General features: G+C 70.4%; 41 protein-coding genes. 30 read left to right on the top strand and 11 right to left on the bottom strand.

Annotated features, from left to right (window positions below; genetic code table 11):
- The 6 genes from G3A44_RS19940 to G3A44_RS19915 all read left to right on the top strand — a co-directional run.
- A partial coding sequence (locus tag G3A44_RS19940; protein WP_163459511.1) for an aldehyde dehydrogenase family protein occupies nucleotides 1–149 on the top strand: 149 nt, incomplete at its 5' end.
- A gap of 18 nt (nucleotides 150–167) precedes the next feature.
- Nucleotides 168–1,088, top strand: coding sequence for a ketopantoate reductase family protein (locus G3A44_RS19935; RefSeq protein ID WP_163459510.1), 921 nt, complete (start codon nucleotides 168–170; stop codon nucleotides 1,086–1,088).
- Between the two features lie 64 nt (nucleotides 1,089–1,152).
- The gene (locus G3A44_RS19930) at nucleotides 1,153–1,710 is read left to right on the top strand and encodes a TRAP transporter small permease (protein ID WP_163459509.1); all 558 of its coding nucleotides are present in this window, start codon (nucleotides 1,153–1,155) and stop codon (nucleotides 1,708–1,710) included.
- Nucleotides 1,707–3,041 (top strand): TRAP transporter large permease, encoded by a 1,335-nt coding sequence (locus G3A44_RS19925; RefSeq protein WP_163459508.1) that lies wholly within the window; start codon nucleotides 1,707–1,709, stop codon nucleotides 3,039–3,041. Before G3A44_RS19930 ends, G3A44_RS19925 begins: the two co-directional genes overlap by 4 nt.
- 56 nt (nucleotides 3,042–3,097) lie before the next feature.
- On the top strand, nucleotides 3,098–4,156 hold the full coding sequence (locus G3A44_RS19920; protein WP_163459507.1) for a TRAP transporter substrate-binding protein: 1,059 nt from the start codon (nucleotides 3,098–3,100) through the stop codon (nucleotides 4,154–4,156).
- 8 nt (nucleotides 4,157–4,164) lie between these two features.
- Nucleotides 4,165–5,397, top strand: coding sequence for an alpha-hydroxy acid oxidase (locus G3A44_RS19915; RefSeq protein ID WP_163459506.1), 1,233 nt, complete (start codon nucleotides 4,165–4,167; stop codon nucleotides 5,395–5,397).
- Nucleotides 5,398–5,472: 75 nt separating this feature from the next.
- On the opposite strand, the gene G3A44_RS19910 is transcribed toward G3A44_RS19915, so the two are convergent.
- A complete protein-coding gene (locus tag G3A44_RS19910; RefSeq protein WP_163459505.1) occupies nucleotides 5,473–5,808 on the bottom strand; it encodes an LrgB family protein in 336 nt (111 codons plus the stop codon).
- A 5-nt stretch (nucleotides 5,809–5,813) separates the two neighbouring features.
- Nucleotides 5,814–6,743, bottom strand: a complete 930-nt coding sequence (locus tag G3A44_RS19905) for a carbon-nitrogen hydrolase family protein (protein WP_163459504.1) — start codon at nucleotides 6,741–6,743, stop codon at nucleotides 5,814–5,816.
- Nucleotides 6,744–6,876: 133 nt separating this feature from the next.
- Between G3A44_RS19905 and G3A44_RS19900 the strand changes: the two genes are divergently transcribed.
- Both G3A44_RS19900 and G3A44_RS19895 read left to right on the top strand, forming a co-directional pair.
- Nucleotides 6,877–8,328, top strand: coding sequence for an aminotransferase-like domain-containing protein (locus tag G3A44_RS19900; RefSeq protein ID WP_163459503.1), 1,452 nt, complete (start codon nucleotides 6,877–6,879; stop codon nucleotides 8,326–8,328).
- On the top strand, nucleotides 8,325–8,672 hold the full coding sequence (locus G3A44_RS19895) for a zinc ribbon domain-containing protein YjdM (protein ID WP_163459502.1): 348 nt from the start codon (nucleotides 8,325–8,327) through the stop codon (nucleotides 8,670–8,672). Before G3A44_RS19900 ends, G3A44_RS19895 begins: the two co-directional genes overlap by 4 nt.
- A gap of 35 nt (nucleotides 8,673–8,707) precedes the next feature.
- Here G3A44_RS19895 and G3A44_RS19890 read toward each other — a convergent pair whose 3' ends face one another.
- Complete coding sequence (locus tag G3A44_RS19890) at nucleotides 8,708–9,535, bottom strand: sulfotransferase family protein (RefSeq protein WP_163459501.1); 828 nt, start codon at nucleotides 9,533–9,535, stop codon at nucleotides 8,708–8,710.
- Nucleotides 9,536–9,649: 114 nt separating this feature from the next.
- Between G3A44_RS19890 and G3A44_RS19885 the strand changes: the two genes are divergently transcribed.
- Complete coding sequence (locus G3A44_RS19885) at nucleotides 9,650–10,288, top strand: M15 family metallopeptidase (protein ID WP_163459500.1); 639 nt, start codon at nucleotides 9,650–9,652, stop codon at nucleotides 10,286–10,288.
- Between the two features lie 22 nt (nucleotides 10,289–10,310).
- Here G3A44_RS19885 and G3A44_RS19880 read toward each other — a convergent pair whose 3' ends face one another.
- The gene (locus tag G3A44_RS19880; RefSeq protein ID WP_163459499.1) at nucleotides 10,311–10,931 is read right to left on the bottom strand and encodes an Ntn hydrolase family protein; all 621 of its coding nucleotides are present in this window, start codon (nucleotides 10,929–10,931) and stop codon (nucleotides 10,311–10,313) included.
- A gap of 333 nt (nucleotides 10,932–11,264) precedes the next feature.
- A complete protein-coding gene (locus G3A44_RS19875; RefSeq protein ID WP_163459513.1) occupies nucleotides 11,265–12,965 on the bottom strand; it encodes a 2-isopropylmalate synthase in 1,701 nt (566 codons plus the stop codon).
- A 489-nt stretch (nucleotides 12,966–13,454) separates the two neighbouring features.
- Here G3A44_RS19875 and G3A44_RS19870 point away from each other — a divergent pair, with 489 nt between their 5' ends.
- The 6 genes from G3A44_RS19870 to G3A44_RS19845 all read left to right on the top strand — a co-directional run bounded on the left by G3A44_RS19870 (nucleotide 13,455) and on the right by G3A44_RS19845 (nucleotide 18,622).
- Nucleotides 13,455–14,042: a hypothetical protein gene (locus G3A44_RS19870; protein WP_163459498.1), complete on the top strand. Its 588-nt coding sequence runs from the start codon at nucleotides 13,455–13,457 to the stop codon at nucleotides 14,040–14,042.
- 136 nt (nucleotides 14,043–14,178) lie between these two features.
- Nucleotides 14,179–14,763: a hypothetical protein gene (locus tag G3A44_RS19865; protein WP_163459497.1), complete on the top strand. Its 585-nt coding sequence runs from the start codon at nucleotides 14,179–14,181 to the stop codon at nucleotides 14,761–14,763.
- Entirely contained in the window at nucleotides 14,760–15,218 is a 459-nt protein-coding gene (locus tag G3A44_RS19860) for a hypothetical protein (RefSeq protein WP_163459496.1), read from the top strand. The genes G3A44_RS19865 and G3A44_RS19860 overlap by 4 nt, the downstream gene beginning before the upstream one ends.
- A complete protein-coding gene (locus G3A44_RS19855; RefSeq protein WP_163459495.1) occupies nucleotides 15,208–16,074 on the top strand; it encodes a COG1470 family protein in 867 nt (288 codons plus the stop codon). The genes G3A44_RS19860 and G3A44_RS19855 overlap by 11 nt, the downstream gene beginning before the upstream one ends.
- On the top strand, nucleotides 16,071–18,023 hold the full coding sequence (locus G3A44_RS19850; RefSeq protein WP_163459494.1) for an SdrD B-like domain-containing protein: 1,953 nt from the start codon (nucleotides 16,071–16,073) through the stop codon (nucleotides 18,021–18,023). Before G3A44_RS19855 ends, G3A44_RS19850 begins: the two co-directional genes overlap by 4 nt.
- 53 nt (nucleotides 18,024–18,076) lie before the next feature.
- Entirely contained in the window at nucleotides 18,077–18,622 is a 546-nt protein-coding gene (locus G3A44_RS19845) for a hypothetical protein (RefSeq protein WP_163459493.1), read from the top strand.
- Between the two features lie 16 nt (nucleotides 18,623–18,638).
- On the opposite strand, the gene G3A44_RS19840 is transcribed toward G3A44_RS19845, so the two are convergent.
- Nucleotides 18,639–19,565 (bottom strand): LysR family transcriptional regulator, encoded by a 927-nt coding sequence (locus G3A44_RS19840; RefSeq protein ID WP_163459492.1) that lies wholly within the window; start codon nucleotides 19,563–19,565, stop codon nucleotides 18,639–18,641.
- A 251-nt stretch (nucleotides 19,566–19,816) separates the two neighbouring features.
- On the opposite strand from G3A44_RS19840, the gene G3A44_RS19835 reads away from it, so the two are divergent.
- The 13 genes from G3A44_RS19835 (at nucleotide 19,817) to G3A44_RS19775 (ending at nucleotide 33,563) form a co-directional block, all read left to right on the top strand.
- On the top strand, nucleotides 19,817–20,752 hold the full coding sequence (locus tag G3A44_RS19835; RefSeq protein WP_163459491.1) for a catechol 2,3-dioxygenase: 936 nt from the start codon (nucleotides 19,817–19,819) through the stop codon (nucleotides 20,750–20,752).
- A gap of 149 nt (nucleotides 20,753–20,901) precedes the next feature.
- Nucleotides 20,902–22,365, top strand: coding sequence for a 2-hydroxymuconic semialdehyde dehydrogenase (locus tag G3A44_RS19830; RefSeq protein WP_163459490.1), 1,464 nt, complete (start codon nucleotides 20,902–20,904; stop codon nucleotides 22,363–22,365).
- A gap of 13 nt (nucleotides 22,366–22,378) precedes the next feature.
- Nucleotides 22,379–23,176: a 2-oxopent-4-enoate hydratase gene (gene dmpE / locus G3A44_RS19825; RefSeq protein WP_163459489.1), complete on the top strand. Its 798-nt coding sequence runs from the start codon at nucleotides 22,379–22,381 to the stop codon at nucleotides 23,174–23,176.
- Between the two features lie 41 nt (nucleotides 23,177–23,217).
- Nucleotides 23,218–24,012, top strand: coding sequence for a 2-oxo-3-hexenedioate decarboxylase (gene dmpH / locus G3A44_RS19820; RefSeq protein ID WP_163459512.1), 795 nt, complete (start codon nucleotides 23,218–23,220; stop codon nucleotides 24,010–24,012).
- Between the two features lie 33 nt (nucleotides 24,013–24,045).
- Nucleotides 24,046–25,047, top strand: a complete 1,002-nt coding sequence (locus tag G3A44_RS19815) for a Bug family tripartite tricarboxylate transporter substrate binding protein (RefSeq protein ID WP_163459488.1) — start codon at nucleotides 24,046–24,048, stop codon at nucleotides 25,045–25,047.
- 20 nt (nucleotides 25,048–25,067) lie between these two features.
- Nucleotides 25,068–25,994 carry an acetaldehyde dehydrogenase (acetylating) gene (locus G3A44_RS19810; RefSeq protein WP_163459487.1) on the top strand — a complete coding sequence of 309 codons (927 nt, stop codon included), beginning with the start codon at nucleotides 25,068–25,070 and terminating at the stop codon, nucleotides 25,992–25,994.
- Nucleotides 25,995–26,028: 34 nt separating this feature from the next.
- Nucleotides 26,029–27,090, top strand: coding sequence for a 4-hydroxy-2-oxovalerate aldolase (gene dmpG, locus G3A44_RS19805; RefSeq protein ID WP_203561496.1), 1,062 nt, complete (start codon nucleotides 26,029–26,031; stop codon nucleotides 27,088–27,090).
- Nucleotides 27,090–27,878 (top strand): SDR family NAD(P)-dependent oxidoreductase, encoded by a 789-nt coding sequence (locus G3A44_RS19800; RefSeq protein ID WP_163459485.1) that lies wholly within the window; start codon nucleotides 27,090–27,092, stop codon nucleotides 27,876–27,878. Before dmpG ends, G3A44_RS19800 begins: the two co-directional genes overlap by 1 nt.
- A 28-nt stretch (nucleotides 27,879–27,906) precedes the next feature.
- Complete coding sequence (locus G3A44_RS19795) at nucleotides 27,907–28,377, top strand: tautomerase family protein (protein ID WP_163459484.1); 471 nt, start codon at nucleotides 27,907–27,909, stop codon at nucleotides 28,375–28,377.
- Between the two features lie 236 nt (nucleotides 28,378–28,613).
- Nucleotides 28,614–29,555 (top strand): SphA family protein, encoded by a 942-nt coding sequence (locus G3A44_RS19790; protein ID WP_163459483.1) that lies wholly within the window; start codon nucleotides 28,614–28,616, stop codon nucleotides 29,553–29,555.
- Between the two features lie 7 nt (nucleotides 29,556–29,562).
- A complete protein-coding gene (locus G3A44_RS19785; RefSeq protein WP_163459482.1) occupies nucleotides 29,563–31,413 on the top strand; it encodes a sigma-54-dependent Fis family transcriptional regulator in 1,851 nt (616 codons plus the stop codon).
- 2 nt (nucleotides 31,414–31,415) lie between these two features.
- The gene (locus G3A44_RS19780) at nucleotides 31,416–32,594 is read left to right on the top strand and encodes an ABC transporter substrate-binding protein (RefSeq protein ID WP_163459481.1); all 1,179 of its coding nucleotides are present in this window, start codon (nucleotides 31,416–31,418) and stop codon (nucleotides 32,592–32,594) included.
- Nucleotides 32,595–32,792: 198 nt separating this feature from the next.
- Nucleotides 32,793–33,563 (top strand): NF038132 family protein, encoded by a 771-nt coding sequence (locus G3A44_RS19775; protein ID WP_163459480.1) that lies wholly within the window; start codon nucleotides 32,793–32,795, stop codon nucleotides 33,561–33,563.
- On the opposite strand, the gene G3A44_RS19770 is transcribed toward G3A44_RS19775, so the two are convergent.
- Nucleotides 33,551–35,332, bottom strand: coding sequence for a sigma 54-interacting transcriptional regulator (locus tag G3A44_RS19770; RefSeq protein WP_163459479.1), 1,782 nt, complete (start codon nucleotides 35,330–35,332; stop codon nucleotides 33,551–33,553). The two genes, G3A44_RS19775 and G3A44_RS19770, sit on opposite strands and share 13 nt — an antisense overlap.
- 372 nt (nucleotides 35,333–35,704) lie before the next feature.
- On the opposite strand from G3A44_RS19770, the gene G3A44_RS19765 reads away from it, so the two are divergent.
- Complete coding sequence (locus G3A44_RS19765) at nucleotides 35,705–36,874, top strand: PDR/VanB family oxidoreductase (RefSeq protein ID WP_163459478.1); 1,170 nt, start codon at nucleotides 35,705–35,707, stop codon at nucleotides 36,872–36,874.
- A gap of 167 nt (nucleotides 36,875–37,041) precedes the next feature.
- Entirely contained in the window at nucleotides 37,042–38,172 is a 1,131-nt protein-coding gene (locus G3A44_RS19760) for a Rieske 2Fe-2S domain-containing protein (RefSeq protein WP_163459477.1), read from the top strand.
- Here G3A44_RS19760 and G3A44_RS19755 read toward each other — a convergent pair.
- The 4 genes from G3A44_RS19755 to G3A44_RS19740 form a co-directional block, all read right to left on the bottom strand.
- Complete coding sequence (locus tag G3A44_RS19755) at nucleotides 38,163–38,813, bottom strand: glutathione S-transferase family protein (protein ID WP_163459476.1); 651 nt, start codon at nucleotides 38,811–38,813, stop codon at nucleotides 38,163–38,165. The two genes, G3A44_RS19760 and G3A44_RS19755, sit on opposite strands and share 10 nt — an antisense overlap.
- A 138-nt stretch (nucleotides 38,814–38,951) precedes the next feature.
- Complete coding sequence (locus tag G3A44_RS19750; RefSeq protein ID WP_163459475.1) at nucleotides 38,952–40,022, bottom strand: integron integrase; 1,071 nt, start codon at nucleotides 40,020–40,022, stop codon at nucleotides 38,952–38,954.
- A 361-nt stretch (nucleotides 40,023–40,383) separates the two neighbouring features.
- A complete protein-coding gene (locus G3A44_RS19745) occupies nucleotides 40,384–40,848 on the bottom strand; it encodes a hypothetical protein (protein WP_163459474.1) in 465 nt (154 codons plus the stop codon).
- Between the two features lie 84 nt (nucleotides 40,849–40,932).
- On the bottom strand, nucleotides 40,933–41,322 hold the full coding sequence (locus G3A44_RS19740) for a hypothetical protein (protein WP_163459473.1): 390 nt from the start codon (nucleotides 41,320–41,322) through the stop codon (nucleotides 40,933–40,935).
- Nucleotides 41,323–41,527: the final 205 nt, after the last annotated feature.

The raw sequence follows: 41,527 nt of genomic DNA, 5'->3' as shown, positions 1-41,527 counted from the left end.
GCCCCACGGTGCATGACGAGGCGCAGATGCCCTTTGGCGGCGTCAAGGGCAGCGGCTGGGGCCGCTTTGGCGGGCGCGCCGGCGTCGAGGCCTTCACCGAGCTGCGCTGGATCACCCTCCAGACCTCGCCGCGCCACTACCCGTTCTGAGCGGCCAGGACGTTCAAGATGAAGATCACCGTCTTGGGAGCGGGGGCGATGGGCGCCCTGTTCGGCGGCTTGTTGGCCGAAGCGGGTCATGCCGTGACGCTGCTCGACGTGAACGACGCCCACATCGAGCAGGTGCGCACCCACGGGCTGCGCCTCATCACCGATGCTGCCGACCGCCGGGTGCGCGTGCCCATCCTGCGCCCGGAGCAGGCCACCGAGGTGCCGGATTGGCTCCTGGTGTTTACCAAGACGCTGCACACCGAGCGCGCGCTGGCGGCCGTGGTGGGCCTGATCGGGCCGCACACCCGGGTGCTCAGCCTGCAAAACGGGCTGGGCAACGCTGAGCGCTTGGCGGTACAGGTGCCGTGGGAGCGGATTGCCGTGGGTGTCACCACCGTGCCGGCCGATCTGCAGGCCCCGGGCCAAGTGCATTCCGGCGGCCAGGGCCATGTGCGCATGATGTGGGCTGAAGGCCATGACGACCCGGCACTGGCCCGGTTGGCCGAGGCACTGACCGATGTCGGCCTGCATGGAACAGTCGATCCCGGTGTGAAGGCGGCCATCTGGGAGAAGGTGGCCTTCAATGCCGCGCTCAACAGCCTGTGTGCGGTGACGGGCTGCACGGTTGGTGAGATCGGCGCCCACGCCGCAAGTCGGACGCTGGCCCATGCCATTGCCTCGGAAGTGCTGGCGGTGGCACGCCAATCGGGCGTGCAGGCCCGTGATGCCGTCCACGGCGTGCTGGATCACGCCATGGATCACCACCTGCACCACAAGCCGTCGATGTTGCAAGACGTGCTGGCCGGACGCCCCACAGAAATCGAGGCCATCAATGGCGAAGTGGTGCGCCAGGCCGCATCGCTCGGCTGCGCCGTTCCGCTGACGGACACCCTGGCCACGCTGGTTCGGTTGCGTGAGCAGGCCGGATCGCGCCGCTGAGCACCTTGGCGCAACAACACTGAAGGCCACCCCAAGGGTGGTCAGCGAAGGAAACGAGGAGACCATGAAAGAACCGATTGCCGGAGATCCGGCCGCGCCCCTGCCAGTGCACGGGCCCCTCGGTCGGCTGCTGCTGACCTGTGGCAAGACGCTGTCCGTCCTGGGTGGCCTGTTGTTCGTCGGGCTGGTGATCATGTCGATCATCTCGATCGTCGGACGCAAGCTGGCCTCCGCGCCGGTGCCCGGTGACATGGAAGTGCTGCAGATGGTGGCCGCTGCCGCCTCGGCCAGCTTTTTTGCCTACTGCCACATGAACCACGGCGATGTGAAGGTGGATTTCTTCACCGCCAACGTCTCGCCGCGCGTGAACCACGGGCTGGATGCCGTGGGTTCGCTGCTGGTGGCTTGCTTCGGAGCCTTGCTCTGTTGGCGCGCGGGCGCGGGTGCATTGAGCACGCTGGAGTTTGGAGAAACCTCGGCCATCCTGGGCTGGCCGGTGGGCTGGGCCCAGCTGGCCATGTGCCCAGGCCTGGGGCTGTTGGCCCTGAGCGGCTTGTACATGGCGGTCTGGCATCTGCGCCAGATCCACGGCGGCTCCCGAGGCAAAGAGGTGATCGCATGAGCGGCATTGCCATCGGCCTTTGCATCTTCGGCTTCCTGCTGGCCCTCATGGCCTGCCGGGTGCCCATCGGCATCGCCATGTTCTTTGCGGGGGCCGGGGGGTATGTCTACCTGTCCGGCGGCGAGACCGTCGGCTGGCTGAACCTCCTGAAATCGCTGCCCTACGCCCGTCTGTCCAACTACGACTTGGTGGTGATTCCGCTGTTTCTGCTCATGGGCCAGTTCGCCACGCACGGTGGCCTGAGCAGCAGTTTGTTCCGTTGCGTGAATGCCTTCATCGGCCACCGCCGGGGCGGCGTGGCCATGGCCGCCATCGGGGCTTGCGCCGGCTTTGGCGCCATCTGCGGCTCCTCGCTGGCCACTGCCGCCACCATGGGCCAGGTGGCCTTGCCAGAGCTGCGGCGCTATGGCTACGCGGGCAGCCTGTCGACCGGGGCGCTGGCCGCTGGAGGGACGCTGGGCATCATGATTCCGCCCTCGGTGCCCCTGGTCATCTACGCCATCCTGACGCAGGAGAGCATTGGCAAGCTGTTCATGGCCGCCGTGCTGCCGGGGCTGATCGCCATGGTCGGTTACATGCTGGTGGTGCAGCTGCTGGTGCGCTGGAAGCCGGAGATGGGCCCGGCTGGCGCCCGGGTGCCCTGGGCCCAACGCCTGAGCGCCTTGGTGCAGGTGACGCCGGTGCTGCTGGTGTTCTTCGTGGTGATCGTGGGGATTTATGGCGGCTGGGCCAACCCGACCGAAGCGGCTGCCATCGGTGCCGCTGCCTGCGGCATTTTGGCGGTGGTCACAGGTGGGATGCGCTGGCGCGGCCTGCTCGACAGCGCCCTGGGCACCGCCCAGGCCACGGCCATGATCTTCCTGGTGCTGCTGGGGGCCGACATGCTCAACACCGCCCTGGCCCTGTCGCAGATGCCCTCCGAGTTGGCCGCTTGGGTCAAGGGCAGTGGCATGCCGCCGCTGCTGGTGCTGACCCTGATCTTGCTGATCTACATCCTGCTGGGCTGTGTCATGGACTCGCTGGCCATGATCCTGCTGACCATTCCCATCTTCTACCCCATGGTGATGGGCCTGGACTTCTACGGCATGCCCGATGCTGACAAGTCGATCTGGTTCGGCATCCTGGCGCTGATGGTGGTGGAGATCGGCCTGGTGCATCCACCCGTGGGCATGAACGTCTACATCATCAACCGCTTGGCCAAGGACGTGCCGCTGGTGGAGACCTTCAAGGGGGTGATGCCCTTCCTGGCCTCGGATCTGCTGCGCATCGTTCTGATGGTGCTGTTCCCCAGCATGGCCCTGGTGCTGGTGCACAGCTTTGGCGCGGCGTGATGACCCGCCGCTTCACTTTCCCGAGTTTCTTCACAAGTCCTACACCGGAGACCCACATGAACGCTACAGCAACACGCAAGATCCGCCATCTCTCCTTTGGCCTGACGGTGGCCGCAGCGGCCCTGGGCGCCCCGGCGGCTGCCTGGGCGCAGCAGGTGATCCTCAAGGTTCATCACTTTCTGCCCTCGACCTCCAGCGCCCAGCTCAAGCTGATCCAGCCCTGGTGCGACAAGGTGGCCAAGGAGTCTGGCGACCGGCTGAAGTGCCAGATCTATCCCGCCATGCAGCTGGGCGGCACGCCCGCCCAGCTGTTTGAGCAGGCCCGCGATGGCGTCGCCGACATTGTCTGGACGGTCCCCACCTACGCGGCAGGCCGATTCACCAAGTCCGAAGTGTTCGAACTGCCCTGGATGGCCGCCACCGCCAAGTCCGGCAGCCAGGCACTCTGGACCTACGTGGATCGCCACGCGGCCGATGAATTCAAGGGCGTCAAACGCATCTTCATGCATGTGCACGACGGCGCGCTGTTCCACTTCTCCGGCAAGCAGCCCAAGACCTTGGAGGACCTGAAGGGCCTCAAGGTCCGGGCGGCCACCCGGGCCAACTCGCGCATGCTGGCGGCCCTGGGGGCAGCCCCGGTGCAGATGCCGCTGCCGGCCGTGCCCGAGTCGCTGTCCAAGGGCGTGGTGGATGGCGCCACCGTGCCGTGGGAGGGCACCCCCTCCATCAAGCTGGCCGAAATTGCCAAGTACCACCTGGACGTGCCCGCCGGTGCACCGCGCATTTCCAACACCATCTTCTTGTTTGGCATGAACCAAGCCAAGTACGACAGCCTGCCGGCCGACCTGAAGCGGGTGATTGACGCCAACAGCGGGCTGGCGGCCTCGGCCTGGGCAGGTGAGACGGGCTTTGACGCCGTCGTGGAGACCTACAAGAAGGCCGCCAAGGACGCAGGCGGCGTCTTCTACAACCTGCCCGAGGCGGAGTACCAGCGATGGGTCAAGGCCACCGACTCGGTGGACGACGACTGGGTGAAAGACGCCAGCGCCAAAGGCGCCGACGGCAAGAAGCTGCTGGCCGAAGCCCGCAGCTTGGTGCAGCAGTACGCCAAGTAAGCCACGCCATGCGCCCGTTGAGCTGTGACGACTGGCGCCAGGCGGCGCGTGCTCGCCTGCCCCGGTTTGTCTTCGACTACCTGGACGGCGGGGCGGGTGACGAGACTGCCCTGCGGCACAACCGGACCGCCTGGGAGACGCTGCGCTTGGCCCCCCGGGTGCTGAGAAACACCACCCAGGTGAGTTGTGCGACACAGGTGATGGGCCAATGGTGGGCGCGCCCGTATGGCATTGCGCCGACCGGGCTCAACGGCCTGATCCGCCCGGGCGGTGACCTGGCCCTGGCCCGGGCCGCTGCCCGGCATGGGGTGCCGTTCATCCAGTCCACCGCGTCGAATGAGCGGCTGGAGGCGGTGCGCGCCGCCATCCCTGAGGGCATGTTGTGGCTGCAGCTGTACGTGATGCAGGACCCTGGCATCACGGACCAGCTGCTGCGCCGCGCGCAGGCTCTGGGCGTGGACACCCTGGTGCTGACCGTGGATGTGCCGGTGAGTGGTTTGCGCCTGCGGGACCAGCGCAACGGCTTCAAGCTGCCGTTTCGCCTCACGCCCCGTCTGGCGTGGGACCTGCTCACGCACCCGCGCTGGTCGCTGCAACAGGCTTGGGCGGGGCAGCCCAGTTTTGCCAATCTGATCGAAGACCCGGCAGCCGCGTTGAGCCCCCAGGCGCAGGCAGCCCTGCTGGCGCGCGCCATGGATCGCAGCCTGGACTGGGCTGCACTGGGACGGCTGCGGGACCGCTGGCCGGGCAAGCTGGTGATCAAGGGGCTGCTGCATGAAGAGGATGCTGGGCTGGCACTGCAGGCGGGCGTGGATGGCCTCATCCTCTCCAACCACGGTGGACGCCAGTTCGACGGCGCCGTCTCGCCCCTGGAGGCCTTGCCCCGCGTGCTGGCCCGCACAGCAGGGCGCCTGCCCGTCATGCTGGACAGCGGCATCCGCTCGGGCACCGAAGTGGCCAAGGCCCTGAGCCAGGGGGCTGCGGCCGTGTTCGTCGGCCGGGCGACCCTGTACGGCCTAGCGGCGCAAGGGGAGGCGGGGGTATCGAGTGTTCTGGACTTGCTGGCCGAGGATCTGGAGCGTGGCCTGGCCCTGCTGGGAGCGGAGGCCGTCAGCCGCCTGGGGGCGCTGGGCGCAGGTCACTGGAGATCGCCGTCCTTGCAGCGACCGGGGGACGGCAGCCCTTCGGCACCGCCTGCTGAGTGGAAGGGGGCCGGACCGCACCATCAAGGGGATGGTTGACCGGTCAGTGCCACCCGTGCTTTACCCGGGGCGTCTCGCCCGTGCCGGGCCGCTACTTCCTGGGCCTGCCCTGGCTCAACCCCAGGCCCAGGCCAGCAACATCGCCGCCACCGCCGTGGCCACCCCATGCAAACCCATGGCCGCCACGGCGTAGCCCAGTTGCGCGGGTTGGCGCTGGGCCACGCGGGCGGCGCCGATGGCATGCGCCGCCAGCCTCAGCGTGAAGGCCTCGGCCTCGGGCGTGGGGGGCGGTGCAGCAGCCGCGCCAGCAGCAGGGCAGGGGCTTGCCGCGCCAGGGGCGGGCCGTGTTCCACCACCGCCGCAATGCCGGGCAAGAACCACAAGATCAGGTGGCGCTGCAGCGAGCCGGGCACGGGCCGGCCGGCCCAGGCCAGAAGCGGGTCGGGTCATCGCGTTCACCCCTCCCGCGTGAAGCTCACCCCGCGCCGGGGCCGCTCGTCCACACTCAGCTGGAATACGTCGGGGCGGGCGTAGTGGCCCACCACGTCCAGGTCGTAGCGGGCGCCGGGCAGCTCGGCCACGTCAATGTCGGCGCACAGCAAGCCAGCTTCGCCGTGCAGCGGGCCGGCCAGCACATCGCCCAGCGGGCCCACGATCAGGCTGTTGCCCCGGATCAGCGGGCGCTCATCGGGCCAGTCGGGCACGCTCAGGCCCAGTGCGGCGGGCGAGGGCTGCACCTGGCAGGCGCTGATGACAAAGCAGCGCCCCTCGTGCGCGATGTGGCGCATGGAGCAGGCCCAGATGTCGCGCTCGTCCACCGTGGGCGCGCACCAGATCTCCACGCCCTTGGCGTACATGGCGGTGCGCAGCAGGGGCATGTGGTTCTCCCAGCAGATGGCGGCGCCGGCGCGGCCGGCGGGGGTCTCCACCACCGGCAGGGTGGAGCCGTCGCCCAGGCCCCAGATCAGGCGCTCGGTGCCGGTGGGCATGAGCTTGCGGTGCTTGGCCACCAGGCCCTGCTGTGGGTCCAGGAACAGGGCGGTGCAGTAGAGCGTGGCGCCGTCGCGCTCGATCACGCCCACCACCAGGCTGGCGCCGGTGCGCGCGGACAGGTCGGCCAGGGCCTGCACCTCGGGGCCGGGCACGTCGATGGCCTGCTCTCGGTAGGCGGCAAAGGCGGCGCGGCCTTCGGGCAGGCGGTAGCCCAGGCGGGTGCCGAAGATTTCGCCTTTGGGGTAGCCGCCCAGCACCGCCTCGGGCAGCACCACCAGGCGGGCGCCACTGGCGCGGATGCGGTCTTCCCAGGCCAGGATGTCGGCCAGGGTTTGGGCGGTGCCGGCGGGCGAGGCGCCAATCTGCAGCGCGGCCACGGTGGTGCGGGGCATGGGGTGAGGTCCTGTGGTGAAGCAGTGGGGGGATGACGGGCCGGCGCACTGGGGGCCCAGCCTGGGGTGTCGATGCTGCCAGAGCCCAGGCTGCACCGTAAGATCCAGAAACTCCACGCCTTGACCCGATCAGATGCCGGCCGTCCCCTCGTCTTCGCACCGCTATGAACAGTTGGCCGCTGAATGGGCCGAGGGCATTGCCCACGGCACGCTGCGCCCGGGCGAGCGCCTGCCCTCGGTGCGCCAGACCTGCCAGGCCAAGGGCCTGAGCCCGTCGACCGTGTTCCAGGCCTATGCGGTGCTGGAGGAGCGGGGGCTGGTGCAGGCGCGGCCGCGCTCGGGCTACTACGTGGCGGCGCGCCCGGCGGCCAAACCGCGGCCCGCGCCGGTGGCGCCCCCGGCGGGCGGGCCGCGCCCGGTGGCAGTGAGTGAGCTGCTGGTGGAGCTGCTGGGCAGCACGCGTGATGCCGATGTGGTGCCGCTGGGCTCGGCTTTTCCGGCGCCGGCCTTGTTTCCGTTCGACGCGCTGGCGCGCAGCGGCGCGCGGGCCATGCGGCGCTTGAAACCCGCGCAGATCACCGGCGCCCTGACCGCCGGCGACGAGGCCCTGCGCGAGGCGCTGCGCCACCGCCATGCGCTGCAGGGGGTGGCCCTGGCGCCTGAGGAGCTGGTCATCACCCACGGGGCGCTGGAGGCGCTCAACCTGTGCCTGCAGGCCGTGACCCGGCCGGGGGATGTGGTGGTGGTGGAGTCGCCCACCTTCTACGGCGCCTTGCAGGCCATCGAGCGCCTGCACCTGCGCGCGCTGGAGGTGGCCACCGACCCCGTCACCGGGGTGGACCTGGCCGCGCTGGAGGCCCTGCTGCAGCGCGAGCGGGTGGCCGCCTGCTGGTTCATGACGCGGTTTCAGAACCCGCTGGGCGCGCTGATGCCCACGGACCACAAGCAGGCCCTGGTGGCGCTGCTGGCGCGCCACGGCATTCCGCTGATTGAGGACGATGTGTACGGCGAGCTGCATGCCGGCCTGCAGCGCCCGCCGCCGGCCAAGGCCTTTGATGCCGCTGGGCTGGTGCTGCACTGCAGCTCGTTTTCCAAATGCCTGGCGCCGGGCTACCGGGTGGGCTGGGCGGCGGCGGGGCGCTTTGCGCGCGATGTGCAGCGGCTGAAGATGATGAGCAGCCTGTCCACCTCGCTGCCCGCCCAGCGCGCCATTGCCGACTACCTGGCCCAGGGCGGCTACGACCGCCACCTGCGCCAGCTGCGCCAGGCCCTGGCCGCCAGCCAGCGGCGCGCGCGCGGGCTGATCGCCCGGCACTTTCCGCCCGGCACGCGCTGCACCCAGCCGGAAGGGGGCTACTTTCTGTGGCTGGAGCTGCCGCCGGCGGTGGACGCGCTGGCCCTGCACCGGCTGGCCCTGGCCCAGGGCATCAGCACCGCGCCGGGGGTGTTGTTCTCGGCCGATGCCCGTTTCACCCACCACCTGCGGCTGAATGTGGGCCACCCGGGCGACGCGCGGCTGGACGCCGCGTTGCGCTGGCTGGGTGAGGCCGCGCGGCGGTGCGTCACGGACAATGTCGCCCCATGACTGCACCCACCTTGCCCCCGTGCCCCGTTTGCCAGGCCGACTACACCTACGAAGACGGCACCCAGCTCGTCTGCCCCTCCTGCGGCCATGAATGGAGCGCCGGCGCCCCGGCCGACGCCGCTGAAGCCGCGCGCGTCTGGAAGGACGCCCATGGCAACGTGCTGCAAGACGGCGACAGCGTCACCGTCATCAAGGACCTGAAGATCAAGGGCTCCTCGGCCGTGGTCAAGGTGGGCACCAAGGTCAAGAACATCCGCCTGATCGACGGCGACCACGACATCGACTGCAAGATCGACGGCTTTGGCCCCATGCAGCTCAAGAGCGAGTACATCAAGAAGGCCTGAGCGGCCTCGCCCGCCTTCAGCCCCGCCCGCCCGCCTCAGCCCCCCGACAGGGGATAGCCGAAGGCCTCCAGCCCTTCGCGCGCCTGGCGCTCGTAGTGGGCGGCCAGGCCTTCTGGCAGCTCGGTGCGCCAGGCGTCCAGCCGGTCGGCCGAGATGGGCTCATAGAGCTTCTGGTGGTGACGGGCCTTGCGGTAGCGCGGGTGCCGGTGCTCCGGCAGCAGCATGCCCTCTTCCAGGGTGTGGCCCAGAAAGGCGCAGACCGCGCTGAAGGTGCCCGCCGGGTCCTGCACCATGTCCTCGTAGCGCACCAGGTGGTAGGTGTCGGGCTGGCGCTCGCGCAGTGCCTTGACGTACAGGTTGTGGCTGCACCAGTAGCGGGCGAAGTAGTCGTCCTGGTCGCTGGGGCCCTGCCAGGCGCGCAGCGACACCATCACGTTGCGGATGTCTCGCACGAGGTGGATCACCTTGGCCTGCGCCGGCAGGCCGCCCACCTTGACCAGCATGCGCAGGAAGTTCAGGTCGTTGGGCGACTTGTCGCCCGCCAGCACCTTGCCCGCCCGTCGGGCCACCGCGCCATAGATGGCCTGCAGCAGCGCCCAGGCCTGGTAAGGCGTCTCCGCCACCAGCGCCCGGACCTCCTCGTGGGTGAGGTAGTCGGCCAGGCTGGCGCGGTACTGTGCCGAGTGGCAGATCAGGTCCGCCACCATCGGTCGGCCCACTGCCGGGTCCTTCACCCGGTCCAGCACAAAGGCCATGGGGATGATGAAGTCGGTCTCGTTGGGCACCGCCAGCTGGGAGTGGGCGTTGAGACATTGGGCCAGCAGCGTGGTGCCGGAGCGGGGTGTGCCAAGAATGAAGAACACGGCGGGCCTTGGGGTGACGCAGGGGTGTAAGGTGGGCGGCCTGATGTTAGGCCACCGACTTGGCCGCCGCCGTGGCCACCTGCCGGCCCACCGCCCCTCTTGCCGTCACCGCTCATGTCCTTGAACTGGGAACACATCCCCATCGCCGATTGCGGCGAACCCCTGCTGTCCGTGGCCGAGGCCGGCCTGGCCGGCGCGCCGGCCTACTTTGCGATGGGCTTGAGTGCCGACCCGGTGCTGCGTCTGCGCAGCGGCGTGCTGCGCCGGCTGCAGGCGGTGCAGGCGGCTTTGCGGCCCCAGGGCCTGCAGTTGCTGGTGCTGGACGGCCACCGCCCGCGGGCGGTGCAGCAGGCGCTGTACACCCGTCATCTGGACGCGCTGCGCCAGGCGCACCCCGAGTGGGACGAGCCCGGCTTGCATGCCCAGGCGGCGCGTTATGTGACGCCGCCCGACCGGCCGGGCCGCCGCGTGCTGCCGCACCTGACCGGTGGCGCGGTGGACCTGACCCTGGCGGATGCGCAGGGCCAGGCGCTGGACATGGGCACCGCGTTTGACGACTTCACGGCCCGCTCGGCGACGCTGAGCCTGGACGTGCCGCCCGCATGCCGTGCCCGCCGCCACCTGCTGTTGCAGGCCATGATGGCCCAGGGTTTTGCCAACTACCCCGAGGAGTGGTGGCACTTCGGCTGGGGCGACCCCATGTCGGCCCTGCTGTTGGGCCAGCCGCAGGCGGTGTACGGCGAGGTGGAGTAGGCGCCGTTGGCGCCTGGCGTCTTCAGGTCGGCGGCGTCAGGCACTCCGGCCCGGCATCCGACCCGGGCATGAATCGGTACAGGCGCATGGCGCCGCCGCTGGCGCGGTCAAATTCCATGGCCGCGCCCAGGCCCTGCCGTGCGATGGCCAGGGCGTCGGGAGCCGCGCCGCTGTCCTGCGCGGCGTTCCAGGCGCAGTGCATGGCGCCCAGGGCATAGGGCCGGCCGGTGCCGTTGGCCCAGAAGCGGTCAAAGCGCAGCACCTCGCGGTGGGCATACACCCCGTAAAGGCCGCTGCCATTGGCCACCAGGGCCGAGATGTGGTTGGCCTCGTAGGCGTCGTCGGGCTGCTTCTTGGGGTTGAGGAAGAACTCGTCCTTGAGCTTGCGGTGGACCCGGTTGAAGGTCTCGAACACCTGCTCCACGCTGCCCAGGCGGCAGTCTTCGCCCAGGCTTCTCAGCGCCAGGATCAAGGCGCTGTAGTGCGCCACCGTGCCGGTCAGGCCGATGCAGCTGTGGCCCACGGTGTAGAGCTTGGGGTTGTCGCCATAGGCGTGGCCCAGGCGGGTTTCGCCCTGCATGAGCAGGGTCTCCGAGCCGATGACGATGGCTTGAGGGGTGGCGACGGCCAGGACGGTGGACATGGGCGTGCGGGTTGGGGTTGGGGCGTTGACGTGGCGGCGCCGGGACCGGCAGGCGGCGCAGGTCTTGCGCCGGCCGGGCCGCGGGCTTACCGAGGGACCGGGCCAGCCTAGTTCAGGCCAGCGTGGTCAAAGCGCCGAAAAGACGCCCTCTGGCGGGCCGCCACGGGTGGTGGCGGCCCGCCGGCCGCAGGGTCAAGCCCCAGGAAGCCCCGCATGGTGGCGCGGGGTGGGTGCGGGGAGGGTGGGGCGCGGGTGGCGCCGCCGCTCCCCGTCAGCCGGCGCTGGCGGTGGCGCAGCGCGGCTTGGGGGTCAGGGTGCAGGGATGCGGTTCGGTCACACCGTGGCCAGCTCGGCTGCCGGCTGGACGTCGCGGTGCGTGGTGTCCGCTGGCAGCAACTGCAGGCGTTGGGCGGCGCTCAGCACCGCCAGGGCGCCAGCCAGGCCGATGTCGGCATGGCGCCCCACGCCAAAGCTGGTGCGGCGGGTGAGCGGGTCGGTGGCCTCGACGATGGCCCAGGCCGGGGCGTCGGCGCCGCCGCGCGCGGCGTGCTCCTCAAAGTGGTCGATGCGCAGGCGCCCGCCCAGGGCGTTCACGGCGGCCTCCACCGGGCCGTTGCCGTGGCCGTGCAGCACGGTGGCACCGGGCAGGGGCAGCGTGATCTGCGTCCCGCTGGCGCTGCGGTGCAGTTGTGGCGGTTGGGGCAGGGCTTGGGCGGTGTCGGCCGCACCCAGGTAAGCCTGGGCAAACAGGCGCCAGAGCGTGTCCACGTCGATCTCGGCCTCGCTGGCGTCGGCGTGGCGCTGCACCACGGCGCTGAACTCCACCTGCAGGCGCCGGGGCATGACCAGGCCGAAGTGCCGCTCCATCAGGTAGGCGATCCCGCCCTTGCCCGACTGGCTGTTGACGCGGATGACGCTGTCGAAGCTGCGGCCGATGTCCTGCGGGTCGATGGGCAGGTAGGGCACGCGCCAGGGCGTGCCGTCCTGCTGGGCGGTCAGGCCCTTCTTGATGGCGTCTTGGTGCGAGCCGGAGAAGGCGGTGTGCACCAGGTCGCCGGCGTAGGGGTGGCGCGGGTGCAGGGGGATGCCGGTGCAGGCCTCCACCACCCGCGCGGCGCCGGCCAGGTCCGAGAAGTCCAGCCGTGGCGACACGCCCTGGGTGTAGAGGTTGAGCGCCAGCGTCACCAGGTCCACGTTGCCGCTGCGCTCGCCATTGCCGAACAGGCAGCCCTCCACCCGGTCGGCGCCGGCCATCTGGGCCAGCTCGGCGCAGGCCACGCCCGTCCCGCGGTCGTTGTGGGGGTGCACCGAGAGGATGATGTGCTCACGCTGTGGCAGGTGGCGGTGCATCCACTCCACCTGGTCGGCAAACACGTTGGGCGTGCTCACCTCCACCGTGGTGGGCAGGTTGAGGATGATGGGACGGCCCGGGCCCACGCCCCAGGCGCGCATGGCGGTCTCGCAGGCCCGCAGCGAGACGGGCAGCTCGGTCATGCAGAAGGTCTCGGGCGAGTACTGCAGCACCCACTCGGTTTCGGGCTGGGCGTCGGTCAGGCGCCGCAGGTGGCCCACCTGGCGCTCGATCAGCGCCATGACCTCGTCCACCGAGAGGCGGAACACCAGCTCGCGCCAGGCCGGTGCGGTGGCGTTGTAGAGGTGCACGATGGCGCGGCGGGCGCCGCGCAGGCTCAGCACGGTGCGCTCGATCAGGTCCTCGCGGGCCTGTGTCATGACCATGGGCGTCACGTCTGCCGGGATGTGGCCCTGCTCGATGAGGCCGCGCACAAAGTCAAAGTCGATCTGCGAGGCGGCGGGAAAGCCGGCCTCGATCTCCTTGAAGCCGGTGCTCACCAGCAACTGCCACAGGCGCAGCTTGCGCTCGCCGTTCATGGGCTCGAACAGGGCCTGGTTGCCGTCTCGCAGGTCGGTGGACATCCACACCGGCGCTTGCCGGATCTGGCGGCCGGGCCACTGCCGGTCGGGCAGGTCCACGGCGGGGAAAGGGCGGTACTTGGGGCTGGGGTCACGCAGCATCATGGTCGTCGGCTCACGGTCTGCCCGCGGACAGCGGGCGCCCCGCCGGCCGGCGGTCAAGGCCCAGGCCGTGCGGGTGCGATGAAGGGGGAGGGGACCGTGCGCAACCCGTGCCTGGCGATGCCAAGCGCGTCACTCCCCTGCCGCAGTGGCCTGCGGTGTGGAGCCGGGATCAGGGGGAGTGGAAGAGACCCGCCGAGAAGGTGGGGGTCAGAGGGCGCGCACGTGCAGATCCCGGCCCAGGGTGAGGGCTAGGTCTAGCAGGAAGGCGTGGCGCGAAGGCATGGGGAGCGAATGTAGCGGGACGGCGCACGGGCCGTCAACCGGTGATATTTCACGGTTTGTGCCGCCTACCCCTACTGTGGAGACTTATCGACGCGTGGACGTCGATTGTTGAGGTGTGTAAGAAATGCTTACACTGTGTTTCATGGCCGTTGCTCAACCACAGCGTCCGCACCTTGTCTTCGTCACCTTTGAGGAGTCGTCACCATGATGAAGAAATCACTGCTGATCACCGCCGCCGCGGCCACGCTGGCCCTGTCCCTGCCCATGACCGCCTCGGCCGAGTCGCAGCTCATCGTGGGCTCCGGCACCGCCGTGGCCCGCCTGGACTTCCGCGTCATCATCCCGCGCGTGCTGTTCCTGGCCGTGGGCACCGGCAACGGCACCCCCATCGCCAGCAACTCGACCATTGACACCCTGACCTTCGACTACAGCGCCGCCGCCGCCGACGTCGGCAACGGCACCGCCTCCGCGGCGCAGTCGGTGGCCGTGCGGGTGCGCGGCAACAACGGCCAGGTGGCGCTGACCGCGACCACCTCCGGCGCCCTGACCACCGCCGATGGCGACGTGATCCCCTGGTCGCAGATCACCCCCAGCAGCGATGCCGGCACCCTGCCGACCCCTGCGCTGCCCCTGTCCGGCCCCGGCACCAGCAGCAACGTGACCCTGAATGCTGGCAAGATCACCGACCGTACGGCCAACTGGTCCTTCGTGTACGAGAACGACAACATCGTCGCGCCCGGCACCTACGGCACCACCAACGGCCGCGTGACCTACACCGCCTCCATGCCCTGAACCGGCTGCAGGCCCCAGGACGGACCGGTCCGGCCGGCCGTCCCGCACGGGGCGCGCGGCGCCCCGCACCTCCATGAGCCCGACGTCCTCGCTCCGCAGCCGACCCCTCCGCGCGCGGAACGGGGCCCGGGCTCTGTTGCTGCTGGGCCTGGCCCTGGCGCCGCCGCTGGTGCAGGCCTGGTCGCTCAACATCGCGGCGGCCAGCCGCCGGGTGTTCCTGCACGTGGGCAACGGCACCCGCGACGCCACCAACACCACCATCAACCGGGTGGAGGTGACGGTGCCCGGGGCGGCCCTGGCCTCGGGCGCGGCCCAGGCCATGACCACCAACAGCACCCAGTCCACCACGCTGTACGGTGACGGCTACACCACCTGTCCCACCCCGGCTTCCCAGATCCTGGTGGGGGCGGCCTACCGCCGCAGCAACGGCGGCGACGGCCCGGCCAGCGCCACGCTCACCGTCACCTCGCCGGCCAGCCTGACCAACGCCGCGGGCGACACCCTGCCCTTCAGCCAGATCAGCTGGACCGTCTCGGCCCCCGGCAGCTCGGTGCCCAATGTCATCGCCGCGGGCACCTTCAACGGCGGCACCCTCACCCTGGCCACGGTGCCGGCCAACACCTACATCGAGAACTGCCACACCTTCAGCTACGCCAACAGCGTGCTGCCGGCGGCGGGCACCTACAACGGACGCGTGACCTACACGCTGAGCAGCCCATGAAGCCCGCGCCCCGCCTGGTCGGGTGGGCTGCACTGGCCCTGGTCGCCCAGTTAAGCGGCGTGGCGCCCGCTGCGGCCAACCCCCACCGCCTGGACGACACCGGCACCCACACCATGCCGCCACAGGTGCAGATGCAGTGGCGCGAGCGTGCCGACGGCATGCAGGCCCAGGTGCGGGTGCGGGTGCGCCTGGACACCCGGCCCTGGATCGGCCGCAGCGGCCGCATCCACCTGGTGCTGGACCGTGACGAGACCTCCACCCTGGAGGCCCGCTGGACCAGCCAGGGGCCGCTGCAGGGCGGCGTGCTGCGCTCGGGCGAGCGGGCCCTGGTCTGGGCCGGCACCCTGACCACCGCCACGCTCGAGGACCAGTTCCTCATGCACCTGAGCACCGGCACCGACTGGCGAGGCAACATCCGGCGCCTGAACTTCCGCTTTGAATTCGATGCTGACTGACCGATCGCGCTTCATCCCTCCTGCCTTGCAAGCCCTGGCCATCGGCCGGGGCCGGCTGACCCGTTCGGCTGTCTGGGCAGGCCTGCTGGCGCTGGCCGCCGGGGCCGTGCCCGGCGTGGCGGGGGCACAGGGCTTCTCGGCCTACGTCTCGCCGCCGCGCATCGTGGCCCAGGTGGCGCCGGGCAAGTCCTTGCGCCAGATCGTCGAGATCCAGCACGTCGGCCAGCAGCGCGGCGGCTACCGCCTCTACACCAACGACTGGGATCTGGGGCCCGACCAGGCGGTGACGTTCACCGACGCGTTGTCCCCCCAGAGCTGCCGGCCCTGGGTGGCCATCGAGCGCCACGAGCTCAGCCTGGCCGCCGGTGCCCGCTACCGTTTTCGCTTCGAGGTCACGCCACCGGCCGAGGCGCCGGCTGGCGAATGCCGTTTCGCCCTCATGGTCGAGGGTCAGGACCCCGCCCGGGTGCAGGGCGCGCTGAGCTTCCCGGTGGGGGCGCGCATTGCCGTCATCGTCTACGTCACCGTGGGTGACGCCGCCCCCGTGCTCACCGTGGAGGGTCAGCAGGTGGCCACCGTGCAGGGCCAGCGGGTGCCGGTGCTGCAGGTGCGCAATGCCGGCAATGCCCACGGCCGCCTGGAGGGCGTGCTGGTGGGCACCGACGCCGAGGGCCAGCGGGTGGAGCTGGCCGCCGCCGACGTGCCCATCCTGCCTGGGCGCAGCCGCGAGATCGCCCTGACCCCGGTGGTCGAGCCCGGCCAGCCCCAGCCCACCCTGCGCTACCCGCTGCAGGTTAAGGGCACGCTGGAATGGGGCCGGCAGTCCCTGGCGGTGGACGCACGCTTCCACCCATGAAGGGACTGCGGGTCGGCCCCCTCGTCTGCCTGCTGGTCGGGGCCGTCCCGGCCTGGGGGCAGGGGCCGGCCGCGCCCAGCCCTGCCGCACCGGCCTATGTGGACCGGGTGATGGCCGACCTGCCCCCGTCCGAGGACGAGGAGGATGCCCCCGAGGCCCCCTACGACCCCAGCGGACCGCCGCGCTACCTGCGGGTGGAGGCCCGCGTGGGCACCGAGCCCTTCGACGCCCGGCACCGCACGCGCAGCGGCGTGGTCGCCCAGGCCCTGCTGGAGACCGCCAGCTTCGGCCTGCTCTCGCTGGACGGTGCGCTGCCGGGCGATGCCCGCCGTGCCACCCTCACCCTGCGCCAGCGCGACCTGCCGCTGGCCGACGGCTGGCGCGCCCACCACGAGCTGGGCGTGGTGGACCGGCCCGCGCCGCCCGTCACCCGTCTGCCCACCCGCATCACCGTGCCCTCCTTTGTGGTGGGTGGCGCGGCGCTGCAGTGGGAGCAGCCCGAGCGCGGCTGGTGGCTGCAGGCCGCCCAGGGCGAGGCCGGCCGCCTGCAGGGCGCCCCGGTCACGCTGTTTGACCGCCTGGGCGGTCAGCGCAGCCTGCTGGCCCTGCAGTCGCGCCAGGCCCCGGGGCCCGGCCAGGGCGTGTGGACCACGGCCATGATGCTGGAAACCGCCGAGAACGTGCTGCCCACCGGCGCGTTGGGGGCCGCCCGGCAGAGTGCCCGCTCCGGCCAGACGGTGGTGCGGCTGGAGCAGGGGCCGCTGAGCCTGCAGACCCACACCGTGCGCACCCACCAGGAGACGCTGGACACCGTGCGCGACGGCTTCTGGCTGGACGGCCAGTGGCGCGAAGGCCCGCGGCAGCACAGCTTTGGTGCCTACCGCCTGGCCCCGGGCCTGAGCTGGGTGGACCAGCCCCTGCCCGAGGATTTGGAAGGCGTGTACTACCGGGGTCAGTGGCGGGGCCGGCTGTGGTCGGTCGAGGGCGCGTTGGACGGCCTGCACAACCTCAGCGGCCGTCATGGGGACGGCTTCTACGCCGCCACCAGCGGCCGCTGGCGCCTCAGCCGCGACCACAGCCTGGGCGCCGGCCTGACCCTGCGCCGCTACGCCGGGCAGGCCACCCAGGGCCATGCCGACTGGCGGTGGCAGCATGAGCTGGGCGCCACCGGCCTGCGCCTGGAGCACACCGACAGCCAGGACGGTCCGCGTCGCCTGGGCCTGTCCTGGGACCAGGAGTGGGCGCTGCCGCTGGGCCAGACGCTGGCCAGCAGCCTGGCGCATGCCCGCGAATCGGCGTTTGCCCCCGCAGGCCTGGGCGCCCAGAGCCTCTGGAACGCTGCCCTGGCCTGGACCCTGCCGCTGGGCTCGCGCGCCCAGTGGAACGGCAGCCTGCAGACCCAGCGCAGCAGCGCCGGCCAGGACACCTGGAGTGCCAACCTGGGCACGCAATGGCGCCTGGCCCCCCTGTGGACGCTGGAGGGCCTCTACACCCGCAGCCTGGGCCGCCTGGCCTCGGCCGTGCCGCTGGACCCGCTGGCGCCCCGGCCCACCGACGCCGTGGCCACCGCCAGCCGGGCCTTCCTGCTGGTGCTGCGCCACGAGTTCCAGGCCGGCAGCCGCAGCGTGCCGCTGGGCGGCCAGCCCCAGGCCGGCGGCGGGCGGGTGCAGGGCGTGGTGTACTTTGACGCCAACCGCAGCGGCACCCAGGACGCCAGCGAGGCCGGCGTGCCCGGCGTGATGGTGACGCTGGACGAGCGCTACGTCACCCGCACCGATGCCCAGGGCCGCTTCGAGTTTCCGCTGGTGGCCGCTGGCGGCCACACCCTGGCCGTGCGCAGTGACAGCCTGCCCCTGCCCTGGTCCGCCGCCGACGAGACCGGCCAACGCGTGGAGGTGCAGCTGCGCGGCGACACCCGCGTGGCCCTGGCGGTGCAGCGCGCCCCCTGAACCCTGCACCTGCGGGCGCTCAAGCCCCGGGCCGAGGGGCCGATACCCGGGGCATGTCCGCCACCCGTGGCGCCCTGCCGGCGCCTTCGACCGCCCCCTGCCGCCCGTCCCCTGCGTGGGGCCGGCCCGCGGCCGCGCTGGCGCTGGGTCTGGCCGTGGGGCTGCAGGCGCCGGCCGCCCGGGCCGAGGCCCGGCTGGCCGCCCCGGGGCAGGGCGCCAGCGCCCGGCTGGACTTCCGCATCATCATCCCGCCGGTCATCCGGCTGCTGGAGAACCGCCACGCCGCCGAATTGCAGGCCGACGGGCAGGGCCGCCTGCGCGGCGAGCAGACGCTGGTGGTGCTCTCCAACCTCAAGCGCGGCTTCTGCGTCACCCTGCGGCGCCACCTGCCCGAGGGCATCGTCCCCCCGGCCTGGCACCTGGAAGACGAGGGCTTGGGCGGCCTGAGCGCCGAACCCACCGCCGAGGGCTGGCGCTTGTGCGCCGCCCGGCCCGGCCGCTACACCCTGCAGCTGCGCCACGCCTTTGAGCCGCCGCCGGGTCAGCCGGCGCCCGCCGCGCAGGCCTGGCCGGTGTGGGCCGACGTGGCCGCGCTCTGAGCCGGCGGCGGCGCCCTCAGGCCGGCAGGGCCAGCACGCTGTGGTCGTGCGGGCTCATCTCGGCCGCCGCCGCCCGCATGGCGCCCAGCAGGGCCTGCAGGATGGGGCTGTCGTCGCCGTCCCGGTAGATGCAGCACAGGTCCACCCGCGGCTGCGCCGGGTGGTGCAGCGGGCGGTAGGTCACACCCGGAATGGCCATGGCCGTGGCCGAGCGCGGCACCAGGCACACGCCAAAGCCGGTGGCCACCAGGGCCACCGCATGCACCACGTCGCTCACCTCCTGCGCCACCAGCGGGGCAAAGCCGCAGTCGCGGCACAGCGCGTGCACCTTGTCGATGAAGTTGGGCCGCGAGCCGGTGGGGTAGAGCACCACCGGGGTGTCCGAGAGCTCGGCCAGGGGCACCGCGGTGCGGGCGATCAGCGGGTCGCCCGCGGGCAGGGCCACGTACAGCGGCTCGGTCAGCAGCGTCTCGCAGGTCAGGCCCTCCACCGGGCGCATCAGGCGGTTGAAGGCCAGGGTGATGCGCTGGTGGCGCAGCGCGTCGATCTGCTCCTCCTTGCTCATGTTGTGCAGCACGATGTTGACCTCGGGGCAGCGGCGGCGGAAGTGCCGCAGCAGCAGCGGGATGGCCCCGAAGATGCCCGAGCCGAACACCGCCACATCCACCCGGCCCAGCAGGCCCTGGGCGGCCTTGCTGGTGCGCTCGGCCGCGCGGTCGGCCAGGGCCAGGATGTTGCGCGCGTCCTCGTAGAGCACGCGGCCGGCGTCGGTCAGTTCCACGCCGCGGCTGGTGCGGTGCAGCAGTTGTGCGCCCAACTGCTCCTCTAGCTGCTGGATCTGCCGGGTCAGCGGCGGCTGCGAGATGTGCAGGCGCAGTGCGGCCCGGCCAATGTTCTGCTCATCGGCGACACAGACGAAGTAGCGCAGGTGGCGCAGTTCCATGGGGATCTCCTGGCGCGGGTGGCGCCTCAGGGTTTGCCATACCTGGTCTGATTTTCTGATGCCATCAGACATGCGTGCAAGGTATGGCTGCCCTAGTTCGATGGTATTGGACGGGCGGGCAGGGCCCCTCCTACAGTGCCCTCACCCCGACACCTCCCGGTGCCGAGGGCTCGGAATCCCCAGAGGGGCGGGCCGCGTCGTCGCAGCCCCTTCCCCCACCGACACGACAGCGACGACAGGAGACGACAACCATGGCATTGACAGGCGTGCTGCGCCCGGGACACGTGCAGATCCGGGTGCTGGACCTGGACGAAGGCGTCCACCACTACCGCGACATCATGGGGCTGGAGGAAACCGGCCGCGACGCTGAAGGCCGCGTGTATCTGCGTGGTTGGGACGAGCGGGACCACCACAGCATCGTGCTGCGCCAGGCCGACCGCGCCGGCCTGGACTTCTTCGGCTTCAAGGTGGCCGACGAGCACACCCTGAACCGCCTGGAGGCCGAGGTGCGTGACTGGGGCCTGGCCACCCAGCGCATTCCCGCGGGCGACCTGCTGGAGACCGGCGAGCGCGTGCGCTTTGAGATCCCCAGCGGCCACCAGATCGAGCTGTACGCCCACAAGACCTTCAAGGGCTCGCCCCTGGGCCAGAAGGACCCGGCGCCGTACTCCAGCCGCATGGACAACGGCATCGCCCCCATGCGCTTTGACCACGCCCTGCTCTACGGCCCGAACGTGGACAAGGTGCTGGACCTGTTCACCAAGGTGCTGGGTTTCCACCTGGCCGAGTACGTGACGCTGCCCGATTCGGACGTGAAGGGCGCGCTGTGGCTGGCCTGCTCCAACAAGGCGCATGACATCGCGTTTGTGATCCACCCCGAGCCGGGCAAGCTGCACCATGTGTCGTTCTACATGGAGTCGATCGACCGCGTGTTCCGCGCCGCCGACATCATGGCCGCCCACAACGTCAAGGTCGACATCGGCCCGACCCGCCACGGCATCACCCGCGGCGGCACCATCTACGCCTGGGACCCGTCGGGCAACCGCTTTGAGACCTTCTCGGGCGGCAACACCACCTACCCCGACCTGCCCCCCATCGCCTGGACCTGGGAAGGCCTGGGTGAAGGCGGCGGCCTGGACGTGGCCCACCGCAAGATGCACGAGACCTTCCTGACCGTGGTGACCTGAGAGCCCGCTGGCCCTGCAGCCGCGCTGGCCTGGCCAGCGCGGCTGAAGGACTCCCAGCTTCTCGCCTGGCCTCTCGTCTGTTCTTCCACGTCCGCTTTTCCGCTGTGCCGCCTGCGCGGCGGCACCCCGGCCCTGACCCTTTGCGACCCATGACCCGCACCATCACCAGCTTCATCAACGGCGCTTTTGTTCCGGCCGAGGGCGCCCGCCTCTTTGACAAGCGCTCGCCGGTGGACGGCCGGGTCATGGCCCGGGTGGCCGAGGCCGACGCGGCCCAGGTGGACGCCGCCGTGCAAGCCGCCCGCCGCGCCATGGCTGGTGAGTGGGGCCGCATGGGCACCGAAAAGCGCTGCGCGCTGATGCACGCCGTGGCCGACGAAATCACCCGCCGCTTTGACGACTTTGTGGCCGCTGAAATGGCCGACACCGGCCAGCCCAACCATGTGATGACCCATGTGTTCATCCCCCGTGGCGCGGCCAACTTCAAGATCTTTGCCGACGTGGTCAAGAACGTGGCCACCGAGAGCTTCCGCATGGAAACCCCCGACGGCCGGGGCGCGCTGAACTATGCGCTGCGCAAGCCCAAGGGCGTGATCGGCGTGATCTGCCCCTGGAACGCGCCCTTCTTGCTGATGACCTGGAAGCTGGGCCCGGCGCTGGCCTGCGGCAACGCCGTCATCGTCAAGCCCAGTGAAGAAACCCCGCTGACGGCCACCCTGCTGGGCGAGGTGATGAACAAGGTGGGTGTGCCCGCCGGCGTCTACAACGTGCTGCACGGCTTTGGCCCGGGCTCGGCCGGTGAGTTCATCACCCAGCACCCGGGGGTGGACGCCATCACCTTCACCGGTGAGACCCGCACCGGCACCGCCATCATGAAGGCCGCCGCCGAAGGCGTGCGCGATGTGTCGTTTGAGCTGGGCGGCAAGAACGCCGGCATCGTGTTTGCCGACTGCGACTTTGACGCGGCGGTGGACGGCATCTTCCGCTCGGCCTTCCTCAACACCGGCCAAGTTTGCCTGGGCACCGAGCGCGTGTACGTGGAGCGGCCGATTTTTGAGCGCTTCCGCGATGCCCTGAAGGCCAAGGCCGAGGCCGTGCGCTACGGCCGCCCCGAAGACCACCACAACACCTACGGCCCGCTCATCAGCCGCGAGCACCAGCAAAAAGTGCTGGGTTACTACCGCCTGGCGGTGGAGGAGGGCGCCACCGTGGTGACCGGCGGCGGCATCCCCGACATGCCGCCCGAGCTGGCCGAAGGCTGCTGGGTGCAGCCCACCCTCTGGACCGGCCTGAAGGACGACGCCCGCGTGGTGCGTGAAGAGATCTTCGGCCCCTGCTGCCACCTGCGCCCCTTCGACAGCGAAGACGAGGTGGTGGCCCTGGCCAACGACACCGACTACGGCTTGTCCACCACCCTGTGGACGCAGAACCTGGCCCGCGCCCACCGCATGGCCGAGCGCATTGACGTGGGCATCACCTGGGTCAACAGCTGGTTCCTGCGCGACCTGCGCACGCCCTTTGGTGGCAGCAAGCACAGCGGCATTGGCCGCGAGGGCGGTGTGCACTCGCTGGAGTTCTACACCGAGACCCGCAACGTCTGCATCAAGCTCTGAAAGCCCCCCCTCCATGGACACCTCCCAGATCCAGCAGTGCGGCGATGAGCTGTACGACGCCTGGCGCCAGCGCCAGGTGCTCACGCCGCTGCTCACCCGCTTCCCCGACATCCGCGTGGAAGACGCCTATGCCATCCAGTCGCGCTACGTGGCGCGCCGCCTGCAGGCGGGCGAGCGCATTGTGGGCAAGAAGATCGGTGTCACCAGCAAGCCCGTGCAGGACCTGCTGGGGGTGTACGAGCCCGACTTTGGCCAGCTCACCAGCGGCATGGTCTGCACCGAGGCCGATGGCGTGAGCCTGGAAGGCCTGATCCAGCCCAAGGCCGAGGCCGAACTGGCCTTTGTGCTGGAGCGTGACTTGGTGGGCCCGGGCATCACGGCAGCCGACGTGATCCGCGCCACCGCCTACGTCAGCCCCTGCTTTGAGATCGTGGACAGCCGCATCAAGGACTGGAAGATCAAGATCCAGGACACCGTGGCGGACAACGCCTCTTGCGGCGTGTTCTTGCTGGGCGATGCCAAGGGCGACCCGCGCAAGCTCGATCTGGCCCTGGCCGGCATGGTGCTGCACCGCAACGGCGCGCTGTTCTCCACCAGCGCCGGCGCGGCCGTGCAGGGCTCGCCCGTGAATGCCGTGGTGTGGCTGGCCAACACCCTGGGGCGCCTGGGCCTGCCCTTCAAGGCCGGTGAAGTGATCCTCTCCGGCTCGCAATCGCAGCTGCTGGCCGTGCAAAACGGCGATGAGCTGGTGTGCCGCATTGGCGGCCTGGGCGCCTGCCGCGCCCGCTTCCACGGAAAGGCAGCACTGTGACTTTCAACAACGACGCCGCCACGCTTGTCGCCACGGCCGACATGCGCACCACCCTCGGCGCTGAACAAGTGCAGGCCCTGACCGACCGCGTGGAAGCCGCCCAGACCGGCGCCCGCGCCATGCCCAAGCTCACCGAAGACTTCCCCGGCATGACCCTGGGCGATGGCTACGCCGTGCAGATCGCGCTGCGCGACCGCTGGGTGGCCCAGGGCCGCCGGCAGGTGGGCTGGAAGGCCGGGCTCACCTCGCAGGCCAAGATGGACCAGATGGGCGTGCGCGTGCCCACCGTGGGCTTTTTGCTGGCCGACATGGCTCGCCCCGAAGGCTCGGCCGTGCGCACCGACGACATGGTGCACCCCCGCGTGGAGCTGGAGCTGGCCTTCGTCACCAAAGCCGACCTGGCCGGCCCCGACGTGACCCGTGAACAGGTGCTGGCCGCCACCGACTTTGTGCTGCCCGCCATCGAGGTGATCGACTCGCGCTACACCGGCTTCAAGTTCGACCTGCAAAGTGTGGTGGCCGACAACTCCTCCTCTGCCCGCTATGTGGTGGGCGGCCGCCCCAGCCGGCCCGAGGACCTGGAGCTGGACACCCTGGGCGTGGTGCTGGAGAAAAACGGCGAGCCCCTGGCCATTGCCGCCACCGCCGCCGTCATGGGCCACCCGGCCGATGCCGTGGCTCTGGTGGTCAAGGTGCTGCATGAGCTGGGCCAAACGCTGCCGGCCGGCAGTTTTGTGATGAGCGGCGGCATCACCGAAGCCTTTGCCGTGAAGCCGGGCGACGTGGTGGCCGCGCGCTTCCAAAGCCTGGGCAGCGTGGGCGTGCGCTTCGTTTGAGTGCGCTTCGTCTGAACTTTTGAGCCTGACCTCATGCAACGTCGCACCTTCCTCTCCTGCCTGCCGCTGGCCGGGGCCTCGGCCACCGGGCTGGGCAGCCTGGCCACCACCCCCGCCGCCCTGGCGGCGGACGCCTGGCCCGCCAAGCCCATCACCCTGATCGTGCCCTTCCCGCCGGGGGGGCCCACCGACATCATCGGCCGCACGGCGGCCAAGCTGCTGTCAGACCGCCTGGGCCAGCCCGTGGTGGTGGAAAACCGCCCCGGCGCCGGCGGCAACCTGGGCACCGACCAGATCGCCAAGGCCGCGCCCGACGGTTATGTGCTGGGCGTGGGGGTCATCAGCAGCCTGTCCATCGCGCCGCAGCTGCTGCCCAAGCTGCCGTACAACGTCAAGACCGCCTTCACGCCGGTCTCGATGCTGGGCATTGCCAAGGGCGCCATCGTGGCCCACCCCAGTGCGCCCTTCCATGATCTGAAGGGCCTGATCGCCTACGCCAAGGCGCACCCCAAGTCGCTGCCCTTTGGCAGCTCGGGCATCGGCACCTCCAACCACCTGGCGGGTGAATACCTGCAATCGCTGGCCGGCATCGAGCTGGTGCACGTGCCCTACAAGGGCACCTCGCAGGCCGCGCAAGACCTGCTGGGCGGCCAGCTGCTGCTGAGTTTTGAGACCTCGCTGGCCACCACCGCGCCCAATGTGCAGGCGGGCAAGCTCAAGGCCATTGCCATCACGGCGGCCACCCGTTCGCCGCTGCTGCCGCAGGTGCCCACCGTGGCCGAGCAGGGCTTTCCGGGCTTTGACGTGCCGTCGTGGTTCGGCCTCATCGGCCCGGCCGGCCTGCCCAAGGACGTGGTGGCCACCCTCAACCGCGTGCTGACCGAAGGCCTCAAGCGGCCCGACGTGGCCGAGCGTTTTGCCCAGATCGGCGCCGAGCCCGCGCCCTCCAGCCCCGAGCAGTTCGCCAAGCGGATTGCCGACGAGAACCAGCGCTGGGGCCAGGTCATCCGCGACGCCCACATCACCCTCGATTGACTGACCGGAGACCCTCCACCGTGACCTCCCCCCGCAAGATCCGCTGCGCCCTGATCGGCTCCGGCAACATCGGCACCGACCTCATCTACAAGATCCAGCGCAGCCCCGTGCTGGAACCGGTGTGGATGGTGGGCATCGACCCGCAATCCGAAGGCCTGCAGCGCGCCCGCGACATGGGCCTGAAGACCACCGCCGAGGGCGTGGACGGCCTGCTGCCCCATGTGCTGGAAGACAACATCCAGATTGCCTTTGACGCCACCAGCGCCTATGTGCATGCCGAGAACTCGCGCAAGCTCAATGCCCTGGGCGTGCTGATGGTGGACCTGACCCCGGCGGCCATCGGCCCGCTGTGCGTGCCGCCGGTCAACCTCAAGCAGCATGCGGATCGCGTTGAGATGAACGTCAACATGATCTCCTGCGCCGGCCAGGCCACGATACCGATCGTGCACGCCATCAGCCGTGTGCAGCCGGTGGCCTATGGCGAGATCGTGGCCAGCCTGGCCAGCAAGTCCATCGGCCCGGGCACCCGCGCTAACTTAGACGAGTTCACCTACACCACCTCCAGTGCCATCGAGCGCGTGGGCGGGGCCAAGAAGGGCAAGGCGCTGGCCATCATCAACCCGGCCGAGCCGCCCATGATCATGCGCAACACGATCAACTGCCTGTGCGAGACCGAGCCCGACCAGACCCGGATCATCGACTCGGTGCTGGCCATGATCGAAGAGGTGCAGAAGTACGTGCCCGGCTACCGCCTGGTCAACGGCCCGCTGTTTGACGGCAAGCGCGTGGCCGTGTTCATGGAGGTCAAGGGCCTGGGCGACTACCTGCCCACCTACGCCGGCAACCTCGACATCATGACCGCCGCCGCCTGCCGCACCGCCGAGATGTTTGCCGCCGAGATCCTCTCCGGCGCCATCACCCTGAAGCCCACGCCGGCCGCCGCCTGAGCCCCGCCCCCAAGGAGATCCGACCATGACACCGATGAACCTCAAGGGCCGCCAGGTGATGCTGCACGACATGTGCCTGCGCGACGGCATGCACGCCAAGCGCGAGCAGATCAGCGTGGAGCAGATGGTGAAAGTGGCCACCGCGCTGGATGCGGCCGGCGTGCCGCTGATCCAGGTCACGCACGGCGCCGGCCTGGGCGGCAACTCGCTGCAGCACGGTTTTGCCCTGGCCAGCAACGAGGAGTACCTGCGCGCCGTGTGCCCGCTGATGAAGCAGGCCAAGGTCAGTGTGCTGCTCATCCCCGGCCTGGGCACCATGCGTGAACTGCAAAGCGCCTACGACTGCGGTGCCCGCAGCGTGCACGTGGCCACCCACTGCACCGAGGCCGACACATCGCCCCAGCACATCGCCTACGCCCGCAAGCTGGGCATGGACACCACGGGCTTCTTGATGATGGCCCACCTGAACACGCCCGCCGGCCTGGCCCAGCAGGCCAAGCTGATGGAGAGCTATGGCGCGCAAACCCTCTACATCACCGACTCGGCCGGCTACATGCTGCCCGATGACGTGACCGCCGCCGTCAGCGCCCTGCGTGACGTGCTCAAGCCCGAAACCGAGATCGGCTTCCACGGCCACCACAACCTGGGCCTGGGCATCAGCAACTCGATTGCGGCGATTGCCGCCGGCGCCAGCCGCATCGATGGCTCGGTGGGCGGCCTGGGCGCCGGTGCCGGCAACACCCCGCTGGAGGTGCTGCTGGCGGTGTGCGAGCGCATGGGCATCCAGACCGGCGTGGACCTGTTCAAGCTCATGGACGTGGCCGAAGAGGTGATCCTGCCGCTGATGGCCGAGCGCATCGTGCGCATCGACCGCGACTCGCTCACCCTGGGCTTTGCCGGCGTGTACTCCACCTTCTTGCTGCATGCCAAGCGGGCCGAAGCGCGCTTTGGCGTGCCGGCGCGCGACATCCTGGTGGAGCTGGGCCGCAAGAAGATGATCTCGGGCCAAGAGGACATGATCGAAGACACGGCGATGACCATGGCCAAGGCGCGTGGCCTGCTCAAGGACGTGTTGCGCAGCCAGGTGGGCGCGTGATGAACGCGCCGCAGCCGCGTGAACTGGCGGTGGTGGTGGGCGCCACCGGCGCCTTTGGCCAGCCCATCGTGCAGCGCCTCATCGGCCGTGGGTTGACGGTGCTGGCCGTGGCCCGCAGCGCCGCCAGCCTGGACGGCCTGGCCACCCGCTTTGGCCCCGCCCTGGTGCCCTGCGTGGCCGACATCGCCGATGACCTGGCTACCGAGGCCATCCGCACGGTGGTGCAGGCCCAGGGCAGCGCGGCCCAGCCCGCCGTGGTGCGCGCCGTGGTGCACGGCCCCGGTGTGGCCGTGGCCGGCGGCATTGCCAGCGTGGCCACCGCCGCCCTGGTGGACGCGGTCAACATCAAGGTGGGCGGCCTGCTGCGCCTGGTGCGGGCGGTGGACGGGCACTTGGTGCCGCAGTCGCGCCTGATCGCCATTGCCGGCCACTACGGGCTGGAGCCCACCGCCTACGCGGCAGCCGCCGGCATTGCCAATGCCGCGCTGTTCAACGTGGTGCGCCAGCTCAGCCTGGCTTATGGCGAGCGCGGCATCACCGCCCACACCCTGGCCCCCGGCCCGGCCGACACCGAGCGCCTGCACCGCGTGGCCGCCGACCGCGCCCGCCTGCAGGGCAGCACGCCCGAGGCGGTGCTGGACGACCTGCGCGCCGACTCCTCCCTGGGTCAGCTCACCACGCCTGCGCAAGTGGCCTGGGCCGTGGGCCTGCTGCTGGACCCGGAGGCCGACGCCATGACCGGCTCCACCCTGATGCTGGACGCCGGCCGCCGCCGGGGTCTGCCCTGAACACCGAACACCGAATGAGGAGCTTCTGATGCCCCTTGCCAACATCCATGTGCTGGCCGGCCACCCCCGCCCGGTGCTCAAACAACTGCTGCGCGAGGCCTCGGCCACCTTTGCCCGCGCCCTCGATGCCCCGCCCGACCGTCTGCAGGTCTGGATCACCGAGGTGGACCCGGCGCTGTACGCCATTGCCGGTGAGCCGGCCGACGAGGTGCTGGCCCGCGTGCCCCGGGCACAGGCCGAGATCCCCTTGGTTCGCCTGGCCTTGATGGAGGGGCGCTCGCTGGAGATGGTGCACCGCACCATGGCCGAGATGAGCGCCACCGTGGCCCGCGTGCTGGGCAGTGACCCGCAGCGCGTGCGCGTGATGATCGACCCGGTGCACCCCGACCGCTGGGCCATTGGCGGCGTGCCCGCCAGCGTGGCCCGCGCCGCCGAGCTGGCGGCGCGCCAAAACGCGGTCGCAGCGCCCCAGGCCGCCACCACCAGCCTGGGCGCTTGATGCCCTGACCGCGCACCTGGCGCGCAGGCCCAGCGGTCTGCGCCCTGCCGGTCCTTGCCCTGATCCCATGAGGTGCTGGCCCATGCCGCCGGCACCCGACATCCCCTCACCGGCCACAGAGCCGGGCGTGGGATGCGCCGCCGCATGGTCGCCTGCCTCCACCTGAAGGGGCATGCCCTTGCGGGGTGTCCTCAGGCGCCCAGCCGGGCGCCGCCATCACACAGGAGACACGATTCATGACCCGCCACTCTGCCGCCCGCCGGGCGAGCCCGACCCTGCCCACCCGTTGCGGCGTCACGCTGCGCCGCAGCGCCTGCGGCCTGGCCTGTGCCGCCGTCCTGGCCGCCCACGCCACCGAGAACGGCCTGACCACCGCCGCCGCCGGCGCCGAGGGCTTTCTGGCCGGTGCCTTGCCGCCGGCCGGCCTGTACGGCCTGGTTTACGTCAACCACTACAGCGCCACCCGCTTCAATGGCGGCGACGGCCAGGCCGCCATTCCTGGCTTCTCGGTCAAGGCCGACGCCGTGGTGGGCCGCCTGCTCTACATGGCCCAGGGCGAGGTGCTGGGCGGTCAGCCCGGCATCTATGGCGTGCTGCCCGTGGCCAAGGTCAGCCTGGAGGCTGCGGGCGCCAGTGGCAGCCACACCGGCCTGGGCGATGTGGAGATCGGCCCGTTGGTGGCCTGGCACCACAGCCCGCAACTGCACACCGCCGCCGCCCTGGCCGTGGTGCTGCCCACCGGCGACTATGACAAGACGCGCATGGTCAACACCGGCAACCACATCACCACCTGGCGGCCGGTGTTCGTGGCCTCGTACCTGGGGGCCACGGTGGACGCCTCCGCCAAGATCACCTACTCGATCAACGGCAAGAACAGCGCCACCGATTACCAAAGCGGCAACTACTGGCATGCCGACTTCAACCTGGGCGCCCGCGTGGCGCCGCAGTGGCAGCTTGGCCTGCAGGGCTACCTGATCCGCCAGACCGGCGACGACGAGCAGGCCGGGGCCAAGGTGGCCGATGGCATGCGCACCCGCGTCACCGCCCTGGGCCCGGCGCTGCGTTGGCAGGCCAACCCGGCCAGCCCCTCGCTGGAGGTGCGCTGGCAGCAGGAGTCGGGCGCGCGCTGGCACAGCCAGGGCAACGCCCTGTGGCTCAAGGCGGTCATGGCGCTCTGAGGCCGTCATGCGCCCCACCGCCGAACCCCTGCGACCCGCCGCCGCGGCCGCGCTGGCGGCGGTGTCGCCCCCGCCAGCCGCCTCGCCGGGCTGCGCCCCGCTGCACCCCAGCGACGAGCTGGTGTCCCGTCTGCACTTTGACGCCCGCGAGGGCCACATCTGGCTCAACGACCAGCGCATGCTGCTGCTGCACAACAGCGCCATGGGCGTGCTTCGCCGCGAGCTCATCGAAGGCCTGGGCCGCGACCAGGCGCGCGGCCTCATCACCCGCATGGGCTACCACTGCGGTGCGCATGACGCCGAGCTGGCGCGCAAGCTGCGCCGCCACCTCAGCCCGGCCGAGGGCGTGGAGGTGGGCCCGCAGCTGCACATGCTGGAAGGCGTGGCCCGGGTGGAGAAGGTGCGCCTGGAGGTGGACGAAGAGGCCGGTCACTTCCTGGGCGAATTCATCTGGCACGGCAGCGCCGAGGCCGAGTCGCATGTGCAGGCCTACGGCATCGTGGGCCATACGGCCTGCTGGCAGCAGACCGGCTACGCCAGCGGCTTTGTCAGCGGCTTCATGGGCCGGCCGGTGGTGTTTCGTGAGCTGCAGTGCCGCGCACAGGGCGCGCCGCACTGCCTCATCGTCGGCCGCCCGGCCGAGGCCGGGGAGGCCGACCAGGCCGATCCCGGCCTGGCCAGCCTGCGCGCCGACAGCCTGAGCCTGGGCGTGGCCGCACCGCTGCCCGCCAGCGGCCCGGCGGCTGCGGCCGAGCTGCTGGCCGACGCCCGCGTGGTGGGGGTGTCCGCCGGCTTCAATGCCGTCTGCCACATGGTGCGCCGCGCCGCCGGCACCCGGGCCACGGTGCTCTTCCTGGGCGAGAGCGGTGTGGGCAAGGAGGTGCTGGCCCAGGCGCTGCACCGCATCAGCCCGCGCGGCAGCGGGCCGCAGCCAGGGCCCTTTGTGGCCGTCAACTGCGCCGCCATCCCCGACGAGCTGGTGGAGAGCGAGCTGTTTGGGGTGGACAAGGGCGGCTTCACGGGCGCGCAGGCCAGCCGGCCGGGCCGGTTTGAGCGCGCCCACGGCGGCACCCTGTTCCTCGACGAGATCGGCATCCTGGGCTGGACGGCCCAGGGCAAGCTGCTGCGCGCGCTGCAGGAGCGCGAGGTCGAGCGCGTGGGCGGCACCCAGACCGTCAAGGTGGATGTGCGTGTGGTGGCCGCCACCAACCTGGACCTCAAGGCCGAGGTGGCCGCCGGCCGCTTCCGTGAAGACCTGTACTACCGACTGAACGTGCTGCCGGTGCGCGTGCCGCCGCTGCGCGAGCGGCGCGAGGACATCCCGGTGTTCATGAACCACTTCCTGCACCAGTTCAACCGCCGCGACGGCCGGCAGGTGACCGGCTTCACCGGCCGGGCCATTGACGCCCTGCTCAGCTACCACTGGCCCGGCAACATCCGCGAGCTGGAGAACCTGGTGGAGCGCGGCGTGGTGCTGGCCAGCGACGGAGGCGCCATCGACGTGACCCACCTGTTCCTGGGCGACGAGGCGCATTCCAGCCAGTGGCTGGCCCTGCAGCGCGACGGCAGCTTGCGCCAGCACGGCGTGGGCGCGGCCAACGACCCGGCGCTGCCCGGAACACCCGCCTCCACCGACCCCGCCGCCGGCCCGCAGGACGCCGCCCGTGCCCACCTGGCCGGACAGGTGCAGGCCCTGCTCAGCGGCCAGGCCGGCGCCCGGGGGGCACTGGCGCTGGACCACCTGGAGGCCGAGCTGGTGCGCAGCGCCATGGCCGCCACCGGCGGCAACCAGTCGGCCGCCGCCCGCCTGCTGGGCCTGAGCCGCGCCCAGCTCATCTACCGCCTCAAGAAGGAGTAGCCATGTCCCTCTGGCCTCAACAATCCCGGGCGGCGGCCATGGCGGCCGCACTGGTCTGGCTGGCGGGCGTCGCACCGCCGGTGACCGCCCTGGCGCAGGACGCGGGCGTCATCCGCGTGGGCGCCGTCAGCAGCCTGACCGGGCCGGCGGCCTTTCCAGAGTCCACCGCCGCGGTGCGGGCCTATTTCGACGCCGTCAATGCCAGCGGTGGGGTGCGTGGCCGGCGCCTGGAGCTGGTGGTGGCCGACGACCAGGGCGACCCCGCCACCGCCCGCGCCGCCGCCCAGCGCCTGCTGGAGGATCCGCGCACCGTGGCCCTGGTGGGCAGTGCCAGCACCGTGGACTGCACCCACAACGCCGCCGCCTACCAGGCCGCCGGCCTGATGGCGCTGCAGGGCACCGGCGTGGAGCCGGCCTGCTTTGCCAGCGCGCACATCGTGCCGGTCAACACCGGGCCCTACCTGTCGCTGCGCAACAGCCTGCAGTACGCGCACGAGGTGCTGCGCGCCCGGCGCCTCTGCGCCTTCGTGATGGACCTGCCGGGCATGGGCCCGGCCTACCGGGCCACCGCCCAGGCCTGGCAAAAAGAGGCCGGCGTCACCCTGGCCCACCTGGGCCTGTTCAACCCCACCGGCGATGTGAAGGTCTTGGTGGCCCAGGCCGAAGAAAAGCAGTGCGACGCCGTCGTGCATGGCGGCGTGGAGCCCCTGGTGCTGGCCTGGGCCCGGGCGGTGCAGGCCCACCCCCGGCTGGGCAAGGTGCCCACCGTCTTCCTCACCCCGGCCTACACCGAGCGGGTGGCTGCTGAATTGGCCGCCGGCACCGCACCCGTCTACTGCATGGCCGAGTTTGAACCCTGGTCCAGCCGCTCACCCACGCTGAGCGACTGGCGCGCCGTGATGCGGCGCGGCCAGGTGCCCCTGTCGTCCTTCTCGCAGGGCGGCTACACGGCGGCGCAGCTGTTTGTGCGCACCCTGCGCGCCATGGACGGCGAGATCAGCCGCGCCAACGTGGCCCGCGCGCTGCAGGCCGTCAAAGAGGTGGAGCTGTCCATGCTGGGCACCCGCTTCACCGTGGGTGCCGGCGGCAGCGGCCACAACCCCAACCGTGCCACCCTGCCCATGAAACTGGCGCAAGGCCAGTGGCGCATTGCCAGCCCGTTTTGGGTGGTGGCGCCGTGAAAATCATGAGGATTGTAAAGTTGGTAAAACATGGTCTTCAGCACTCAACAATGTTGAAAAGTCGATAAATGTGACGATGTTGGCGGACGAGGTTGTGACGCGGAACTTGCAGAAAGTTACATTGAGATCCGTTCGTTTCAAGGTGCGAGCTGCCCAGGAAACGTTCCTTCATTCGTGTAGTTTTGCTTGGAGGTTCCCATGGTCACTCGTCTCAACGTCGTCGCTTTGGCTGCCGCAGCCCTGGTTTCCTTGGCCCCGCTGTCGTCCGCCTGGGCGGGCTGTGTGGGGGACTGCGGCACCGCCACAGCCAATGGGGTGGTGACTGCCGCGCCAGTGGGCAACGGCAGCTATTCCTATGTGTCCACGGCGGCGGGCGCCACGGGGGCGGTGCTCGCCAGCATTGGCGGCGTCAACGGCTCGGTGCTGACCAGTGACGTGTTCAGCGCAGCGGCCAATGACGCCCTGGCGTTCAACTTCGACTACGTGACCTCGGACGGTGCGGGCTTTGCCGACTACGCCTGGGCTCGCCTCATGAGTGCCGGTGGCAGCCAAGTCGCCATGCTGTTCACGGCGCGCACGGTCGCTTCGGGCTCGGTGGTGCCCGGCACGGGCATGCCCGCCCCAACGGCTAGCCTCAATCCCAGCTCGGTGAGCATCCTGTCTGGCACCACCTGGGCGCAGCTGGGCACCGACTCAGGCCGCTGCTATTCCACGGGTTGCGGGCACACCGGCTGGGTCAATTCCAGCTACACCCTGACCAGCGCTGGCAACTACTACCTGGAGTTCGGCGTGGCCAACTGGGGCGACACCAGCTTTGACAGTGGCATGGCCGTGGCCGGCATCACCGTGGCGGGCCAAACCGTCAACACCGCCGCCGCCGTGCCGGAGCCGGAATCCTGGGCCCTGCTGATGGCCGGCCTGGGGGCGGTGGGCATCGTGCGCCGCCGCCGCCGCCGTCAGTCGGTCTGAGGTCCGCCTGGCCGGCGCTTGAGCCGGTAGGCCATCTGACCACGCCCCACCTGCAGCAGGCGCGCGGCAGCGGAGACATTGCCGCCGGCCTGGGCCAGGGCACGCGCCAGCAGCAGGTCTTCAATGGCCTCGAAGGAGGGCAGGACGGCCAGCAGCTGGTCGGCCAGGGCGGGGGCGTCGGGCGCGGGGGCGTCAGGGGCGGGGGGGAAATGGACGGCCGGGGCCTGGGCCAGGGCGCTGGCTGGCGCGGCGCGGGCGTCCCCCTCCTGCACTTCGGGCGCCAGCCCGCCCTGCGGGCCCAGGGCCCAGGCGGGGGAGGGCAGTTGCTCGCCCCCGGCAAACAGTTGCGGCAGGTCGATCAGGCCGCCGTCATCGGCCAGGATCACGCCGCGCTCCACCAGGTTCTCCAGCTCACGCACATTGCCCGGCCAGGGGTAGGCCAGCAGGGCGCCCTGAGCGCGGGGCGAGAAGCCGCGCACCTGGCGCCCCAGGCGCTGGTTGGCTCGCGCCAAAAAGTGCGCGGCCAGCAGCGCAATGTCCTCCGGCCGCTGGCGCAGCGGCGGCAACTCCAGCGGAAACACATTGAGGCGGTAGAACAGGTCCGCCCGAAAACGCCCGGCCGCCACCTCGGCACGCAGGTCCACATTGGCCGCGGCCACGATGCGCACATCCACCCGGCGCGGGGCGCTGCCGCCCACCCGCTCCACCTCACGCTCTTGCAGGGCGCGCAGCAGCTTGGCCTGGGCATCGGCGCCCAGGCTGGCCACCTCGTCCAGGAACAGGGTGCCGCCGTCGGCGCGCTCAAAGCGGCCGGGCCGGCTGCGCTCGGCGCCGGTGTAGGCGCCACGCTCCACGCCAAACAGCTCGGCCTCCACCAGGTCGGGCGGCAGGGCGGCGCAGTTGAGCGCCACAAACGGCCCGGCGGCGCGCCGGCTGGCCGCATGCAGGGCCTGGGCGCAACGCTCCTTGCCCACGCCGCTTTCGCCCTGCAGCAGCACCGTGGCCTCGGTGGGGGCCACGCGCTGCAGGCGGTGCAGCACCGCACGGAAGGCCGCGGATTGGCCGATGTGCTGGGGCCCCGGGGTCTCGGCGGCGGTGGGCTCCGTCCCGGGCCCGTCGGCAGGCGGGCGGCTGAGCGGCGGCGCCGTGGCGCTGTCTGCTGCGGCCAGCGCAGCGTCATGCGCCTGCCAAGCCGCCACGGTGCGGCCTTCCACCCGGCAGCGGGCGTGGCCCATGCCCACGCATTCCACCTCGCGCCATTGGATGGGCAGGCCGGTCACGGCGGTGCTGTAGCCGTCGGCATAACCCAGCATGGACCAGCACACCGGCTCGGCTGCCACGCCGCTTTGCGCCAGGTGGGCCTGGGCTTCCCAACTGCCGTGCCACAGAAAGTGGCCCCAGAACAGGCCACGCTCCAGGTCCAGCTGCATGGCCTCGATGGGCTGGTGGCTCACAAAACCTTCCATCTCGCGCAGGCGGGGGCCCAGGGCCAGGGCTTCGGCCACGGCCTGTGCGGTGGGTTCGGCCATCAGGCGCCGCACGCGCAGGCCGTCTTCTCGGCCCTGCTGCCATCCCAGGCGGGTGAGCAGCGGCCGGGCCTGCGCCACCCCCAGGCGCTGCACCAGCGCCTGACGCAGCTCGGCCAGGGCGCCGGCATGCATGAGCAGCATGCGCTGGCCCAGCAGGTCAATGTGGCCGGCCTCGGGTGCAAAGTGCAGGTGCGCGGCCAGGGCGTGGCTGTGCGGGGGGTTGGACAGGGCGTGGTGCATAGGTGAGGCAAAGCCAGTCAAAAGGCGGCCACAGCGGCCATGGCTTGATTTCATGAAACCGGCCTGCATGGCCTGAGCCAACCAGCGCCGCCGGCTTGACTGAAATCATGAATCGCCGCCGCCGCGCCGCCCATCCGGGCTGCTGCCCATGTCTGGAATTCCACAGGCCCCTGGTGCCTGTGCGACGACGGGCACCGCCCGGGCGGTGAACTTTCACCACCGGGCCCCACGGGCCTGGGACTTACCCGCAACGGCGCTGCGGTGGCACCGGGGTTGCACAGCACCTTCCCAAATACCACCCCTGAACCGGCCACCGAACCGGCCACCGACCCCGCCTGAACCTGCGGGGCCGCGCACCCCAGGAGACGCCGCATGACCCTCACCCTGGCTTCCGCCGAGGCTTCCCGCCCGGCCCCCAGCCCCGCCCCCATCTTGGCCGCCACGGTGGCTCCCCAGGGGGCCTGGCCGCAGCTCCCCGCCGGCACCCGCTGGCTGCAGGTGCAGCGCCGTGAGCGGCTGTGCGCCGACATCGTCGCCCTCACCTTGGTGGACCCCTCAGGCGTCCCGCTGCCCGACTGGACGGCCGGCGCCCATGTGGACCTGCTGCTGCCGCTGGATGGCCCGGCCGCCCCGCCGCGGGCGCGCAGCTATTCGCTGTGCCACCGCCCGGGCGAGCGGGGCCACTACCAGATTGCCGTGCAGCGCGAGCGCGCTGGCCGGGGCGGCTCCGCCTGGGTGCATGAGCACCTGCACGAAGGGGCTTGGGTGCCGGTGCGGCCGCCGCGCAACCTGTTCACCCTGCGGCCCGCACCGCATGTGCTGCTGCTGGCCGGTGGCATTGGCCTGACGCCCCTGCTGGCCATGGCCGAGGCCCTGTGGGCCGAAGGCCGCTCCTTCGCCCTGCAGGTGGCCGTGCGCCAGCGCACCCGTTTGCCCTTTGCCGCCCGCCTGGCCCAAGCCCCTTGGGCCCGCCACGTGCAGGTGTGGGCCGATGACGAGGGCGCCGCGCTGGACCTGCCGGCCCAGCTGGCCGCCCAGCCCGCCGGCACCCTGGTGGCCACCTGCGGGCCAGCGGGTTTCATGGCGGCGGTGCAGCGCGCCGCCCAGCAGGCCGGCTGGGCGCCAGAGCGGGTGCTGCTGGAGCACTTTGCGGCACCGCCCGCTGCGGCGGTGGATCGCCCGGCCACGGTGTCCGCTGTCGCCCCCGAAGCTGCGCCTGATTTCGCCCCTGATGCCGCACCCGCCCAGGTGCTGTGGGCGCCCACCGGCCAGTGCCTGGCGCTGCCCCCCCAGGCCAGCGTGGCGCAGGTGCTGCGCGCCGCCGGCGTGGCGCTGGACCTGAGCTGCGAGCAAGGCATCTGCGGCCAATGCTGCCTGCAGGTGCTGGACGGGCAGGCCGAGCACCGCGACCTGGTCTACGGTCCGCATGAGCACACGGTGGAGCGGCGCTTCACCCCTTGTTGTTCGCGCCCAGCCGCCGGGGCCGCCGGCCCGCTGGTGCTGGCGCCCCTGGGTTGGGCCCAGGCTGAAGGGTCCGCCTGAGGCGGGGCCCACCCACCGGACTTCGGCCCCACCGCTATCTGGCATCAGGCGTCCGCCCCGCCGCCGGGGCCGGGCAGGCGCTTTCAGTTTCCACCCCGGCGCCGGTGGGCTGGCGCCCTCAGGCCAGCGCAGACCGTTCATCACCACAACACGGAGACACACGCACCATGGCTTCCACCTCAACGTCCCCCGCCTCCAGCGGCCAGCCCGTCACCCTGCTGCGCCACCCCAGCGGCAACCCCGCGGGCAAGCCCGCCACGCCCTACCTGCTCAACTGCTGGTACGCGGCGGCCCTCTCCACTGAGCTGCCGCAAGAAGGCATGCTGGCCCGCCAGCTGCTGGACACCGGCGTGCTGCTCTACCGCAAGGCCGACGGCCAGCCCGTGGCCCTGCACGACCGCTGCCCGCATCGCTTTGTGCCCCTCAGCCTGGGCCAGCGCCAGGGTGACGAGGTGGTGTGCAAGTACCACGCCCTGCGCTTTGACTGCTCAGGCGCCTGCACCCACAACCCGCACGGCAACCAGCTCATTCCTGCCGCCGCCAAGGTGCGCCACTTCCCGCTGCTGGAAAAGTGGGGCTTTGTCTGGATCTGGATGGGCGACCAACCCGCCGACCCCGCCAAACTGCCCGACTTCAGCCCCCTGGACGACGGCCCCGCCACCGGCATTGGCCACACCTACATGCCCATGAAGGCGAACTACGAGCTCATCATCGACAACGTGATGGACTTGAGCCATGTGGACCATGTGCACGGTGAAATCATCAGCACCCGCGGCCAGCTCACCCCGCAAATCCCACCGGTGAAAGAGGAAAACGGCACCGTCAACGTGCGCTGGGAATGGCAGCAAACGCCGCCCATCCTCATCCTGGCCAACTTCCTGCCGGACCCGGCCGCGGCGGCCCGGCACTTTGTCACCGTCACCTGGCATGCGCCGGCCACCATCCAGCTCACCATTGGCGCCACGCAAGAGGCCGAGGCCCCGCTGGACCTGGCGCACACCCAAGGCCAGTACGACCTGCACACCTGCACCCCCGCCAGCGCCGGCGAAACGCACTACTTCTTCGCCACCCGCCGCAACCACCTGGTGGACGATGCGGCCTACAACCAGATGAAGATCCAGGCCATGCACGGCGCCTTCGTCAATGAAGACGGCCCCATCATCGAAGCCGCCCAGCGCGAGATGGGCACGGCCGACTTCTTTGCGCTCAACCCGGTGCTCATCACCAGCGACGTGGCCCCGGTGCGCGTGCGCCGCCTGCTGGCGCGCATGATGGCCCAAGAGGGGCGTTACGCCTGAGGCGCCGTCACCGCCGCCGCCACCGCCGCCGGCTGCGTGGCCGCCCAGGCGGGCAGCGCCTGCACCTGCGCCAGCCAGCGCTGCAGGTGCGGCAAGTCATGCACCGGCAACTGGGCGGCGTCTTGGTCGGCCAGCGGCGCGGCCAAGGCCAAATCGGCCAGGCTCAGGCCGTGCGGGGCCACCCAGTCACGCCCGGCCAAGTGGGCGTTCAGCACCTCGGCCGCTGTGCGCACCTGGGTGCGGCCCTGCGCCACCCGGGCCGCGTCAGGGGCGCCCTGGCCCACCAGCGGCTTGATGTGGTGCTCCCAGTTCAGCGTGCTGATGCCGGGCATGAAGTCCTGCCCGCACCAATGCATCCAGCGGCTCACCTCCGCCCGGCCGCGCGGGTCTGCCGGCAGCAGCGTCTGGCCCGGCACCTGGGCCGCCAAGTACTCCATGATGGCGTACGACTCCCACAGCACCCACCCCTCGTGCTCCAGCACCGGCACCCGGTGGTTGGGGTTGAGCGCCAAGAACGCTGGGGCGAACTGCTCGCCCCGCGTCAAATCCACCACCACCCGCTCCACCGGCACATCCAGCAGGTGAACCGTGAGCAACACCCGGCGCGAGCAGGTGGACAGGGGATGAAAGTAAAGGCGCATGTCAGGACTCCGTGAGGGTTGAAACATGGCGCCAGCGTAGGGGGCAGGGGTGTCAGAAAGTGGCAGTAGGCTCACTGTCCGGGGCTGGCCCGGCATGTGGTTTGCGCTGTGCTGGCAGCTGTTAGCCTGGTGCCTGGCTTATGCCCCTTGGGAGGACAGCACGTCCAGCGGGCTGCGGGCACCCAGGCCTGCCACCTTCAGAACATGGGTGTAGATCATCGTGGTGGACACGTCGGCATGGCCCAGCAGTTCCTGAACCGTTCGAATGTCGCTACCGGCCTGCAGAAGATGCGTGGCAAAACTGTGCCGCAGCGTGTGAGGCGTGGCGGCCTTGAGAATGCCCGTGGCTGACAGCGCCCGCTTGAACGCGCGTTGCAATGTCTGATCCTGCAGATGATGGCGGCGCACCACACCACTGCGCGGATCCACTGAATGGTGATCCTGTGGGAACAACCAGAACCACGCCAAGCTTTGACCCGCGCGCGGGTACTTGCGGTCCAAGGCGTGCGGCATCTCTACGCCGGCCTGGCCTGCAGCCACATCGTCCTGCCAAACTTTTCGAGCGAAGGCCACCTGCTGCTGCAGATCCACCTTCAGTGCCTGCGGCAGCATCACAACCCGATCCTTGTCGCCCTTGCCTTCGCGCACGTAAATCGCCCGCTGTTCAAAATCAACATCCTTCACGCGCAGGCGAAGGGCTTCATTGATACGCAAGCCAGTGCCGTAAAGCAACTGGCCCAGCAAGCGGTGCGTACCCGCCAAGTGGTTGAGCAGTGCCACCACCTCATGCTGTGTGAGCACCACAGGCAATCTCCGCTGGGGTACTGGACGCCCAATCTCATGCATCCATGGCAACTGTTGGTTCAGTACCCGGCCGTATAGAAACAACAGCGCTGACAAGGCCTGGCGGTGCGTGGAAGGGGCCACCTGCCGCTCCACGGCCAGGTGGGTCAAGAAGGAGGCCACCTCATCGCCTCCCATCTGCAGAGGATGCCGCAACCCATGAAAGCGAATGAACCCCCTGCACCAGTGCACATAGGCCTGCTCGGTGTGGAGGCTGTAGTGCAAGGTGCGTACTTGGTGGCGCAGCTGATCCAGCAAGCGTGGCCCGGTGCGCTGTAGACCGGGTGCAGGCGGTTGCCCAAATTCAGTGGCGCCGCCACTTGAGTTGCGCCGCTCAGCCGGTGCCGGCCGTGTGTGTGCGTACATGCTGGCCCCCCTAGGCGAGATCGTGAGCGCCCGTCAGAATGACCCGACCTGCGCTGCCTTCGAAGCCAATTTAATACTGTATGAACATCCAGTCAATCCGGGTTGAGCCAAGAAGAACAAGGACTTGTCCGCGCGAGCGGCCCAGTGGTCAGGTGGTGGCAGCCGGTGTTATGCGTCGCCGCCCCTCAAAGCAGCACCCTTCGGCTGTGCCGAGTGATGCTTTTGACGGGGGAGTCTGCGCCCAGACAGGAGCGGGTTTGAAAGAAAACCTGATAAAAATCAATAGCTTGGCTGTGTGTGTGCATCCGGTGTTATGCATCCGGCCAAGTGTTATCCGTCACGCAGTGACGCATACAACAAGTTATGCGGCCTCAGTGGCTGCCGTCTCGCGCATCGCAGCGTCGATGTCGGCCGCCGCCGCGCTGTAGCTCATGCCGGCCATGCGTCCCAGCAACTCACGGCAGCGCTCGCGCTTCGCGGGGTCGGCGTGATCTTCCAGCAGCCAGCGCAGACGGGCGCTGTCCTGGCGGTCGGGGTGGTGCTCGATCGAGTCGGCGCCCGGGTCCACCAGCTTGTTGCGCGGGTCCAGCATCACGGCAGCGCCGTACACCACGCGGAACAGGCTGCCTCGGTCGGCCGTCTCCAGCAGTGCGCGCAGGGCTCGGCCGCACTGTTCGTCGTCGTCGCGGTCAAAGTCCTCGTCGCCGTCGTTGCGCGCAATCACGGCGGGCATCGCCGGGCAGTGCCGGTGTCCCAGGTTATCCAGCATCCCGGCCAAGTCCATCGCCATGTTCAGGTCGGCCTCGCTGGCCTTTGCCATCTTCATCGGGTCCCTTTCTCGCGGCACCGGCCGCATAACTGTTCGTTCGTGTGGGACCGCTGCGCGGCCCCACAACTCAGGCGTTGGGCGTCATGCCGCCACGCGGTCCATTCTCTTGAGCACGCTCAGCGTGTTCGTCGCTTCTATCGTCATGCCCGCCTCGGCCAGCAAGTCAGCGGCCAACTCGCCGGCCTTGGTCAGCCCGCCGAAGCCGCGCGGCTCTCCCTTGTGATCGGTGAACCAGAACACCAGGCCACGGTCGCGCAGAGGGTGCAGTTGGTCGGTCTGCACAATACCGATGTAGGCCGGCGCGCTCCTGTCTAGCGATCCATCACGCGGCCCGCCGGACTTGCTTCGCTCCGGCTTGCCATGCGCGGCCTCGTGCGCTCGCAGCCGAAGCAGGGTGTTGCATTGCCGCTTGCTCAGCGTCAAAACAAACGCGAGCCCTGTTGTCGCTTCTGCAAATACTCGGTTCGTCATTCCGCAATCCTTTCAGTGTTCATCCACCCACGCCCAACCCTTCGCCCGAGCCGACTGCTCCGCAGCGGCTCAGCTCAAACGTGTGTGCCGCGCATGGCACGAATCCAGTCGGGTGAGAGTCCCGATACCAGGTATCAGCAGAGCCGAAGGTTAGCCAAAGGGCAACTGCGTCGCCGCGAGGCGGGGTGGGGAGGAAGCTCAAGGC

The organism is Ideonella livida (assembly GCF_010499455.1).
Lineage (GTDB): Bacteria > Pseudomonadota > Gammaproteobacteria > Burkholderiales > Burkholderiaceae_C > Ideonella > Ideonella livida.
Note: the sequence above shows the minus strand (reverse complement) of the source record. Positions and strands in the feature narration are given on the sequence as shown.

What these genes read in the sequence shown, in the direction of transcription:
- G3A44_RS19935 (WP_163459510.1), top strand. Translation starts at nt 168, where the DNA reads ATGAAGATCACCGTCTTGGGAGCGGGGGCGATGGGCGCCCTGTTCGGC.
- G3A44_RS19930 (WP_163459509.1), top strand. Translation starts at nt 1,153, where the DNA reads ATGAAAGAACCGATTGCCGGAGATCCGGCCGCGCCCCTGCCAGTGCAC.
- G3A44_RS19925 (WP_163459508.1), top strand. Translation starts at nt 1,707, where the DNA reads ATGAGCGGCATTGCCATCGGCCTTTGCATCTTCGGCTTCCTGCTGGCC.
- G3A44_RS19920 (WP_163459507.1), top strand. Translation starts at nt 3,098, where the DNA reads ATGAACGCTACAGCAACACGCAAGATCCGCCATCTCTCCTTTGGCCTG.
- G3A44_RS19915 (WP_163459506.1), top strand. Translation starts at nt 4,165, where the DNA reads ATGCGCCCGTTGAGCTGTGACGACTGGCGCCAGGCGGCGCGTGCTCGC.
- G3A44_RS19910 (WP_163459505.1), bottom strand. Translation starts at nt 5,808, where the DNA reads ATGACCCGACCCGCTTCTGGCCTGGGCCGGCCGGCCCGTGCCCGGCTC.
- G3A44_RS19905 (WP_163459504.1), bottom strand. Translation starts at nt 6,743, where the DNA reads ATGCCCCGCACCACCGTGGCCGCGCTGCAGATTGGCGCCTCGCCCGCC.
- G3A44_RS19900 (WP_163459503.1), top strand. Translation starts at nt 6,877, where the DNA reads ATGCCGGCCGTCCCCTCGTCTTCGCACCGCTATGAACAGTTGGCCGCT.
- G3A44_RS19895 (WP_163459502.1), top strand. Translation starts at nt 8,325, where the DNA reads ATGACTGCACCCACCTTGCCCCCGTGCCCCGTTTGCCAGGCCGACTAC.
- G3A44_RS19885 (WP_163459500.1), top strand. Translation starts at nt 9,650, where the DNA reads ATGTCCTTGAACTGGGAACACATCCCCATCGCCGATTGCGGCGAACCC.
- G3A44_RS19880 (WP_163459499.1), bottom strand. Translation starts at nt 10,931, where the DNA reads ATGTCCACCGTCCTGGCCGTCGCCACCCCTCAAGCCATCGTCATCGGC.
- G3A44_RS19875 (WP_163459513.1), bottom strand. Translation starts at nt 12,965, where the DNA reads ATGCTGCGTGACCCCAGCCCCAAGTACCGCCCTTTCCCCGCCGTGGAC.
- G3A44_RS19870 (WP_163459498.1), top strand. Translation starts at nt 13,455, where the DNA reads ATGATGAAGAAATCACTGCTGATCACCGCCGCCGCGGCCACGCTGGCC.
- G3A44_RS19860 (WP_163459496.1), top strand. Translation starts at nt 14,760, where the DNA reads ATGAAGCCCGCGCCCCGCCTGGTCGGGTGGGCTGCACTGGCCCTGGTC.
- G3A44_RS19855 (WP_163459495.1), top strand. Translation starts at nt 15,208, where the DNA reads ATGCTGACTGACCGATCGCGCTTCATCCCTCCTGCCTTGCAAGCCCTG.
- G3A44_RS19850 (WP_163459494.1), top strand. Translation starts at nt 16,071, where the DNA reads ATGAAGGGACTGCGGGTCGGCCCCCTCGTCTGCCTGCTGGTCGGGGCC.
- G3A44_RS19845 (WP_163459493.1), top strand. Translation starts at nt 18,077, where the DNA reads ATGTCCGCCACCCGTGGCGCCCTGCCGGCGCCTTCGACCGCCCCCTGC.
- G3A44_RS19840 (WP_163459492.1), bottom strand. Translation starts at nt 19,565, where the DNA reads ATGGAACTGCGCCACCTGCGCTACTTCGTCTGTGTCGCCGATGAGCAG.
- G3A44_RS19835 (WP_163459491.1), top strand. Translation starts at nt 19,817, where the DNA reads ATGGCATTGACAGGCGTGCTGCGCCCGGGACACGTGCAGATCCGGGTG.
- G3A44_RS19830 (WP_163459490.1), top strand. Translation starts at nt 20,902, where the DNA reads ATGACCCGCACCATCACCAGCTTCATCAACGGCGCTTTTGTTCCGGCC.
- dmpE (WP_163459489.1), top strand. Translation starts at nt 22,379, where the DNA reads ATGGACACCTCCCAGATCCAGCAGTGCGGCGATGAGCTGTACGACGCC.
- dmpH (WP_163459512.1), top strand. Translation starts at nt 23,218, where the DNA reads ATGCGCACCACCCTCGGCGCTGAACAAGTGCAGGCCCTGACCGACCGC.
- G3A44_RS19815 (WP_163459488.1), top strand. Translation starts at nt 24,046, where the DNA reads ATGCAACGTCGCACCTTCCTCTCCTGCCTGCCGCTGGCCGGGGCCTCG.
- dmpG (WP_203561496.1), top strand. Translation starts at nt 26,029, where the DNA reads ATGAACCTCAAGGGCCGCCAGGTGATGCTGCACGACATGTGCCTGCGC.
- G3A44_RS19800 (WP_163459485.1), top strand. Translation starts at nt 27,090, where the DNA reads ATGAACGCGCCGCAGCCGCGTGAACTGGCGGTGGTGGTGGGCGCCACC.
- G3A44_RS19795 (WP_163459484.1), top strand. Translation starts at nt 27,907, where the DNA reads ATGCCCCTTGCCAACATCCATGTGCTGGCCGGCCACCCCCGCCCGGTG.
- G3A44_RS19790 (WP_163459483.1), top strand. Translation starts at nt 28,614, where the DNA reads ATGACCCGCCACTCTGCCGCCCGCCGGGCGAGCCCGACCCTGCCCACC.
- G3A44_RS19785 (WP_163459482.1), top strand. Translation starts at nt 29,563, where the DNA reads ATGCGCCCCACCGCCGAACCCCTGCGACCCGCCGCCGCGGCCGCGCTG.
- G3A44_RS19780 (WP_163459481.1), top strand. Translation starts at nt 31,416, where the DNA reads ATGTCCCTCTGGCCTCAACAATCCCGGGCGGCGGCCATGGCGGCCGCA.
- G3A44_RS19775 (WP_163459480.1), top strand. Translation starts at nt 32,793, where the DNA reads ATGGTCACTCGTCTCAACGTCGTCGCTTTGGCTGCCGCAGCCCTGGTT.
- G3A44_RS19770 (WP_163459479.1), bottom strand. Translation starts at nt 35,332, where the DNA reads ATGCACCACGCCCTGTCCAACCCCCCGCACAGCCACGCCCTGGCCGCG.
- G3A44_RS19765 (WP_163459478.1), top strand. Translation starts at nt 35,705, where the DNA reads ATGACCCTCACCCTGGCTTCCGCCGAGGCTTCCCGCCCGGCCCCCAGC.
- G3A44_RS19760 (WP_163459477.1), top strand. Translation starts at nt 37,042, where the DNA reads ATGGCTTCCACCTCAACGTCCCCCGCCTCCAGCGGCCAGCCCGTCACC.
- G3A44_RS19755 (WP_163459476.1), bottom strand. Translation starts at nt 38,813, where the DNA reads ATGCGCCTTTACTTTCATCCCCTGTCCACCTGCTCGCGCCGGGTGTTG.
- G3A44_RS19750 (WP_163459475.1), bottom strand. Translation starts at nt 40,022, where the DNA reads ATGTACGCACACACACGGCCGGCACCGGCTGAGCGGCGCAACTCAAGT.
- G3A44_RS19745 (WP_163459474.1), bottom strand. Translation starts at nt 40,848, where the DNA reads ATGAAGATGGCAAAGGCCAGCGAGGCCGACCTGAACATGGCGATGGAC.
- G3A44_RS19740 (WP_163459473.1), bottom strand. Translation starts at nt 41,322, where the DNA reads ATGACGAACCGAGTATTTGCAGAAGCGACAACAGGGCTCGCGTTTGTT.